Raw genomic sequence first — 45,671 nt, 5'->3', positions numbered from 1 at the left:
GGAGAGATGACATAACTACCCTATCAAGCACTTAACTAGAATGAAATAGCCCTGGCTTTCCAACGATATCTCCATCAAATGCAGTGAGGGCTGGTAGAGATAGAGAGCTTTTACTTATCTTGCATAAGGTTCTGTCCGAGGTGGAAACGTCTACACAGGCTTTTAATGGTCTCTGTGCTGCTGTGCGGTATGCTATTAAAAGACAAATTGCTCGAAGTGGGGTTATTCCTCAACTTTCAGAATCAGCAGGCTCACACTTAAAAGCCATTGAATTTATTGATGCATTTGTCATTAGATCGATTGAGGGGCAGGTTGCTGCAATTGTAGCAGGGGCTGTCCTATCTATGTATTTTGATCAGTTTGAAGGTTTTGAGGTTATTGTTCATCCGGTCAATCAGAGTGGTGCTTCTTCCAATGAAGTAGCAGATATAGACATCAAGAAGAACGGTAAGATTTTTGTGGTATTCGAGGTTAAAGATAAGCAGTTCAATGAGCAGGATGTTGACCATGCTGCTTTCAAAGCCAGTCAGTACGGCTTGAATTCAATCACATTTGTTATTGGAGTCAATGGAATATGCATCGGCTCATCTCTTGAGCAGGTTGCGAAAACTGTTTTGCTTGCGAGAAGCGTCAATGTTATTTTTGTTGATCTTGTCTCCTTCATGAGATCAGTAATTGCATTATGTCCAGAGCTTTCTTTTGCCACTTTTTTTGCAAAGCTTCGGTACTATGCGATCGGTGCTCGGGTCAGGGATGAAGTTTTTGAGCATATTGAGTATGTTTCTCAATTCATGCAAGTCTTGTCGAACCTGCCATCTAATCCATTGGAGAAGACGGAATAATGATGGTTGACGGGGTACGGAGATTTCTTGCTATGGCTCCACGTTGACGATACACATTTAAACCTGCCAGACGCGCGGCACACAGCCCGATCGCCCTGCATAAACCGGACGCAGCAGGTGCCAGACTTGCGTGAACCAGTGGCGGACTTCGGTGGTGGAATTGCCTCGGTAGCGGCAGAGCAAGCCCGACATGAGGCGCGTGGCTCCGGCTTGGCTGTTAGAGGACGGAGAGGACGGGAAGAGCGATCGCGCTTTTGTCACCAGTTCTGGATCAACGATTTGTCCGATAAAAGCAAAACTGCCGATGACCGGGTAGCCCGCCAAACCGTGGGAGCTGTCTAGCATTTCGCCCCCGCCTGTCAAATATTGTGGGTCAATCCACAGCAGTCGCCCCTGCTGCCAGACTTCTGTGCGCGATCGCCATTCGCCTGTCGAGAATTTCTCGCCCCGTGCCGTGCGCCCCAATCGCGTGATCTCCCATCCTGTCCAGATGGCGTTTGCCTCTAGCTCAACGCGTAAATCCTGACGGTAGATTGCGCCATCAAAGACAATTGTCTCCTGCGGAAACCATTCCAGGCTCGATCCGGCGGCTAAGTGAATCTGGGTCGTTTGCTGAGCTGTTGCACCGCTGCTGCGATACACTTTGGCGGCTGAGGCGGTTGTCACCAAGGCAAGGGCTTGAGGATGGAGGCGAATGTTGAGAGAGAGGCGATCGCCCCCCACCATTCCCCCTGCGGTGTGCAGCATCACGGTATGGCAGACTTCGCGCCCTTCTGGGTAAAACGGTCGCTGCACCTTCAGGGGAGCCTGCATGTGGCTGTGGCTGAGTAGGGTTTCACCTGAACCTGTTTCACCGCCTGTTTTACCTAAGTGGCTAAACTCTAGCTGGAGCTGTCCCTGCCAGTGTTCAGGAGTGGAAGCGAGAGTATCGGATTGCGGCTTACTGAGACTCAAGGGGCGATCGATCTGACTTCAAAACAGCACTTTAAAACAGCAGCTCTGCCGCACCTTCAACTAGCGTCAGGGATTTCTCTCCTCTGGGCATCTGCGGCAAACGAACGATCGTCTGTGCCGGAAATGCTGGCAGCGTCTGGTGCGGCTCAAATCGATTATGCACGATATAACGCTGACTTACGCCTAAATCGGCAAGGGATTGCGTCAGGCGCTCAGCTTCGGCAACGATCGCCGTCTGTGCTTGCAGCACGCCAATAAACTCAGTATGGTTAGCATCTTTCAGTTTTTTCTGGGTCTGCATGACGCGCTGACGCAGGGTGCGGAGCCGCCCCATGAGTTCGGTGCGCCCGACTGAATCTTGATATTTAATCCAGAGCTTGAAGATCCAGGAAAGCCAGTCAGCCAGAGCGGTGGGCATTTCCAGAAACCGTAGCAAATGTCCGGTGGGTGCGGTGTCTAAAACAATTAAATCTTGTTTTCCTTGCTCTAGCAGCTCCATGACCTTAATGAGTGACAGCATCTCGTCAATGCCGGGAAGCGCCTGAGCCACGATTTGCCGCCATGCCTGGGGCGTGTAGGCAATTTGCAGCGACTCATCGCCCGTATCGCCGCTCATCATCGCCGCCAACTCCCAGAGGTAGTCTTCTCGAAACTGCTCTAAAACCTGCTTTGCGTCTATCTCTTGGGCGCTGAGATTGGTCGAAATCTGTGTCGGCTGATGGGTAAGCGACATTCCCAAGGCATCCCCCAGAGAGTGCGCTGGATCGATGGAAATGACGCGAATGTTTTTGTCGGGATGGGCTGCCGCCAAATGCCACGCGATCGCCCCGGCCACGGTAGTTTTGCCCACGCCCCCTTTGCCGCCTACGAGAATCAGCCGTCGTCCTTCGGTCAGGAAATTGGGCAAGCTGGGTAGCAGCTTTGTGGGTAGGGCAAATGGGGCAGCGATCGCAGGAGTCAGCCGGAACGCAGAGGCAGGCTGAATCTGGGACATCAGAGAATCGATCGCCGCGAATCCTACAGGCTCTTGCGGCTGCTGGGGCACGCCGAGGACGGGCTGAAGGTCGTCCTGAATCCCCTCAAACTGAATCGCCTCAAACTTAGCCAATAGCTCCTGCTGTTCTGGAGTAGCGCGATCGAGGTGAATATGATTCACAAACAGTCCACCCACCGGAATCTGAAGCGTATGAAGGGCATCAATAAATCGCCGAGTTTCCAAATAGCTCATCGGCTCTGGAATTGCCACGACGCAACAGGCGGTTCGCACGGGGTCTTGCAGGAGCTGCCGTCCAGAGGCGAGATCTGCCTTCATCTCCGTAAGGAAGCGATCGCTTTCATCGGCAACATAAGATCCGGCAAAGCGCTGCGTCATGACTCGATGCTTTTCTTGGAATAAATCTAGCGCTCCCAGAAAGCCGTCCAGAAAGTCCATCAAGCCAAATAGGTTGAGCGTATGTCCGCTAGGAGCCATGTCCACCACGACGCGATCGGCAACCTGCTCCCGCAACAGCCGCTGAATTTCTAGAATCCCCATTAGCTCATCCAGACCCGGCCAGCTCAGATCCCAAATAGGGCTGAGGTCTTCACCCTCCACAAAGCTGCCTCGCTCTACCAAAATCTCTAATACCTTGCCGTAGTCGGCTTTGAAGGCTTGTAGTAGCGCCTGGGCATCAAGCGATCGCACCTGGAGGTTAGGCAGATCCGACATTGCCTGGGGCACATCTCCTACAGCTATCTGCAAGACATCGCCTAGCGAATGCGCCGGGTCGGTGGACAGCAGCAAAACTTGCTCTGTGGGAAAGCGTTGCGCCCATCTACGCGCAAATCCACAGGACAGGGTGGTTTTGCCTACGCCTCCTTTGCCGCTAAACAGAGCTAAACGCAGAGGATCAAAGTGATTCATAAAATTGGCTCACTAAATGGGCTTACTGAAGGGGCTTGCTGAAGGAGCAGATGGAAGGGACAAAAGGCTAGGTTGGGCGATCGCTCCGGAAATTTACGGAGCTGGAATCCGCTACACAGCTTAGGTTTATCGGTAAATCAACAGTTAAGAACCTCAACAGAGTCAGCCATATTGATCTATAAGGTACGCTGTTGATTCTTTAAGAGCTGCCGTTTTAGCCCTTATTGCTATAGTTCCCGCGCTGATGCCCACTATCGCGCCACAAAATGATCCCGTGAATATTTCCTATGAACATCTCCCCACTGAACGGCAGACCTGGACGCAACAACAGCGGTCGAGAGATTGAGTGTCTTCAGGCAAAGGTTGCTCTTCTAGAGCAGCTTTTAGCAACCCATGAACAGGAAACGATCGAAAAATCAAATCGCCTGGAAAAGGCAATTGCAGATCTACAGGTTCATGCTCAAAAGCTAGCTGAATCTGAGCAGGCATTGCGACGCTCTGAAGCTGCTTCTACAAGACAATCCCAGCAGCTCCAAAAAACGCTGCGCGAGCTTCAGCATGCTCAAGCCCATCTGGTTCAAACTGAGAAGATGTCTAGCTTGGGGCAGATGGTGGCGGGAATTGCCCATGAGATTAACAACCCCGTGAACTTTATTCATGGCAATATCCCTCCCGCAGAGCGATACATTGAGGATCTGCTCCTGCTGCTAAACCTATATCAGCGTCATTATCCGTTGCCTAGCTCAGAGATCGAAAATATGATTGCGGCGATCGATCTAGAGTTTCTTAGGCAAGACTTACCCTGTCTGCTGCAATCTTTGCAGTTAGGAGCCGATCGCATTCGACAAATTGTTTTATCTCTCCGCAATTTTTCACGCCTTGATGAGGCCGAAAAGAAACCTGTTAATCTGCATGATGGCATCGACAGTACGCTTTTGATTTTACAGTCTCGCCTCAAGGGCAAGTCTCACGGCAAGTCTCAGGGTTCAGCCATTCAAGTTATTAAGGAATATGGCATACTGCCCCCTGTCGAATGCTATGCAGGTCAGCTCAATCAGGTATTTATGAATATTCTCAGCAATGCCATTGAGGCGCTAGAAGATGCGACGGCTACCTCTGTCTGCGATTCTCCCACAATCACTATTACAACTTCTCTAGAGCAGGCTACAGATAATATTAATAAAGGCAATATTAATAGCCCTACCGCAGTTCTGATTCGTATCTGTGATAATGGCGCTGGCATTAGAGAGTCTGTTCTAGAACACTTGTTTGAGCCGTTTTTTACAACTAAGCCTATTGGCAAAGGCACAGGGTTAGGGCTATATATCAGCTATCAGATTGTGGTGGACAAGCATCATGGTTCCTTGAAATGTATCTCAGCACTCACTCAAGGCACCGAATTTCAGATTAGAATTCCACTCCATTAAACGTGTGAACTTACCTGTCTGCAACTCCACTGCATGGGACGCAACTTTTATGTATGACCTGACTAAGTTTACGCTCAAAAATATGACCGAGTGTGGAGCCGATCTGCGGAAGCTCGGTTCTGGAGCAGACAGCATGGAAGAAGTGAGCGATCGCATAGTTCGCTATCTCTATGAGCAGTTTGTTGATGAGCAGACCGATCGCCCTGCCTTTGCACTGGTTCGCTTCTTCAAGACCCATCTCTATGGGGAGCTAGAGGCGAGTTTGCAACAGCATCTGACTGCCGCATCGCCAGATCAGCCCAGCGATGTTCTTAAGTGTCTGACGCTCCTGGCAACGGTGGGAGATCAGCCAGCGTGGAATTCTCGTTACGCATCAGAAGGGCATCAGGTGATTCCCTTGGCCAGCGAGCAGATTGTGGCACAGTCGCCGATGATTTCTCAGCTCATCAAACAGTTTGGCTTAGAAACAAGCAGCGTTCTGTCGCCCGACCCTGAGCTGCTAGTAGATTTGGAACAAAAAACCTTTAATGTGTTCCATGTGCCAGCGGCGATCGCCAGTCCTTATGTGCCCGCTCAACAAGAGTTTGTGATTCCTTGCGGCATTCAGTCGGTGCTAGGGTTTGGCGGTATGCTGCCGTCGGGTAATATCATTGCCGTCATTCTGTTTTCAAAAGTGCCTATCTCCAGAAATACGGCTGATATGTTTAAAACTTTGGCTCTCAATACCAAAATGGCGGTATTGCCGTTCGATCGGGGCACTATTTTTAGGAAGTGACTCGATGAGCTGGGTCGAAAACAGAGCAAACTTGGGTTATGTTTGTTTTGAATCTTGACCTTGCCCATTCAGAGTTATGCGAAATAGACAAACCCAGGAAAGATCCAGGTGAATCAGAGAGGGCTAAGCATCAAAGTTGAGCAGCTCAAAGCGCAGGTCGCCGCTTTGGAACAGCTCTTGGAGGTTTATGAGCGGGAAACGATTGAACAGTCTGACAGGCTTGAAAAAGCGATGGAAACTGTTCAACAACACGCCCAACAGCTCGCCCACTCTGAGGCTGCCCTACAGGTCTTGAAGTCTATTTTAGACAGTATGGGAGAAGGGGTAATCGTGGCTGATCAGCAGAGCAAACTGCTGTTTGTCAATCCGGCGGCAGAGCAAATTTTGGGCGATCGCCATGTCTTGCTCCAAAGTGAGGGGCGAGAAGAGCCTCTAGAATCGTTACTCCAGCCTGATCGGATCACGCCCTATGCGATTGCAGATTTGCCGCTCATTCGAGCCATTCGCGGAGAGTCTGTCGATGCCACTGAAATGTATGTTTGCCCTATCCTAGAAGCACAGGGCACAGAAGGCATCTGGCTGCGGGTAACAGCACGCCCCATTCGTGGAGAAAACGGCAGCTTGCGGGGAGGCGTGGCTGTTTTTCACAACATTACAGCCATCAAGACTACGGAAGATGCCCTACGCCAATCGGAAGCGCGATCGCGGCAGCAAACCCAAACCCTAGAGCAAACCTTACGAGAGCTACAGCAAACCCAGGCTCAGCTCGTGCAAACCGAGAAAATGTCGAGTTTGGGTCAGCTCGTCGCGGGAGTTGCCCACGAGATCAATAACCCTGTCAATTTCATCCACGGCAATATCTTTCCCGCAGAGCAATACATCCAAGATTTGCTGGCGCTCATTGACCTCTATCAGCAGCATTATCCCGATCCAGTTGCCGAAATTCAAGCCGAGACTGAGCGAATCGATCTGCCCTTTGTCGCAGAAGATCTGCCCAAATTACTGCAATCGCTGAAGATGGGTGCCGATCGCATTCGGCAGATTGTCCGATCGCTGCGCAACTTTTCCCGTCATGATGAGTCCGATATGAAGCCTGTTGATATTCATGAGGGCATCGACAGTACGCTGATGATATTGCGCGATCGCCTGAAGTCTAAGTCAGAGCTTCCGAGCATTGTGGTGTGCAAAAGCTATGGGGCGCTGCCCTCAGTGGAATGCTATGCAGGGCAGCTTAACCAGGTGTTCATGAATATCTTGTCGAATGCGATCGATGCTCTGGAGATGGGCGTTGGTCGTCGATCGCTGGCTGCGACATCGGCAGATAAGACATCGGCGGATGTGACACGCTATCCCCATTCTGCAACTCCGACCATCCAGATTCAAACGGAAAAAAGGGATTCTCGCGTGATCATCCGCATTGCAGACAATGCAGGCGGTATGCCCGAAGACGTTCGGACAAGATTATTTGATCCGTTCTTCACCACAAAGCCGATCGGTAAAGGCACAGGATTAGGGCTTTATATCAGCTATCAAATTGTGGTAGACAGGCATGGTGGAACCTTGACCTGCCGATCGGAACCAGAGCAGGGAACAGAATTTTGCATTGAAATTCCTATTTTGCCTGCTTCTAGCGATCGCAAATCTCATCTCTCTGAGCCAGACATTAGCGCTCCCTTCACATTCAGCCACAATGGTTAGAGCTTAAGGTGTTGAAGCTCTGAATGTTGTGGTTGTGATTTAGATTAAGACAGGACTTACGCATTTTTGTTATGTGTGGTGGGCGCAGCCCACCACACATAACAAAAATGCACTACAGCTAGAGGGCTTGCGTAAGTCCTATAAGATCCTTGACCTGCGTTGAGTGTCAATTTTAGGCGGTCTATTTTATGAAAGTTGCCTGAACCGATCCTTCGTGCGCTTCATTTCAACTCGGCGCTCCAGCCTGGAATTAAATTCCATCAGGAGAATCAAAACTGTATCTTGTTGTGATAACTCAGTCATCCCTTTTCAGTACGCTGGGTGTAATGAAGTCAGGTCAGCTGCCAATTTAATGCTAATCAATATTATGGTAACCGCCAAGGCGGTTAGGACGGGGACATTTAGGGTGGGGCGCGAAGCGCCCCACCCTAAATGTCCTAAGCAAACTGGCGACAGCTATAGTCAATAGCCTGATCACTGCCTCAATTTTGACATTTGCAGTCATGCTGCTAATGTCTGGAGCGTCTGTTCTAGCTCAGCATAAACTTCCTATTGGGAACTGCTTAAATTTTTCATGATTAGATCTTCCCAAGTAAGGGGCCTTAGCTGACCTAGCTATAATGCTTGGAAAGCGCGTTTAATATAGATTATTTCTGTATTTTTTGATACTGATTAGAGCTTAGATGTCAAATCTACGTCACAATTCCCTGACAAATCTACAATTTACCCCTGATCGACTCATCTGTTGGCATACACTCGCCTTCCCCAACCTAGAGTTCTAGCGTCTAGACTGGATGGACTACCACGCGATCGAACGAGATCGGAATAGTATGCCAGATTATATGAGTGATTTATTTAAGGGATTTGAAGAATTTGTGGAGTTTCTTTCCACCATAGACGAGAAGGTCGAGCGGGGAGAGTTTTGGTCAGATTTTCAAGTCAACGCTCGGACAAGCAATATTCCCCGACAGGGCAATATCCCCCGCAGCACTATCAGCCGCCCTCCTGGCGCTCATCCCAACATCAGCCGCCCTCCTGGTGCTCCTGTTGATGATAGTATTATCGTCTCGCCACCCTCCTCTGAGGATATGGATGACAGCGTGGGGTCATTTTCTAGGGAAGTAGGTGGCTTATCAGGGGTGCTAAACGAGCTGCGAGAGCTGGTTGAAATTCCTCTCAAGCACCCCCAACTGCTTACCAAGCTCGGTCTAGAACCACCGCGAGGCGTGTTGATGGTGGGTGCGCCTGGAACAGGCAAGACTCTGACCGCCCGGACGCTGGCTGAAGAGCTGGGTGTAAACTACATTGCGATCGTCGGCCCAGAAATCATGGGCAAATACTACGGCGAGGCAGAATCGCGTTTGCGGAGCGTATTTGAGAAAGCTACAAAAGCCGCTCCTTGCATTGTCTTCATTGATGAAATTGATAGCCTTGCCCCCGATCGCGCCAAGGTAGAAGGCGAAGTTGAGAAGCGGGTTGTGGCCCAGTTGCTGAGCCTGATGGATGGTTTCGCCAAAACCAAGGGCGTAATTGTTTTGGCGGCTACGAATCGTCCTGATCACCTCGATCCTGCTTTGCGTCGTCCTGGTCGGTTCGATCGCGAGGTGCAGTTTCGCGTGCCCGATCGCAACGGTAGGCTAGAAATTCTCAACATTCAGACTCGCCAGATGCCGACCGATAGCACGGTGGATTTGGGGGCAATCGCCGATCTGGCGGTGGGCATGGTGGGCGCTGATCTCAAAGCCGTCTGTCAAAAAGCTGCCTACACAGCGTTGCGTCGCCAGGTGCCCGACCTGCAAGCCGCCCATCCAGAAACGATGACCGTCACCCAGGCAGATTTTCTTCAGGCGATTCGGGAAGTCAAGCCTTCGGTACTGCGATCGCTTGAGATTGAGTCTCCCAACATTGCCTGGAGCGACATTGGCGGACTGGATGCGATCAAGCAAATCCTGCAAGAATCTGTGGAAGGGGCTTTGCTCTATCCTGAGCTATATCGCCAGACGGGAGCCAAAGCGCCGCGTGGTATCTTGCTCTGGGGCGCGCCTGGAACAGGCAAAACGCTGCTGGCAAAGGCGATCGCCTCTCAGGCACATGCCAATTTCATTGCCGTCAACGGCCCAGAGCTGCTCAGCAAATGGGTGGGAGCAGCAGAACAGGCGGTACGTGAACTTTTTGCCAAAGCTAGACAGTCTGCTCCCTGCGTCGTATTTATGGATGAGATTGATAGCCTTGCACCTGTACGGGGCAGCTTCCAGGGCGATTCTGGAGTGAGCGATCGCGTTGTCGGGCAGCTCTTGACCGAGCTGGACGGGCTGCACGGCTGTGCTAACGTCTTGCTAGTTGCGGCAACCAACCGCCCCGATGCTCTTGATCCGGCGCTGCTGCGATCGGGGCGGCTCGATTTGCAGCTCAAGGTAGACTTACCCGACGAAGCTAGTCGTCTGGCAATTTTGCAGGTGCACAATGGCGATCGTCCTCTAACTGAGGTCGATCTGCTCTATTGGGCGGCTCAGACAGAAGGCTGGAACGGCGCTGACTTGGCACTGCTCAGTAATCAGGCTGCTCTACAAGCGGTGCGTCGTTACCGCGCTCAGGGCATGACTGACCCTAGCGCTATCCGTATCACTGCCGATGATTTTGTGGCGGCTCATCAAGCGTTGCTCGATCAAAGGGGTTAACGGTAACGATAATTTAAATTGAAGTTACAGCAATTTTCAATTGCATAAATTACATTTAACCAATCGCAAAGCGCTGTGGGTAGTCCTTACCTAAATACCGCTACCAGCGCTGTAAAACCTTTAGTGCCGATCGCCCGATTGCACTAAGGGTTTTTTATTGGCGATTGAATTGAGATTCACTCACATCTCATATAGCTGTCGCCACTTTGTTTGGGACATATTTGGTGGGGCGCTCAACGCCCCACCAAATATGTCCCAGTCCTAACCGCCTTGGCGGTTGCTATACCAATTTAAATTGGTTATTAATAACTCTTTGTATTGCCAGCGTTAGCAATTGAACAGGGCTGGGAAAGATGGGTTTATCTACAGAATAAGTGAAGTTAGATAGCTCCAAAGGGCAATTTAACGATCGCTTCTGTAGAGGGTTCTGCTGATCGGAATGTGGCTTAGACTCAGTAAAAATTCGGACTTTCGCACAGGTGCTTTATCCCAAATTGATAAATGTTCAGCGTTTACGTCAGCACCTTTTGCTTTTGAAAGTTCTTATTCTGATCATGTAGCTCGCATCTTCTGAATCTTTTCCTCATTAGGAAAGCAGAACATTTAGCGTTTTTTATCCATTACAAACTAAACTCCCAGGAATTTATCATGGCTGTTGAAAAAGTTAACTCCTCTTCTAGTCTGGCTGAAGTTGTCGATCGCATCCTCGATAAGGGTATCGTGGTTGATGCTTGGGTTCGTGTGTCTTTGGTCGGTATTGAACTACTGTCGATCGAAGCTCGGGTAGTCATTGCCTCTGTTGAAACCTACTTGAAGTATGCCGAAGCAGTGGGTTTGACCACTCAAGCCGCCGTACCCGCTGCGTAGGTCACGTCATCAAGTCTGGTCAAGTCCCGGATTTAGAGTTGTTGTTTATTTTTTGAAAGGTGTTTGCACCTTTCAAAAAATAAACAGCAGATTTGCAACACGACTCACCTATCCTCTCTGCCATGTCTCCCGTAACTTCTCTTCAAGTCTCCTGGCAACAGCAGCGCCAGCAGCGCCAACAGACTTTAGCCCAACGGCAACAGCAGGTTCGCACTCAGCTCGATCGCTTTCAGCAAGCGCGACAAGAGAGGGCGATCGCCTTGCGACAAACCCTACAGCAATTTCAGGTGCAGCTTCAGCAAGAGACCCAAGACTTTCTTTCGCAAGCCAGCACCCAGCGTCAGGAGCAAGCCATGCAGCTTACCCAACAGCTCTGCCGCTCTACCCAGCTTCTCCGGCAGCAGACGGCAGAATTGCTGTCTATGCAGACGGCCGATCGCACCTTGATGGCTCAGCAGATCTTTCAGGAATTGGGCGAGTTCCATGCCAGTCTGATTAATTCCACAGCGCTGCTCCGAAAAAGTCTACAGCAGCAAATTCAGCTTTTGCGCACCGAAACTCAGGACAAGCTGCAATCCCACCGGCAGGTTCGAATTCAGAACCAGATGGAGATGATGCAGGAACTCAGCAACTATGTGGAAGTGCTGCATTTTGAAGTTCAGGTTTATCTAACTGATCTGGCACAAACCCGTCAGGTTCGATCGCAGCAAATCCGTCAAGAGCTGCAGGAATGCCGCGATCGCCGTCTTGCCGAAACTGAGGCGATGTTTCAGCAGCTAGGAGAGTTTCGGGCAGAACTACGTGCTGTTTATGCTGAGGTGCGTCAATCAGTTTGGGGCGAAATCAGTGATACCCGCAGTGATATCCATAGTGATAGCCGCAGTGATGTGAGCACGAAGAAATCCTCTGAGCCGATCGCCCTGCCTAAAAGTTCTCCAAAAATAACTAACCTAGTGACCAGTCCAGTGGTTAGTCCAGTGGTTAGTCCAGCGACCAGCTCAGCGACTCGTCTAGCGACTAAGCCAGGGACTAATTCAGCAGCCGTGATGTTTAAGCCAGTTGCTCCGGTCAAGCCAGCTGTGGCATCCGCAATTTCCCTTAAGTCTGTTAGTCACGAAGCACCTGCAATATCTTTGCTAATCGCTCCCGTTCCAGCAGGTCTATCGCCATTGGAACAGCAGATTTATTGTCACATTGAGCAAACTCAGGGCGCACGTCTAACTGACATTGAAACTGCGCTGGGCATCAGTCGCTTTCAGGCAGTTGACACCCTGCGATCGCTGATCAAACAAGGCTTAGTCATTCAGCGCAATCGGCTCTATTTGTTGCAGAGCGATCGTCTTCAAAGCAGTGGATTTTAGATAGTTTCGCTTTTCACCCCTATCCTCTTCGTCCATAAGGAAGTCTGTTTGTGACTACCGTTCTCAAAACCAGCCCCCGCCAATTTGTATCCACTCCAGCCGTTGAGCGCGTTGCTCTGCGCGCCTTTCGCTATTTGCAGTCAGGCTATTCCGTGCATCTGCGGGGCGCAGCCGGAACTGGAAAAACGACGCTTGCGCTGCACCTTGCCGATCTGATGGCTCGTCCGATCATGCTGATTTTTGGTGATGACGAGTTCAAAACCTCTGACTTGATTGGCAATCAGACGGGCTATACGCGCAAAAAGGTTGTGGATAACTACATTCACAGCGTCGTCAAAGTGGAAGATGAAATGCGCCAGCATTGGGTAGATTCTCGGCTGACGCTTGCCTGTCGAGAAGGCTTTACGCTGGTCTACGACGAGTTCAACCGCTCTCGTCCAGAGGTAAACAACGTTCTGCTGTCAGCTTTAGAAGAAAAGCTCTTGGCGCTGCCGCCCAACAATAACCGCAGTGAATATGTTCGCGTCAGTCCTCACTTCAGGGCAGTTTTCACGTCGAATCCTGAAGAATACTGCGGCGTTCATGCTACTCAAGATGCGCTGCTCGATCGCCTCGTCACGATCAATATGCCGGAACCCGACGAGCTGACGCAACAGGAAATTGCGGTTCACAAAACCCAAATCGATCGCGAAAGTGCGTTAATGATCATCCGTCTGGTCAAAGCTTTTCGGACAGGCACAGGCAACGAAAAAGCCTCTGGACTGCGATCGGCTCTGATGCTGTCGAAGATTTGTGTGGAGCATGAGATTCTGGTCATGCCAGAAAACACTGAATTCCGGGAAGTCTGTCAGGATATTTTGCTATCGAGATCTGGATTGTCGATCGAAGAATCCACCCGCATTTTGTGGCATATCTTCAATGAAATGATTCAGGCAGACGCGATGCAGTCTCATAGCTCTCAAAGTTTGGGTCATCAAAGTTTGGGTCATTCTGTCCCTGATGCGATCGCTTCTGCTCATCTATCCAACCGTGAAATCGCTTATCCCGAATCGTTCGTCCCGGCAGCTTCGATTGATTACGCTCCTCAGTCACGCGTGATCTCTAGAGGTGCTGATGAAGCTGCCGAATTTGGGCTGACTGCGATCGCAGATTCTCCCGATTCAGAAGATTTTGAGCTGCCTACCGAAGGTCTGGAATTAGGCAGCGTTGCCAATATCTCAGTCGAAAACTTTCCTCAGCAAAGCTCTGGCTCAGCGTTCTCAATCTCCCACAAATCCCTGAAAAAGTAGCGTATCTGCTGCGCGTTACCCCATCGTTTAGAAGCAAGCAACCCCCGCACTTTATCATTGCCCCCACCATGCTCTCCTCTGCAACGCAATCTAATCGAACGATCGCCACTTCCACGCAAGGCTCGACTCTGGCAGACGTGCTAGAGCGGGTGCTAGACAAAGGTATTGTGATTGCGGGCGATATTTCTGTCTCGGTTGGCTCTACTGAGCTGCTGAGCATTCGGATTCGGCTCCTAATTTCCTCTGTCGATAAAGCCAAGGAGATGGGCATCAACTGGTGGGAAAGCGATCCGTTTCTCAGCACTCAGTCTCGCCAGCTTACAGAATCCAATCAGAAGTTGCTGGAGCGTGTGGAGAGCCTGGAAACCGAACTGCGATCGCTCCGTGCCGCCCCTGAACTTCACTTAGAAACGTAAATACTCGGCAGAAGCGGATATCGTATGACATATGAATGCTTCTGACTCGCCTCTTGATATCACCCCCAGTTTAGTCTCGCCCCCTCTCAAAGATCAGGCAAAACAGGGATTAGCTCCGCTCTTGCTAACCGTGGTGGAGCTTGTGCGCCAGCTTATGGAAGCCCAAGTGATCCGCCGCATGGAGGCGGGTGAACTGGAGGACAATGACCTCGATCGCGCCGCCGAAAGCCTGCGCAAGCTGGAGGAGCAGGTCGTCAACCTCTGCGATATCTTTGAAATTGACCCCGCTGAGTTAAACATTGATCTGGGCGAAATTGGCACTCTGCTACCCAAAGCAGGCGGCTACTACCCCGGTACAAATTCCCCCAACCCTACGATCTTGGAACTGCTCGATCGCCTCCTCAACACGGGAGTCGTCGTAGAAGGTGAAGTAGATTTGGGACTAGCACAGCTCAATCTCATTCACGCCAAGCTACGGCTGGTGCTGACCTCAAAACCGATCGGCTAACCCCATCCACTCATCCACTCATCCACAATTAAATATCCCTTTCCCCAAAGGTTAAGGTAAACTCACCCCTCTCATCAACTGCAAGTCGCCGTGATGTAGTTCCGCCCATGCCCACCTTTGACTTTGAAGTCGTCACTCTCAACAAACAAGGCAAAGAGATTCAGCGACAGCGCCAATGCGCAGAATACTTTACCGAAAACTTGGATAGCGACCTTACGTTGGATATGGTGGCGATTCCTGACGGCAGCTTCATGATGGGATCGCCAGAGAGTGAAGAAGGACGGACAGATAGGGAAAGTCCTCAGCATCAAGTAACGATCGCCCCCTTCCACATGGGCAAATATCCTGTCACTCAAGCCCAATGGCAAGCCGTAGCTGCTTTGCCGCAGATCGATCGCCCTCTAGAACCTGATCCTTCACACTTCAAGGGCAAAGATCGCCCGGTTGAAAAGATTTCCTGGTGGGAGGCGATCGAGTTTTGTAACCGTCTGTCTCGTAAAACGGGCAAAGAATACCGCTTGCCTAGCGAAGCTGAATGGGAATATGCTTGCCGCGCTGGAACGACTACGCCGTTTCATTTTGGGGAGACGATCGCCACAGATTTGGCAAACTATCGTGGCACAGACTGGGAATATAATGGCACGACTTATCCCGGTAATTATGGTTTGGGCATCAAGGGAGTTTTCCGTGAAGAAACCACTCCGGTAGGCAGTTTTAAGGTTGCTAACGCCTTTGGATTACTTGATATGCATGACAATGTGTGTGAATGGTGCGCCGATCATTGGCATGAAAATTATCAAGGTGCGCCCAGTGACGGCAGTGCATGGCTGAGTGAGAATGATAATCAAATGCGGATGCTTCGCGGGGGTTCTTGGTACTTCATTCCTAGTGTCTGCCGCTCGGCTCCTCGTCACTGGTACGATCCGGACAACCGCTACGGCAACCTCGGTCTCCGTGTTGTCTGTGCTGCTGCGAGGACTCTGTAGCACCTTCTCCTATAGTCGCTGAAGCAACTCGTTATACTCTGCATGTGTGCCAATCCAAAACCAGTAAATGTGTTCATTTTCCAATAAACCAAGCACTCGGTAGTCCAAACTCACACGAGCCGAATAGATGGGTTGGCGCTGGCTAACCCGTTTGAACTGGAGACTGTTGTGGTAAGGGTCTGAGCGCCAGAGCGCATAAGCTTTGGCAGCTTGCTCTTGAACTGATGCCGGGAGACCATCAAGTTTCTTGCGAAACGCTTTCGTAACACTTGATTCCATAGCTCAGAATTTCATAGCTCAGGCTGGGCAGAGAAAACTTCAGACAGAGGGCTGATCTCCCCCACAGCAATTTCCTGCCGCACCCTATCCGCGATTCGATCCCACTGCTCATCGGTCGTAGACTTAAACTGAGCTTTCCAGACCTGCTCATCTTCTAACTCAGCCAGAAAACGAGCGGCGATCGCATCCTGCTCATCAGCAGGTAGAGATTTCAATTGAGCAATCACTCTCTCTAGTAATTCAGTCATCGTTACATTTTTCCTATTGGGGGCAAAGTCAACAGACAATGGAAAGCGATTACTCATCATCAAACACGGGCGACCACAGCTCAGACACGGCAACCGACCACCCTGGAAGCAAATCGGGGATTGTCAGCATATCGCCATTCCGCAAGGTGACAGCCGCCGCTTCCGCTCGGAAAATCTTCACGGTGCAATCTTCAGGATTCACGAGAATGCCAACTTGTGTGCCCTGCTGCAAGAAATTAGCAATCTTTTTTTCCAGGTCATCTACTGAGTCGCTAGGAGATTTGACTTCAACCATCAGATCGGGTGCTAGTTGAGCAAAGCTGCGAGGCGCACGACGCAAGCGATCGGCACGCACGAAGGAAACATCTGGCGCACGGGTATTGGAGTCCGGCAACGTGAATCCGGCGCTAGAACCCGTCACCCGCCCGATGCGATTGGGTTCCACCCAGTCTGCCAAACGACGACCGAACCGAAAGGCAACTTCGTCCGATTCATATCCAGATGGACTCATGACGGTGATCCTGCCATCCACTAATTCGACTCGGTAGTCATTTCCGAGCTTGGTTTGTATGCTCTCTAAATCTTTGACAGTGAGGGGCATCGCAACCTCCACAGAAAAGCAAGCCTTTCTTGATTTTGACATTGCTGGCTGCCAACCGCAGGATGAAAGTCAAAGATTCCTCTTTAACTAAAACAAATTGCGGGTCATCAGCGTCACCTACCTAGATAATTGAAACTGGTCAAAGTCAAAGCCAAGGTATCAGCAGTATGGTCGGACAAGTTACCAGTGAAGGCGATCGCGCCATGCGATCGAATCTGGCGCGTGAGCTGTTTAATTTGGACGGCACAGGCATCAAAATTGGCGTGATTTCGGATAGCTACAATGCTCAAGGCGGCGCGGCAACCGATGTGACAACGGGCGATTTGCCAGGGCGCAGAAACCCAAATGGCTACAATACGCCCGTGCGAGTGCTGCAAGATACCCTAGGCATACAAACCGACGAAGGTCGCGCCATGCTGCAAATCATTCATGACGTAGCTCCTGGCGCAGAGCTGCTGTTTCATACAGTGGGCAGAAGTGAGGAAGGTCTTGCCAACGCTATTCAGGCTTTGACCCAAGCTGGAGCCGATATTATTGTTGACGACTTCGGGTTTGCCAGCGCGCCGTTTTTTCAAGATGGCGTTGCGGCTCAGGCAGTCACCAAAGCGGCTCAGCAGGGCGTAATTTATTTTTCGGCGGCAGGAAACGATGGCGATCGCGCCTACCAAAGTCAATTTCGTTCAGGTTCTACTTTTACCTATCGGGGCAATACCTACGAAGCCCATGATTTCGATTCGGGTACCGAGATTGATTTGTTTCAGGATATTCAGCTCCCCCAGGCAACCTCAGGTGAGATTCTCTACGGCGACCTGCCGGGTATTAATTTGATTCTGGGTTGGGATCAGCCGACAGGAAATGTGGCAAATGACCTAGAAATGTTTTTGGTCAGCAGTCCGCAACTGCCCAATGCTGGAGGGGTAATCAGCGATTCTTCGGTTTCCTCTCCCCGACCTGATGCGCCCCTCCAGACCCTTAGCCATGCCACTGCTACGGCAAAAACAGTCTATTTGGTCATTGCCCGTCGGGTAAACGCCACTAGCCCCACGCCCGGTTTAATGAAGTGGTCGAGCTTTTCTAGCAACGATGGGGTTACGTACCAGTATGTGAACGATGCCGACGATGCGATCGGCAGTTCTACTCTCTTCGGGCATCCCAACGCTAGAGAGGCGATCGCCGTTGGGGCTGCGTCCTACACCACTACGCCTGCCTTTGGGGGCACAACTCCCGTTCTAGAATCTTTTTCTAGCATTGGCGGCACTCCCATTTTGTTCAATGCTCAAGGCGATCGCTTCACCACTCCAGAGGTACGCCAGAAGCCTGAACTTGTTGGCCCAGATCGCGTTTCGACAACAATAGAAAACGATAATCCTTTCTTGGACTTTAGCTCTTTTGCAGGCACCTCAGCGGCGGCGCCGCATCTGGCAGCAGTTGCGGCGCTGATACTGCAACGAGCGGGCGGTCGCCGTAGCCTCACTTCAGCTCAGGTTTTGGCAGCGCTCCAGACAACTGCTCTGCCTCTAGACCTGCCAGGAAACTTTAGGAGCGGCGCTGGATTTGTCCGGGCAGATGCTGCCGTTCTACAATCTTTCGTCGCTGAAATTAGAGGTGATGCCTTCAATAATCGGCTTCAGGGCACACAAGTTTCAGAAAATTTGGCTGGGCTGGCGGGGAACGATACGCTGCTCGGTGGCGGCGGCTTAGACGCTCTGTTGGGTGGCACCGGGCGCGATCGCCTCGACGGGCAAGACGGCAATGATTACTTAGTAGGCGACTTGGGCAGCGACACTCTGCTAGGAGGAAAAGGACGCGATCGCTTGGAGGGAAGCCAGAATAACGACTCTCTCAGTGGACAAGACGGCAACGACGAACTGCGGGGGGGGGATGGCAACGATCGCCTCATGGGCGGCAAGGGCAAGAATCGGCTGATTGGGGGACAGGGCAATGATTGGTTTGCACTCGATCGGCAAGGGATTGCAATTGTTCAAGATTTCCGCAAAGGGCGCGATCGGCTGGGTTTACCTCGCTCTGTTCAGTTCAGGAGTCTAGAGCTAGTACAGCAGGGACGAAACACTCTGATTCAGCTAGGCAGCCAGGAGTTGGCCACATTGCAGCAGACTAGAGCCAGTCAGTTGAGCGCTTCTGACTTTAGGACGAATTGATTTTTTAGAAAATACTAGACAGTACCCCTGTTTTTGTGGTACAAACGTTCTGAGGCGATCTGTTGTCTATTTTTAGCCTTCCCTAACCTCTCGCTCTCCCTACTTAAGTTGACACATGCTCCTATGGAACTCCTCACAGAAGTCCAGCAAAATTTATACGACTGGCTAATTGAATACATCCGAGAAAATCAGCATTCGCCCTCCATCCGGCAGATGATGAGAGCTATGAATTTGCGTTCGCCCGCTCCCATTCAGAGCCGTCTTGAGCATCTTCGTACAAAGGGCTATATCGACTGGACGGAGGGTAGGGCGCGCACCATCCGAATTCTCAAGCCTCAAGGCATTCCTATTTTGGGAGCGATCGCAGCCGGTTCGTTTGTAGAACCCTTCCCGGATGTTGAAGAGCAGCTAGATTTCTCCAGTTCATCTATTCGGTTGGGAGATTATGCGCTGCGGGTGCGGGGCGACAGCATGATTGGCGCCCTAATTGACAGTGGCGATATTGTGCTGATGCGTCCAGTTCAAGACCAGCAGGCTTTGAAGAATGGGACGATCGTTGCGGCAAGGGTGCATAGCGAAGGGACGACCCTCAAGTATTATCACCGCAAGGGAAATCAGGTGACGTTGAAACCTGCAAACCCCAGCTATCCGTTGATAGAAGCGGCTGCAACGGATGTGGTGGTTCAGGGTGTTTTAGTTGCCGTTTGGCGAGGATATCAACAATAGACTGATTAGCCTTTAATCTGGGAGACAGAGGAGTTCCAAAAACTGCACAAGTCTTTAAAAGCAGAGCCTCAAAAGTGCAGCTTTAGAAGGTAATCAGCTTACAGAAACAACGTCAAACGGCATGGGTCGCTCGACGTTGTTTTTATGGGATTTTGACTGCAACTTGGGTTTGGATTGAGGATGATCACCTGAAATCAATAAAAAATTTATTTTTTGTAAAAAATTCAAAACGCTACTTATAGGGTAATCGATCGCTAAAACCGGGGATATCTGCCTCTACATTTAGTTGAAGCGCTCTATTGCCTGAAGTCTCAGCGCTACTCCACATCTAGCGTCTTGACAGGTTACAGGTAAGAATAAAGATTAAATAAAGATAGAGCGTTCAGGATTCAGACTTGTGGTGAATCATAAGACTGGTCTAGAGATTGTTCTATCCATTTAGCTCGGCTGCAAACCCAAAGGGTAAGGCTCGATGTGACAGCATCAAGCCTTACCTAGGGAAGCACCTGAACTTAAATCAACACCAACAAAGTGAGCGAGGAAACTATGAAATCCCTGCTGTTTAAACACCCCGCCGTTGCTGAGCCGCTCTCATCGGCACCGTCCAAGCTGAAGCTATTTAAGTTGCAGACTCGCAAAATGTCAAGCTTTGCTTGGCGGGGTTTGCTGTCTGTAGTAGCGATCGCTTCTATCCTCAGCATCGCGCCCAAGGCCATGGCGCTGCGATTTGGTGACACGGGTACAGAGGTATCGCGGTTACAGTCAGCTTTAGGCATTCGGGCAGACGGCATTTTCGGTTCGCAAACCCGATCGGCAGTCATTAGCTATCAAGAGCGTTGTGGTCTGCTCGTGGACGGCATCGCAGGCACCCAAACCCTCAGTACGTTAGCGTCAGGCTCCTGTTTAGCCCTTCGTCCGGGTGAGGGTGGTTCAGGCGGCGGCGATATTGGCTATGGGCCTTATGTCGTCGTTGTTCCAGGGAGCAGCAGCGATCGATTGGCTGCCGTGAATCGAGTTGCGCCCGGTGCTGCCTACGATGAGGCGGGTCGCGGTTCCTTCATCAATGCGGGGAGGTTTAGCAGCCGCTCTAATGCAGAGAGTTTATCCGATCGCCTCAAGGATGTGGGTTTACCGGCTCGTGTCGATTTTCGCCCCTAGAGGTTGAGTGAACTCTGGGGTACTGATATTTATGTAGTGATTTTTTATGTAGTGATTTTTTATGGGGTGGGCGAAGCCCACCCCATAAAAAATCACTACATTTTGTGGGCTACTAACACCAGATATTCTGGTGAGAACCTGGTGCGGAGTTTTCACAGGGATTCGTAGCAGGGATTAGTCGCGCAAGACATACCCCACGCCGCGTACGGTCTGGATCAGCCGCTTTTCACCCTGCTCTTCTAGCTTCAGGCGCAGATAGCGTACATAGACTTCAATGATGTTGGAGTCGCCCATAAAATCGTAACCCCAGACTTTCTCCAAGATTTGGTCGCGGGTAATCACCTGGCGCGGGTGAAGCAAGAGGTAATCCAGCAGATCAAACTCTTTGGCAGTCAGATCGATCGCTCTGTCGCCATAAAACACCTGTCGCGTACTGCGATTGAGACTAAGATCGCCAAACTGCGACAAATCGGGGTTGTCATCGTGGGTGCGGCGCAGGTGTGCCCTCACTCTTGCCAGCAGCTCTTCAATGCTGAAGGGTTTGATTACATAGTCATCAGCCCCTGCATCTAATCCGGTGACGCGATCGCTCACCTCATCTTTTGCCGTCAGCAAAATAATCGGCACCTTGATGCCCGTTGCCCTGAGTCGCCGACAGACCTCAATGCCCGTCATTCCCGGCATCATCCAGTCTAGAATCACCAGATCGGGGGGTGTTTCACGGGCGATCGTCAGTCCTGTTAGTCCATCATGTGCCACCTGAATGGTGTAGCCCTCGCTGTCTAGCTCTAGCTGGATAAATCGCGCTAGTTTAACTTCATCTTCAACCAAGAGAATGTTGGCAGTCATAGGTTTTGCGAGCGTCTACAGGCTGTTGGGTAATGGCTATTGCGATCCAGGCTGTTCTGATATCCCAGGGGCAGCATGACGGTAAAGATACTGCCCTGACCGGGTTGGGAGGTGACGGCAACTTTTCCTTTCATGCCTTCAACGAGAGATTTGACGATCGCCAGACCCAGACCCACTCCTCCAGTAGCGCGGCAGCGGGAGTTTTCGACGCGGTAGAAGGGTTCAAAGATGTGCGCCTGATCTCTCAGGGGAATGCCGCAGCCGCGATCGCAAACTTGAATCACAGCTTGGCTGGGCGTTTCGCTGAGCTTGATGATGACGGGCTGGTCTTTGGCATAGCGCATAGCATTGTCTAGCAGGTGCTTAATCACCCGAATAATCTGCTCTGGATCGGTGTGAGCAATGACGAATTCCAAATCTGTCGGCTTCTCAATCGTAACGTTGGGTAAATCTACCCGATCTATAGCCATTGCTATCACATCGTTAAGAATCACCGACTCTAAGGAAAACTTCATAGCATCGCTGCTGATCCGGGACAGATCCACCAGATCTTTCAAAAGCTGGATAGTGCGTTCGGTTTCATCGACCGCAACTTCCAGTGCTTCTTTTTGAGAGTCGGTCAGGTTGTTGCAGCGCCGCAGCGTGCTTTGCAAATAGCCATAGACTAAGCTGAGCGAGGTGCGAATCTCATGGGAGATGCTGTTAGTAAATTGGTTGGTGAACTGCCGCTGATGATCGTCAGCCTCCGAAAGCCGCGTAGATAAGGTACCAAATGCCTGCACTAACTCTTTCATTTCGCTGGGAATCTGATCGATAGACTCTCCTAACTCCAGGTTATAAACAGAAAACTGGTCTTGAGCGATCGCCAGCCGATTAATTTGCCGAAGGGGATAGAGCGATCGCTGAACAAAGTAGGCAATCAAGACTCCAATCAGAGCAATAGCCAGAACCGTAGCAACAATTAGGCTGTTCACCAGCGTATTTTGCACTTCGTAGTCGTGGGTAATGTCTTGCGCTAAGTAGACGTGACCGATCGCCTTCCCCTCAATTTGTAAAGGCTGACTGCACAGCACCAAAAAGCGTCCATTCACCTGCGATACTTCAGGCTGGGGGGGCATCATTGCTGTAGGCATCAATGTCGCTTCTGCCGGAAAGCTGGATAGATTGGTTGAGGCCGCTAATATTGTGCCATCGTTTGCCTTTACCCATAGCCATAGATGAGGCGACGACCACTGATTAATCAGCGCCTGAAGCTGAGAGTCGATCGCCTCTGTGGCGGGATAAGCTTTTAGCTCCGCAGGAATGCGATCGCTGAGAGACTTCAAATAATTTTGATGGTTAACGACTAGCATCTGCCGCATCTGCCAAGTTGTCCAGGTGCCAATGCCGCCCAGCCCCAGTAGCGAAAGCGTGGTTAGCCCTAGGGTCAATCGAAACTGCAATGAAGTTAAATCAATGCCCTTTCGCTTGAGGTTTTGGTTCAATTTTTGAGTGGCACGATTGAGGAGTTTCATTGCGGCGTTGACCCAAAGTATCCAAACCTCTAAATTGGGGTCTACGTTTGGCCCATTGAATGTAGTGTAGCGAAGCCAGCCTGACACAAGATGATATTTCGCTGAGGGGATGTTCAACGTTTGATGAGAAAAGTCAAGCGTTTTCCCGATTTTTCCAACTTAATCCAATAGGAGCGACTCCAATAGAACCGATCGGAAAATCCGTGCTTATCGTAAAAAGCTCGGCAATACAGACAAAGCCTGCAATACAGACAAAGCCTGCGAAAGCAGGCTTTGTTTAACTCAATCCTACGCGGCTGGAGCCAAAAAAATCAGTTAACGCAGGTCGTCCATCGCGTCTTCGGCTTTCTGTGCGCCCTCTCGATCGTTTTGCTGCTGATACAGATCGTAGGCTGTTTGGTAAGCTGCGATCGCTTCAGGCTTGCGGTCTCGCCCTGCCAATGCTCTGCCCAGGCTGTAGAAAGCGTTTGCGTCTTGAGGAGATAACTTGGTGACTTCTCGATATTCCACGATCGCCCGGAGATAGTCCTCCCGCTCTAGTGAAATTTCGCCAATCATCGCGTGAGCTTCTTTTAAGTCAGACTGCACGGAATTGGCTTTCTCATAATGAGCAATTGCCCGGTCTGCGTCGCCTTGAGCGCGGAAAATATCGCCAATTTGCAAATGCACTAGCCCGTTGCGAGGCTCAAGCTGAGCAGCTTTTTCAAAAGCCGTCATGCTGCCCGCTGTGTCTCCTAAATTGAGCATCGCCACGCCCAAATTGAGCTGAACTGTCCCCCGCCTCGGCTCAAGCTGTGCTGCTCTTTGCAGAGCCTCTAGCGCCCTTTGATACTCTTTTTCCTGAAGATACGCAGACCCAATGAACTCATAAACCCGTGCGTCGTTGGGTCGGGTGGCTAGCACCTGACGGTATGCCTCGATCGCCCCCAGGTAGTCTTCTTGTCGCGCCAATACGACCCCTAGACCCACGTAGGCTTCTACATTGCCTCGGTTGAGCTGGGTGGCGCGACGGTAGGCGATCGCTGCACCAGAATTGTCACCTAGGCTAGCTTTGCTAAAGCCCAAAGCATAGTAGAAATCGCCGTTATCTGATTCTAAAGATACTGCCCTTTCATAGGCATCGACGGCAGCCTGAAAGTTGTTTTGTTTAGCTTCTAAAAAGCCAAGCGCGGAGAAAATCCTGGCATTGTCGGGCTTTAGCTGAGCTGCTTCTTGGTAAATGGCGATCGCGTCAGCAATGTTTCCTGCTTCTACCTGTTCACGACCTTTGTCGAGCAGATCGTTGAGGCGCTGCTCATCCTTTTGCGTCTGGGATGCAGGTCGGTTTTGTGCCCAGGCAGTCGGTGGCAGGATCAATGGCACAGTCATTAATCCTGCCGCCAAAAGAAAACTAGCCGTCCACAACTTTTTTTTATTTGTTGTCAACTGTATGAATGGTAGTGTCATTGAGGAGATTTACGAACATGTGTGGGAACAGTACATGATTCTATCAACAACGGATGTTGTTAGAACAAGCACATGATGTACTACAGCTTATGGAGGATGTGTATGTTATTGTCAACAACGGATGTCATTCAAGGGGCGATCGTCGAGTCTTACTTGGGTGTTGTAACGGCAGAAGTGGTGTACGGAACCAATGCCCTAAGAGATTTCTTTGCGGGTATTCGTGACATTGTAGGCGGACGGACTGCTAGCTACGAGCGAGTGTTTGAGCGTGGTCAACAGGAGGCTCTGGCAGAACTTGAACAACGGGCGGAGCGTTTAGGAGCAAATGCTGTCATTGGTATCAATGTAGATACGGGGACAATTACGCTGGATCAGGCTGGGAGCCTGCTGCTGGTGACGGCAACGGGAACGGCTGTGGTTTTACAAGATCTCCAGTAATTTTTGTAGGTTACGGTTTAGACCTGCCGTTTGTTACGAGGGTGCCGTTGATTTCTGGGAAGGTGCGTATCTTTCAAAAAATCAACGGCACCTTTTTAACTATCAATCTAACTATCAATTTTTTGACTTCAGGCTGAATCTGATCGTGTTGCAGCCAGAATATTCTGGCGATCGCATTATTGCACTACCTAAAAAAATATTATCTACGCGTGCAAAATTTTGTGTAAAAAGCTACACTGTAATCTCAGTAATTACTATACCTTTGGATGAATTTCTCAAAAAAACGCATAAACTGTGCTATCAAATGTACGTAGGGTTACGTGTATGTCCGCATGGGCAGTAATTTCTGAATACCTCCGTTCTGAACACCCTTGTCTCGGTTTTCATCAGAGCGTTCATCTACAGACTTCTAGACTTGAAAGTTTTAAACCAGGGAGATCTGATTCTCAGCCACTGAATTCAGGAGTTGATCCAAGCCTTTAACTCAATCTAAAGAATTGGCTAAGCCAGAGTTTCAGCCAACATTATTTGAATCAGGTGTACTGTCAGAGCTGCCATCTACATGAGTTGAACATTTCTGTCCTTTCTTTTTGTGGCTTATGAGCTTTGCAAACAATCTGGTATCTTCTGCTTTACTGGTAGGTGCTCTGTTTTCGATTACAACCTTTCCGCTTGCGGCTCTTAGCTCCAAGCCTGTCACCGTAGAACTGGAGCAAGATACAGTCTTCGCGGGTTCTCTCAAAGATATTGCCGTTCCCTATCTGCTCACCACGGCTGCCATTAGCATTGGAGCGGGCGTAGCCAACTTTGCGGTGATGAACTGGCAGCAGTCTTCTCGAAAGCTTGCCTCTTTAGAGGGGCAGATGTCTAAGCTAACGCATCAGCTTTCTGAAAAAGAGGCTCAGGTCGAGTACCTTAAATTTTCGCAGCCTAAGCTAGAGGCTCTGGGGCTGGCAGGATTTTTGCAGGCTGCTAATGAGCCAACTGCTCAGATAGGTGCTGCCCACCCAACTCGGCTACTGCCTGAGACTTCAACGGTTCAAGTGGCTGAAAGCCCTGTGATTGCCCAGGTTGCCATTAGTCAACCGTTTGATCCCATCCCTGATCAAGCTTTGTCCAACTACTCTGCTAACGTGCGGGCAGTGGCTTCTTTCCCTGCGGCTCAGGCTTTCATGGGGTTTGCCAGACCTAAGCCTGAGTCTCAACTTCCTGTGGATAGCAGTGCCGATAGTAGTGAAGTCGAAGCAAGCTTAAATCTTAGTAACCCTGCTCAGGTCAGCGAACTGCTGGCGAATCTGAAGCAGGTGATGACTCAGCTAGAAAGGCTGCACACTGAACAAACGCAAAATGTATCGTCTTACCCTAAGCTAGCTTCTTAACTTTTGCGGCAGTTTTGACGCAGAGCAGATTTATGTCGAGCTAGCTCAGGGAAGGCTTGTCTATCGCAAAAACTCATCAGGTGAGAGAGGCAGAGGGAGTTGCTTCCACTCGTCAACTGAGGATGAATTAGTTTGCAAGACAGGAACAACTTGGGGTGTGCGATCGGTAGTCACAGCAGGAACAGTCCCATTTGGCGGAGAAATCTCTAGAGCTTGACTGACCTGCAAGTACTGCTCTCCGTCAGATGTGAATCGAACTAAATCTAGCTGCCGTGAATCATCTAGCCGATCTAACTGGTTTTGCAGGTTGGTAGATTGCTGGAGCGGGTCAACCGTTGCTAAGAAGACAACTTCGGGATTGGATTGAACGCCGAAGCCCTGCAAAGATGACTGCCAAACTTCCCGTTTGCCGTTAGCCGTCTGCCAAAGATCAAGATCAGTCTTCCAAGCCCCCTGGCTGACCTGAGCAAATTGGCGATCGAGCAGAGTGTAGCTTGGCGACTGGTCGGTAGCGACCTTTGGGAGGTATCGAACTGCGGAAACCGTAACCTGAGTCTTGTTGGGCAAAGTAGTTTGCCCAGAGACGGTGTAAAGACCAGGGCGATCGCCAGATTGCACTGGATTCATGCGAAATTCTAGCGCTGGAGTCAAACTTTGGCTCAAACTTCCGGATAGAGAGGCGCAGCCGCTGCATCCAAGCAATAGCAGTGTGCTAATGAGCAGCCAGCGCCGAATGCTGGGCTGCTGAAAGCTTAATGCCTGGAAGCCTAATTCTTCAGAGCTAAGCCATTTCCAATTTTTCAAAGATTGCCGCAAAGAATTGATTTGAGTGTGAAGCATGAGTGAAAGCCGCTATATGTCTGTGGACTTAACCTATGAACTTGATCTACGAACTCATGTATAAAAAATTTATGAGAAAAGTGAATTTACTGACTCATGAAAGGTGTTGACCTCCGTAATTCCATGTAGAATTTTTGAATATTGAGCTAAAAATTACAAAGCTCTCAAAGCTAATTTCCAAGGCTTTAGACCAAAAATAGGACAAAACCGCACAATTTTTTTGCTTCTTCACATTCTAGGCAAATCCTGCGGCATCAGTCTATACTGAGCGCAATATCTGGGTATGAATCGGCTAGGGTTTCAGTTCTATGTTCCTGCTAATCCGTTCACCTCGTATTTTTACTGATGTTGTTTTGTCCCTCTTTTTTCACCGTTCCAGCCAAAGGGCTGATGAAAGCCTCACGTGCCACCTCACTTTCGGTCTGCATAGGATTGAGTTTGGCATTGCTCAACGTGATGGCTCAACAAGTTTCGGCTGACTCTCTGAAGGCCTTTAGCCCTGACCTTCAAGCTGACAGGCGATCGCAGCCCGTTGCTGACTCAGACGCAGTTGACTCGGACGCAGTTGACTCAGACGTGATTGACTCAGACGTGATTGACTCAGACGTGATTGACTCAGACGCAGTGCCAGCAGATATTTCCGTCTCAACGGCTCCTGATGCGATAGAGGTTGCTCAGGTTCAATCGCCTCTCGCGACAGCAGACTGCGTAGCGGGGTGCAATCCTAACGCTCCCTTTGTTTTTCACCCTCCCTCTGAGGCGATCGCTCCCCTACCTGCGACTGCTATCTCGCCGCCCAGTACAGCCTCTGAGGCTGCTGTGCCGATCGCCGTCAAAAAGCCAGGTCGAGCGTTTGGGCTGGTGCAAATTTCCAATCCACCGCTGCCTATTTCAGCTCCGTTGCCCGATTCTGACTATCAGGTGCTGCCGTCGGATCGTTCTGCTCCTCCAGAAGTTCCTGCTTCCTCGTCTCGCGTCGCTCTGACCCCGCCCGTCCTAAGAATTCAGGGCGTTTACATCTACGAGGGCGGCGAATCTTCGGCAAGAGCTAGATTCTCTGGCGTGTATCCCCTGACGCGCGATGTGCAGGTGGGTGGCACGGTGGATTTGGCGACGGGCAGCTTTAGTGAAGTAAATGAAGATGGGGTCAGCATCAACGAGCTGTACGTGGCGGCTTCTCTGCGCGATTTGCCTAATCTGCGCCTTGTGGTCGGACAGCTTGATTTGACCTCCTATTTCGATCGCAATAGCTTTGCCAAAGATCGAGCCTCGCAGTTCTTCAATCCAGTCTTTCAGACGAATCCGGCGCTGGCGGCTGCCGGGATTGGCTCTCGTCCGGGAGCGCTGCTCAACTGGAGCGTGACGGACAACCTAGAGGCTAGAGCGGCAGTATTTTCGTCCGATCGCAGCATTAGCGACTTCTCGTTAGATGGCTTTGCGGGTGAGGTAGGTCTGCGGCTGGGCAACAATTTTATTGTCCGGGGTACCTATGCAACGGGACGGGATGGCGGTGCGGGCACCAGCTTCCGAGAGGTGGGGCGGGTCAGACGCGCTGACGGGTTTGGTTTGAGGGAGGGCGATCGCGAAGAATCCTACGGAGTGAATGCCGAGCTGTTCATTCCTAGCCTCAACCTAGGCTTGTTTGGGCGCTACGGGCGCTATGAAAACCAGGAGATTGACTTGGGTGGCGATACCTTTGTGTTCGGGCTGACCTTCCTGGATTTGTTTTTGCAGAACGATCGCCTGGGAATTGGCTATGGACGGGAGCTGTCGAACGATCGGCTGCGACGGGATGCAGACAACGGCATTTCGGATGCTGCCGAGATCTTTTACGATTTCCAGGTCTTGCCTCGCCTACGGCTAGGGCTTACCTTCCAGGCACTCGATAATTTCTCAGAGACGATCGCCGGAGTGCGGGTGCGCACAGAATTTGATCTGCTACCCAGGAGAACGCCATGAGTCAGATTGTGCATCGAACTGTGCATCGAGTGCATCAGCCCAACAGGTCACGCCTATGGGCTTACCCCTCCAGCGTTCTGCTCATCGGACTGCTAAGCCTGTCGCCCTTACCCGCCTTCTCTCAGGCAGTGCCGACCTCAGTGCGATCGGGCTATACGCTTCTGGGTGAGGGGCTAGTCAACCAGGCGATCGATCAGTTTACGACGGCAGTTCGGCAGTATCCCAGCTCCGTGGAGGCGCGGTTGGGGCTGGCGATTGCCTACCGTCGGGCTGGACTCAATGCTGAGGCGCTGCAAGCCTACGAGTCTGTCCTGGCGATCGACTCCAGCAATCGACTGGCGCTGCTGAGTGTGGGCACACTGGGCGGCTACCGTCCGCAGTGGCAGGATCGGGGCATTGCTGCCCTGAGTCAACTCTTGAGCCTCAACCCCAATGATAAAGAGGCGCTGGCACAGCGGGCGCTACTGTATGGCTATCAGGGCAAATTTGCAGCCGCGATCGCCGATTATGAGATCGTTCTAAAAAACAATCCCTCCTCAGACTCGGTGCTGGGCGCGGCACAGGTCTACGCCTACAGTGGCGACTACGACACCAGCCTGGATTTATTCAACCAGTATCGGCAGGGTGGACGCATTACGGGCGATGCCGCCACCGCCTATGCCCGATCGCTCCGGGAAACGGGCAGTTCGGCTGAAGCTGTTCGGGTGCTAGAGCCACAGCTCAGGCAAATTCCAGCACTGAATGGTGTGGCAATCCGGATGCGGGCAGAATTGGCGATTGACTATGCCGCAACAGGACGACTCGATCTTGCCGAGCAAACCCTGGAACCCTTGAGTGGACGCACTGATTCGCGAATGATTTTGGCGCGATCGCTGATGGCTATCAGCCAATATGACCCCCAAAACAGCGATGGTTATACTAGCGCGGCGATCGCCCTCTATCAGGACATCCTCACCCGCACGCCACAATATCTGACAGTCGGCATTGGGCAGGAGATTGCGGACTCCCTCAGTGCCTATCCGCAAACCCAGACCTATGCTCTAGAAATTTATCGACAGTTGGCGCAGCAGCAGCCTGACGATCGCAGCCTACAAATTCAGCAGGCGGTTTTAGAGCGAAACCTGGGGCAGATTTCTAGGGCGACCTTGCAGCAGCGAATCGCGGCAGCTCTTCAGCCGTTACCCAGCGATGTTTATCAACAGAAGGTCATTGCTCAAGCCCTAACCCGATTAGATTCTCCTGATGCAGGGCTGCTGCCCTACTATCAGAGTCTATTAACCGCAGATGTGCCGCTGCTCTATTTCCGCATTGCCCAGATTCAGATCCGGCGCAATGATCTAGCGGCGGCTCGTGCAGCACTGACCTCCTATGATGCCACTTCAGAAGGGCGGCGGAGCCAGGACTCTACTCTGCTATTGCTGGCAGAAATCGATCGCCGAGAAGGCAACCTAGAGGCTAGTGCCCAGCGCTATGAAACGATTATCTCTCGCGTACCTCAAGACAGGGGCATCTTGAGTGGCGCGCTCCAAGGGCTGGCGGGTATCCGTCAAAGTCAAGGCCGCTTGCCCGAAGCGGTGGCGGTTTACGATCGCCTCCTACAAATTAATCCCCAAGACGATCGCCTGTCTCTAGGACGGGCAAGCCTTGCCTACCAAGCAAAGCTGATTTCGCAGGCTGAGGCTGAGGCAGTGCTCGATCGCTGGCTGGCGACCCATGCGCCCGATACCTCGCCAGAGTTGGTGAGTCTCGCAGCCGCCCTACCCGCCGATCCGCGCCGGGAATCGCTCTACACGGCGCTTTTACAGGAAAACCCTGAGAGTGCCGCCCTTCAGTTGCGCTACGTGCAGGTGTTGGCGACCCGCAATCCTGCTCAGGCTCAGGCTTATGTCAATCGCCTGATTGCCAATGACCCGGCTAACGTCAGCGCCTATTTTGTCCAGGGGCAGGTTGCTCAAACCCAGGGCAATTTGAGTCTGGCAACGCAGGCATACCAGGCGATTCTGCAGCAAGATCCCCAAAATGCTGATGCTCTCTCTGCACTGGGCGGAGTCCGGTTTCAGCAGCGTCGCTATGACTCGGCGAGCCAGCTCTACAGCGAGGTGCTGGCGCTAGAGCCAGAAAATGCGATCGCTCAAACGGCGCTAATTAGCCTGACTGCCGCTCAGGGCAATCGCCTGACCGCCATCGAGCAGTTGGAGGCATTGCAGTCAGCCGGAGCCAATCCCGATCTGGCGAGTCAGCAGCAGCTTTTGGAAGAAGGTTTTCTCCAGCAGCGAGGATTTCAGCCGCCTTGGGAGCGGTATTAGGTGCCGCGCTCTCTCATTACTGTCGGCTTCATTACTGTCGGCATTCTGTACGTTTCTCTGTAAGTTTTCATCTAGATAGAGCCTGAAAATCAAGCAAGCTGTCATCATTCGCCCTATGTTGCATTTCCTCAGTCAGTGGCTTTCTGCCCTTTTCATTCGCCCGACCGATCGCCCCGCCGAGCGGAGTGCTTCACGTTCCGCCTCATCTCGTCTGATTTCGAGACGATCGCCCTTTTGGAACCGACCGCTCTATCTCCTGATTGGGCTGGTCAGCGTTTTGAGCATGAGCCTAGGGTTTGTTCCCCGGCTAAGCGCCCAGTCTACCGACCTGCAAAGACAGGAAAATCAGGTGATTCGGGAGTTTGCCCTACCGCCTACCCCTGCCGCCCCTCCTGTGTATCAGCCGGAGCCGTTTGCTGAGCCAGCTTATTCAGAACCTGCCGATTCAGAGCCATCTGGGGAATTCTCTGCTGGGGAATCCACTGCTGGAGCATCTCCAACCGGAGAATCCTCTAACAGTGCGGCTACGGCTCGACCGACCGATCGCCCCACCGGAGCGCGATCGTCTCGCGCCCGACAGCCGATTTTGCCCTATGTGCTGGAGTTTACTCGTAGCCCTGTCGTGGGCAATCGCCTGCGGCTGCAAGGGGTTTATGCTGAGAGTCGTTTGGGGTTCACCCGTCCGCAAAACTGGCAAATCAATTCTGCCAAGCTAGTGGTGCGGTTCCAGCATTCGCCCTCGCTGTTGCCGGATCAATCAAACCTAACTTTGCGGGTCAACGATACCAGCATTGGCAGCGTCAAGCTCGATCGCCCTAACTCGCAGGTCGCTCAAGCCACCTTTGAAATCCCCAAAGACCTGATTCAGGATTACAACGAAATTTCTATGCTGGCAGAGCAGCAAACCTCTGAAACCTGTACAAATCCTGCCGATCCGACCCTGTGGACAGAAATTTTGCCCGACTCCAAAATTCTGTTTGAGTATCGTCCGCAGCCTGTGCAGCTCAACTTTAGCCGCTATCCCTTTCCCTTTTTAGACAACCTCAGTCTTGATACCAACCAGTTGACCTATCTGCAACCCCAGACGGTGAGCAGCAATTGGCTGACGGCGATCGCCCGATTCCAGGCTTCGGCAGCACGAATTGTAGACTTTCGACCCCTCGACACGCGGCTGGTGAACAGTTTGACGGAGGTGAAGTCTAACGAAAAGCTGGTCATTGTTGGCACTCCGGCAGAGCAGCCGATCCTCAGTCAGCTGACTCTGCCCTATACCGTGAGAAACGGTCAGATCCTGGATGGCAAGAAATCGCCCCTGCCCGCAGATGTTGGCGTTCTGATGCTGACCACGGTCAAGAACAGCGGTGTGCCTGTCTTGGTCGCAACCGGGAATTCGGCTGAAGCGGTCTTGAAGGCAGTACAGTTTTTGGTGCAGACCAAAGACCGCGAAATTGGTGCGGGTCAGGCGTTGACGGTGGCGACTCTGGCTGATGTGCCCTCCCCGGCTCCCCGTGAGTGGTCGGGCTATTTGCCTACTGCCAACAAATTCCAGCTCAGCGATCTGATGATGCGCAACCGCCAGCCCTTTGAGGATGTGACGGTGCATGGTAGTAAAACCCTACCGATCGTGGCAGACTTCCGGGCATTACCCGACGATCGATTCCTGCGGGGCAGCACAGCCACGCTCAACTATAGCTACAGCCCGCAGTTAAATCCGCGTGTTTCGGCAATCGAGGTGACGTTAGATAACGTGACGATCGGCGCGAAGCGGCTAACTTCTACCAACGGCGGTCGTGAATCTTATAATGTGGAGCTGCCCGAAAAGCTGATTAAGCCCGACTCTAAGCTGGGCGTACATTTTGTCCTGCAACCCCAAAATCCCGGAGCTTGCGGCTTGGTTGCCGAACAACAGCTCTGGGGCACGTTGCACAGCGACAGCAGCTTTGACATAGTACGCGATAACGTGGTGAAGCTGCCGGATCTGAAGCTGCTGAAGACGGGCTTTCCCGTGACCGCGCCGCAAGATCTGTCCAACACGATCGTCGTCTTGCCGAATGAACCCAAACCTGCTGATTTGCAGACTCTGATTGCCTTCAGCGATCGCATGGGTCGGCTTAGCCACTCAGACGCGATTCAGCTTCAGGTGTATGCGGCGAAAGATTTGCCCGCTGCCGCCAAGAGCCAGAGCCATTTAGTGGGAATTGGCACCCGCGATCGCTTCCCCTTCCCGGAGGCGTTTGAAACTGCTGGGCTTAATTTGGGCGAAAGCTTTGCGCGGATGCTGGGTGACAGCCAAGTCCAGGCTTTGCCCGATCCAGAGGGGATGGTGAAGGAAATTGTGTCGCCCTGGAATAGCGATCGCTTGCTGCTGGCGCTCACAGGACAGACTGAGCAGGGCTTGCAGGATCTTCAGGATTTCTTCCGTCAAGATCCGCTGTTTTCTCGATTGCAGGGAGACACGGCGCTGATTAGCCGCAACCGGGCAAACCCTGTGGCATACGACTCCAGCGCCTACAACCTCCAGTTTCTTCAAGACGCGCCCAAACGCCGTATCGAAAACACAGACTGGATGACTCGCCTCCAGCTTTTCCTGCAAGACAACTGGTACCTGGTTCCGCTAGGAATTGTGGTGCTGGCGCTGTTGCTCTACAGCATGTCGCAGCTCTTTATCAACCGCGTCGTCAGTTCGGGAGATTCCTAAATGACCAGCATTCCCCCTGTTCACTCCAGCCGATCGCCTTGGTGGCTACGGCGAGTCATCCGCTTGCCTAGTAGCTTCGAGCATTTAATGCCCTGGATTGGCAAATGGCAGCTTTTCTGGATCGTTATTCTATTGGTAACGCTATCGATTCCGCTGATCACTACGCCGCTGACACTGTGGCAACAGGCGATCGTTGGATTTATCCTGGTTTTGCTGAGCTGGCTGGTCATTCGTCAGGAGCAGCGACAAACCCATCAGGGCACCAGCGAATATCTGCATCTGCTGCTGGCATGGCTGAGCATTGTCACGACCCTGCGCTACTTGTTCTATCGGGTTAGCTACACGCTGAATCTGGATAGCTGGATTAGCGGCTTTTTTAGCTTGCTGCTGCTGGCTGCCGAGCTATACGCGATCGCCACTCTAATGCTCTCCTATTTCCAAACTCTGAAGCTGAGGGATCGCTACCCCGTGAGTTTGGTTAACATTCCCCTAGGGCAGTGGCCTGCGGTCGATGTCTACATTCCCACCTACAACGAGGATGTGGCGATCGTCCGTAAAACGGCGCTGGCGGCAATGGCGATCGACTATCCGGAGGCAAAAAAGCGGGTCTATGTGTTGGATGACGGACGCAAGTTTCCTGAACGCCGCGAACTGTTACGCCAAATGTGCGACGAGCTGGGCTGCACGCTGCTGATTCGCGACAATAACGATCATGCCAAAGCAGGCAACATCAACACTGCCCTTCGGCAAACGCAGGGCGATCTGATCTTGATGCTGGACTGCGATCATATTCCAACGCGCCAGTTTCTACAGCACACGGTTGGTTTTTTCCTCGATCCTAAAGTTGCCCTCGTTCAGACTCCCCACTGGTTTTATAATCCCGATCCTTTCGAGCGTAATCTGCTGACTCAAGGACGCGTCCCGGTTCACAATGAGCTTTTCTACAAAGTGATTCAAAAAGGGAACGACTTCTGGAATGCCACGTTCTTCTGCGGATCGGCTGCCGTGGTGCGCAAGGCGGCGCTAGAGGAGGTGGGCGGCATTGCGGTTGAAACCGTCACCGAAGACTGCCACACCTCTCTGCGGCTGCATTCTCGCCGCTATCAGTCGGTATACTACGACAAAATTATGGTGGCTGGGCTGGCGCCCGAAGAGTTCTCTTCCTACATCGGACAGCAGGTACGCTGGGCGCGAGGCATGGCGCAAATTCTGCGGCTGGAAAATCCGCTGTTTAATCCTCGGCTGCATCTCAGCTTTCCGCAGCGGCTCTGCTATTTTTCCGCCACGTTCCACTTTTTCTTTGGCTTCCCCCGCCTGATGTATGCCTTGGCTCCGGCGCTGTATCTGGTGTTTGGCATCAACCTGGTGCGCGGCTTGGGGATTGAAACCCTAGCGTATGCTCTGCCCCACATTTTTCTGGCGATGAATGCCAACTACATCACCAATAAAACCGTGCGGTTCTCGTTTTGGAACGAGGTGTTTGAATATGCGATCGCCTTTCAGGATGGCTTAGTCACGTTTCTAGCTCTGCTGAACCCCAAGCTAGGCAGCTTCAACGTTACGGCAAAAGGGGTGTCTGTCACCCAACGCCGCTTTGACTGGCGATCGTCTCGGCTTTCTCTGTTTATGGTGGCGCTGCTGATCGTCTCTCTGCTGGCAGTGCCCTTTTGGCTGGTGATGCGACCCGAAAACCAGGAGGCTGTGGTGATCAACGCTTTATGGGCGCTGTTCAACTTGGCGTTGCTGGCGACGGCATTGCTGGTGGCATTGGAGCAGCCCCAGATGCGCCGTACCCACCGACTGCATCGCCAGTTGCCCGTTTTTATTCACAGCGTTGATCCGGTCTGCCAGGGCACAACGTTGGATGTCAGCGAGAGCGGCGCGCGTGTTTTGCTAGAGAGCTGGGCAAATCTGCCGGATTGGGTCGAGCTAGAACTGGTTGGCGATTCGGGCACCCGCGTCAGGCTCAACGGCAAAATTACCCGCGTGCAGCCGACTCAAGAAAACCAGGTTTTACTGGCGATCGATTTTGTCGATCTTACGCCCGCCCAGTCGGATGCGCTGGTCTTGGTATTGTACTCAGATGTAGAAGAATGGTATGCCCAACGGCGGTCAGAAATTGATCGCCCTTTTTCCTCCCTGCGGTTTTTGCTGACCGGATTATCCCGCGTCTTTCAAAGCTTGGAGCCAGCCCCCACGCCTCCCGTACGCAAGCAAATTCAGGCGGCTGTTCAGGTGTACTCAGAAGGGCAATTTTATCCTGGCATCGCCACGGAGATTAGCTCGTCTGACCTGCAAGTGGAATTAGCACAATCGTTGCCCAATCTTGACCAACTGGTAAAAACCCAGTCTCCGATTGGTCTGTTGCTGGGTCAGAACTCTAACGATCCTGCCACTCGTCTGATTGCTCAAGTTGAGGCGATCGATTCTGGTGCCCTTAGCTCTGGTGCCCTTGGCTCTGGCGCTCTAAATCCTGGCGCTTTTAACGCTAAGACTGCTCAACGGGGTAATTTGGCGATCGCGCTGGTTTTTCCTAAGCATCTGGAAAGTCAGCAAGGCGACAAAATCAGGCATTTGCTGAGGGCGCTTAAGTAATCTATGGCAACCGCCAAGGCGGTTAGGACGGGGACATTTTTGGTGGGGTGCGCCCCACCAAAAATGTCTTAAGACTGGCGACAGCTATATTTTTTGAGAGCCACGCGGAGCGTTATATGAGGTGCAAGGCTTGTATTAGCCAAAATGCTGGAAGCCGCGATCGAGGGAAAGCTGCTGCTCGACGGACTGCCCTGTGCTGCCCCACAAAACCACGCCCGGTTCGGCGGTAATGGTACCGACGATCGCCGAGCCTTCTAGGACGTTCAGCAGCATTTGAGCGCTTGGGCTAGGCAAACACAACACTAGCTCAAAGTCTTCACCTCCATACAGCGCCCACTCCAGCGCTTTTTCGGGTAGCCAGTTTGCTAGACCCGCGGCGAGAGGAATCTGGTGGCGATCGATCTGCGCCCCCACTTTGCTGGCGCGGCAAATTTGCAAGACAGCATCCGCCAACCCGTCGCTGCTGTCCATACCTGTGAAGCGATCGGGCAGCGGATCGAGCAAGTGTAGCCGAGGAATCACATCTAGCCGAGGGCGAGGTCGCTGGTGGGCGCGAATCAGATGGGCGCGATCGCTTGACCGTAATTCCTGTCCCATCTCTGGATGCAGAAGCAGCTCCAGACCCGCCCTAGACGCACCGTGAACCCCCGTCACGAGAATCACATCGCCCGGTTGAGCCGTCGATCGGCGAATAGCTTGGTGGGGCAACACCTCACCCAATGCCGTAATGTTGAGGCTGGTTACAGGCGATCGGCAAATATCTCCTCCAACGATCGGCGTATTGAAGGGCTGCAAACAGTCCACCATGCCCTGATATAGCTCTTCTACAAGGGCGATCGGCACTTCTCCCGGCAGACCTAGCCCCACCGTAATCCCCAAGGGCGCTGCTCCCATTGCCGCTAGATCTGATAAATTTGCCGCAGCCGATCGCCATCCCGCATCATAGGCAGAAGTGGTGCGAACGCCCGGAGTGGCGAAGCCCACGCTGAAATGCACGCCATCCACCAGCGTATCGCTTGTGACCACTAGCAGATAGCCTTGGCGAACCGACAGCAGCGCTCCATCATCCCCAACCACATCCGCTGGGCAAAATTTTTGTAGGCGCTGCAAAAGACCCTGCTCTCCCAGATCGCGCACTTGCCTCACACCCGCGTCGCCCTCTTGCACCGGGCTACTGGCTCAAGGCCCTGAGAAACTGCTGAAGCGAAGAGAGCAGACCCCTGCGAGGCGGCTGCGCTTCTGTTGGGTTGCCAGCGCCCATGAGAATGCGATCGAGTGCTTCCCCCGCAGGTCGCTGGGTTTCCTCAGCAATCAGCTCGTAGGTGCCTTCTTTCTCCTGCCACACCTGCCACAGCCCCGGATAGGCACGAAACACGGCAGCTCCCTCAATTGGACGCAGGTAGTAACAAGACTCAAAAGTGCTGAGGAAGCGATCGCGGAGCTGCCGTCCGGCATAGCCAATGCCAATAATAGCCACGTCCTCTAAGTTAGGATTGAGCATCACCACCGGGCGATCCATTGCTTCTTGGCAGAGTTTCTCTACCTCTAGCACTTCCACTGAAGAAGGCTGCACAAACAGAAAAGCCTGCTCGTCGGGCTGCATCTCAGCTTTCATGTCATTAATGCCGCGAATCGCGTAGGGTTTTTCGCCCCAATCTCGCCGCGCCAAAGCCGCCGATCCCGCATCCGGAAAATAGACGCGAAACTGCGCTCCCAAATGTTCAAACGTTGGCAAAAACTGCTCGGCGACGGGCATTATCTTCAGTTCTGGAAACAGCAGATCGACCTGTATTCGCCTGTAGCCATCGGCAATGGCGGCAGTGGTGGCTTGCTGAGCTTGAGCAATTGCTTCTTCGAGCGTGTTAGGCAGAGCCATAAAATAAGGAAGAACTGGATGAATAGAGCTAGATAGATTAAATCTAAACTTGAGTCGGGTCTACATAGGCTTGCAGACTCTCAGGACTACATTGCCGCAGGATGCGACTCGCCTGATTGGTAATATTGGGCGCACCCTGTACCACGACTAGATATTTGCCTTCGCTCAGCCGATTGCGATAGGGCAGCGCATCGCCACTGCCAGATGTCAGCCCTACGCCACCGCCCACCACAAAGCTGCCCATTGCTCCTGCCAGCGCCCCAAATATGCCCCCCAGGATTCGATTGCCGATCGCCCCTACAGCCGGAACAAGCTGATAGTCGGTCGCCAAGTTAAACGCCAGCCCGCCAATGAACCCCAAGGGAATCACCCAGACTGCCATCTTTAGCGCCTGCTTACGGGCAGGTTTTTCAGGATCAATAAACCCAAACTCATCGGCACTCTTAAAGCCTCTACCCAAAATACTGACCTGCGCCAGCGGCAGACCTTCTTTCTCCAAAGCCGAATAGGCTTCTTCAGCCTGAATGCGATCGGCTAAAACGGCAATAACGTAGTTCATAAATGGCTTAGTAAAGCATTGAACCGAGTCTGAACTCGGTTATTCTGCAATGATTTTGCGGACTAGATGCAGTTCTACAATATCAGCTCCCGGTGTCCCCATCTCCCCATTCCTCCTAATCCTCAAACAGATCCTCCGGCAGATCTGAGGCAGAAAAAACGGTCGGTTGCCCTGGGTCTGTAATTTCCTCGCCCGTCACCAGCGGCGGCTCTTTGTACTTCTCATTCTTCCAATTGTCGAGAATGTCTTTAATCAAAACTTCCTGAATCAAAGTTTTTGCCACTACTGCCAAAGGCAGCGCCAGCAACAACCCCATGAAACCAAACAGGCTAGCAAACATCAACTGAGCCGCTAGCGTCATCGCAGGGAGTAAGGACACCTGATTGGCCATGACGGTAGGCGTTAACCAATAGGACTCTAAATTTTGAATAACAACATACAAAATAATCACAGCCACTACCTTCCAAGGCGCATCCAATGCTGCCACCGTCAGCGGAAAAACCATGCTGAGAGTCGGTCCCAAGTTGGGGATAAAGTTTAGCAGACCTGCCAGAAGCGCCTGTGCCAGAACAAACTGGATGTTTAGCGCCCAAAGCCCGATCGCACTCAAAACTGCCACCACCGTTGAGCTAATGAGCGCTCCCCCCATCCAGCTGACGAGCGCCGTTTCGCACTCTAGAAAAATCGCGTCAGCCCGGTGGCGATAAAACGAAGGGAAAAGCCGAATTACAGCATGGCGATAGGCTTCTGGGTTTGCCAACAGCATCAGCGTCAGGATGGCTAACAGCAAAATCTGCAACACAACGGAAAGAGAGCCTGAGAAGAAGCTAAAAAAGTTTGGCACTGCCGCTCGCAGAACAGGCTGAGCCTCCTCAATGAGACTGTCAGCGCTAGGAAGCTGAACATTTTCTAGCCATGCGGGACGGTTATTGAGCAGCTCTTCAAGCCAGGTGACGACCCGCGTAAAGCCTTGAGGCACCAAAGCGCCCAGCTTCAAGAGCTGATTGGCAAAGGGCGGCACAATCAAATAAGTGAATAAAATGATGAGCAAGAAACTGATGAGCAGCGTCAGCATCACGGCACGATCGCGCCGCATTCCCGACTTGCGGAAGCGCATAACCAGGCTGTTGAGAGCCGTTGCTAACACAACTGCCGTAAACACGAGCAGCAAAATATTGCGCGCCTGCCACAGCAATATCAGAGAAATAATGATGCAAAGAAAGCTAAGCCACTGCCCCAGTTTCACGATCGAACCTCCCGCCCTAGTCTCGAACAGGCTTTATTCTAAGCGGTTATGGGATTAGCGACTCAGCCAAGCAATTGCTTCCCGAATCCACTCTTCGGCGTTGGCATTTTTGGCAAGCGCCGTTTTTTGCCCGACGGCTTGTAGCGCTTGAATAATCTCGCTATTGGTGTAGCCCAGCGCCAGCAGCGTCATCTCCACATCTTCTTGAATGGAAGAAACGGGGGCGGCATCGGGAGTAAAGCCAGACTGCATCCGCCACTCGGATAGCTTGGACTTCAGCTCTAGGGCGATGCGCTCGGAGGTTTTTGCGCCTACGCCGGGAGTCCGAGATAGCAGCCGCGTGTTGCCTGAAACGATCGCTTGCACCAAATCCTGCAAGCCCAGCGTATCAATCAGCGCCATTGCCATCTGTGGCCCAATGCCGCTGACGCTAATCAGCTGCCGAAACAGATCGCGCTCTGCCATTGTCGTGAAGCCAAATAGCACGGTCTGGTCTTCTCGTGTCTGCATGTGGGTATAGACCTGCACCGATTCACCGATCGCCGGGAGCTGTTGCCAATGGCGCGGCGTAATTTGCAGGTCATAGCCCATCTGGTTGACCTCTAGCGTCAGGATGACTCGGCTACCGAGCTTCTGGAAAAAGGCGATCGTGCCTTTGAGGTAGCTAATCATGATTTAAGACTCAGTTAGCCCGATTTGCTCTTCAGGGACAGTCGGATTGACTTCTGTAGGAATCATGCTGGGCAGTTCCAGATCTAGATGGGCAACTTCTGGCTGCTCAGGGAGATCTCTAATCGCCACTTCGCCCATGCAGATCTGGATGTTAGGTCCCGATCGCGCCAGACGAATCACAGCTCCATCCCGAACTGCAGATTGCTGCACCAGCTTGCCATCTAGATAAGTGCCATTTGTTCCCAAGTTAATAATTTCCCAAACTGCTCCTGTACGCCGTAGCTCCACGTGATGGCGAGAGACTACGGCGCTGTATAAAATAACTTGATTATCAGTGGATCGACCAATACGAACGACAGATTCGTCTGAGAAAGTCCAGACTTGAACAGGAACCTGTCTAACCGGATGCAAAAGAGACAGAGTAATCACACGGATAATGCAGCATCAAGAATGGTGAGATTCAGCAGAGCAGCGTCAGATCCGCCAATTTTCTACTATATCTTATGTCATTTCGCTAACAACCCCAAAAACTGCCCCAAAAGAGGGCTGACAATTTGAAAAGCAGAGCAAAGTTGGAGCGCGTCCCCGTTCTGTTCTCTGCTATTTTCAGCCAATCCATTGCCGCAGGGGGTGATGATGTCCAGCAAAATCCTGTCTGGCAAGGATCTTCTGGGTAGCCATTGAGCTGTGCTGTTATGCCGCCTTAATTCAGTGGGAGCGTTGCTTGAAAGCGATCGGTGTATTGCAGTAGATATTGTGCTTCGAGTCAGCCAATCTGGGAACACTCTTTTATGAAAGATAATTGTCTAAATTCCAGCAATGTTGGAGTGGTGGCGGTATCCCTGAGATTTTGCAGTTCCTTTTAAGAACCTGGTGGAGAGTAGTGATCAGAAAAACGGAGCCAACGATTCGTGTAACCCCTCAGAAAGTCCCACGCAACTCATCTAGGGCATTATTGGGACGATCCGGGCTGATGTACAGGCTACCGCTACCGATCTCCAACCAACGCTATGGATTAGGAGCAGCCTTAATCGGGATAGCACTCATCCTTATTTCCGGCTGCACCCAGCCATCGAACCCACCCGCCCAATCTGCTACCCAGCAATCACAGCCTGTCCTCCGCATTAGTGTGCTGCCTACTCAAGACACAGCCCAGCAGGAGCGGATGATTGCGCCGCTAGATGCCCATTTGGAAAAAGTGTTAGGACAGCGGGTCGATTTCCTAATCGCCAAAGACTATAAAGATAACGTGGATATGCTGTTGGATGGGCGAGCAAATGCCGCTTATACCGGAGCCGTCTCGTATTTTGAAGCATTAGAGCGCGGCGCACAGGTAGACCCGCTGGTTGCGCCAATCGACAAATTTACCAACCGTCCCTGGTATCGTGCCTGCATGATTGTGGCAGCCAATAGCTCTATCCGCACCCTGGCAGATCTGAAAGGCAAACGCGTTGCTTTCGTCAGTCCTTCCTCTACATCGGGCTACCTGATGCCCTTGGCGGCGCTGAAGCAGCTGAGCATTGAGCCAGAGCGTGATTTTGCTCAGATAATCTTTGGCGGCACCCATGCCCAAACTGAAGCATTGTTAGAAGCGGGCAAAGTGGATGCCATTGCCACTAATATTCCGTCTTACAAACAACGGCAAACCCTCGGTAGGCTTACCCCTTGAAACTCCAGGGTGTTGTGGGAGTCTGCTCCCATACCCCATACCCCGTTTCTAGTCTCCCGCGATCTGCCTCCCGACCTGATTGAAAAAATGAAAGAAGCTTTTCTCACGGTACCGCCTGGGCTGCAAGATATTGTGGGCACCTATGCCTCTGGATACACCCTGGTAGAGGCTTCGGACTATGAGCCAATTCAACAATTGCGAATTCAACTGCACTTGGCGGCGGAGGGCACCTCGAAATGAAGATTTCAACCAAATTTATCGGCATTTCGGCGATGTTGGTAGGGGCGATCGCCCTCATCTCCGGTGGCAGCAACCTGTGGCGTAATCAAGCTGAGCAAGTCGCCTTGGAGCGATATACCCAGGCAAAGCAGCGGATTCAACTGGCAATCCAGGCAACAAAAGACATCCAAACTGACATCGATCTCGTGAAGGATGATATTTTGCTACACAATCAAGACGAAGAAGAAGAAGAAGAGCGCGATCAAGTATTTTTGCAGGTGTTCAACGAGTTGAAAGCGTTGCATCCCTCCCCAGAGATTGACTATATCTATCAGCGGTACGAGATTTTTGAAGCGATGGAAGAGTCGTTGCTAGAATCGGATGCTCAGGTATCGCCCACGGCAATTGCCGACAGTCAGCAAGACTTCCGCACCCTCAACGGCTTTGCGCGGGATGTGAACTTTTTCCTCGACAAGTTGGTGCGGCAGTCCCGCCAAGATGCCGAGCAAGCCGAGCAGGAGTTAAAGCAGGTGAGCGCGATCGCCAGCTATCTCTCCTTAAGCACCGTCATTTTCCTGATGCTCATGGTATTGGGCGAGTTCTGGCTGATTTTGCGTCCAGTGATCCAATCTCTCAAACAGCTTCAGGCGGGAGCTACAGCTATTGGGACAGGCAACCTCTCCTACCGACTGGATATCCGCACCCAAGACGAAATCGAGCAAGTGTCCCAGGCTTTTAATCAGATGGCAGAAAACCTGACCCGCTCCCAAACCCTCCTGGAGCAAAAACTGGCAGAACTGGAGGCGGCGCGGTCAGCAGCAGAAGTGGCGAACCGCATCAAGAGCGAATTTCTTGCCAACATGAACCACGAACTCCGTACTCCGCTCAACGGCATTTTGGGCTATGCCCAAATCCTCCAGCGCGACCCCGTCACTTCCCCCAAACAGCTTAAAGGACTGGGAGTGATTTACCAATGCGGCTCCCATTTGCTGACGCTGATCAACGACATTCTGGATTTATCGAAACTAGAAGTGCAAAAAATGGATCTCTATCCCCAGGATTTCCATTTGGCGAACTTCCTGGCTTCTACGGTAGATATTTGCCGCGTCAAGGCAGACCAAAAGAGCGTGGAGTTTCACTATCAGCCTGCAAGCAACCTACCTACTGCCGTCTATGCTGACGACAAACGGTTGCGGCAAGTATTGCTCAACCTGCTCAGCAATGCCGTCAAGTTTACCGACTTTGGCACCGTTACGTTTCGGGTGGAAGCGGTAGACGAGGGTGAGTCTGGAGATCAGGACTCCCTCCCGACTCGACGGATTCGCTTCCAGGTTAAAGACACAGGCATTGGCATTGCACCGGAAAAATTGGGTACTATTTTCCTGCCGTTTGAGCAAGCTGGCAAGCGCGATCGCAACAGCGAAGGAACTGGACTAGGACTGGCTATCAGTCAACAAATCATCCAGAAGATGGGCAGCGATATCCAGGTTCAGAGTGTACTCGGTCAGGGCAGCAGCTTTTGGTTTGAGATCGACCTGCTCCCAGCATCCGATTGGACGACACGGAGCGAGATCGCCAACCACAAAGTCATTGGTTATCAGGGTGAACGCCGCAAAATTCTCGTGATTGACGATCGCGAGGAAAATCGTTTGGTGACAATCAATATGCTGGAACCGCTGGGTTTTAAGCTGGCAGAAGCTGGGGACGGACAAACGGGTTTAGATATGGCGATTCAGATGCGACCCGACTTGATTATCACCGATGTGGCAATGGCGGTGATGGATGGTTTAGAGATGACCCGCCGCTTACGACGACTGCCAGACTTTGCCATAACCCCGATCATTGCTTCTCCTGCCACCCTGTCTCAAGTGGATATGCAGGCAAGTTTGGATGCAGGGTGCAACAGCTTTTTCCCAAAACCGATCGACTTTACGGGATTGCTCGCCGAATTGCAGCGCCATCTGGAATTGCAATGGATTTACGAAGCTGAGCCAGAGGCGACTCAACCCGCTGTCAGCAATGCCGATGAGGGCGCTCTGATCAGGGTGCCCCCTGCCGCAGAACTGGTAGCCCTCCATGCCGCTGCTCAGGGTGGTTTTATGACCGACATCCAACAGGAAGCCAACCGTCTGAAGAAATTAGCGCCTGAATATACAGCCTTTGCCAACCGAGTTCTAGAACTGAGTCAACAGTTTGATGATGAAGCAATTCTCCGTCTGATCGAGCCACAGACATCAACTGTTTAATGCTAGCCATTTGACTCATGTCTAATGCTAGCCATTTGACTCACAATTTACGATTCATCTTTTATAGTCCGTTTAGGAGTTTGCTGATGTCCGTCGCTGCCATTGCTCAAGAGAACACGATCTTAGTCGTAGATGATACTCCGACCAATCTGCAGGTCTTGTTCGATTTGTTGAGCGAACAGGGCTACCGAGTGGCGATCGCCAAAAATGGTGAAACTGCCTTGCAGCGTCAGGGTTATTTCATTCTAAATAAGTCTCTGAGCATGTTAAGACCAAAGCCTGCAA

The 45,671-nt window shown here is 51.9% G+C and carries 37 protein-coding genes and 1 pseudogene; 23 read left to right on the top strand and 15 right to left on the bottom strand.

The genetic code is table 11. From position 1 onward, the window contains the following. Positions 1-140: 140 nt before the first annotated feature. Positions 141-842, top strand: a complete 702-nt coding sequence (locus tag AC5JMP_RS14595) for a hypothetical protein (RefSeq protein ID WP_495852214.1) — start codon at positions 141-143, stop codon at positions 840-842. 57 nt (positions 843-899) lie between these two features. On the opposite strand, the gene AC5JMP_RS14590 is transcribed toward AC5JMP_RS14595, so the two are convergent. Both AC5JMP_RS14590 and AC5JMP_RS14585 read right to left on the bottom strand, forming a co-directional pair. Beyond that, the gene (locus AC5JMP_RS14590) at positions 900-1,796 is read right to left on the bottom strand and encodes an urease accessory protein UreD (protein ID WP_495852213.1); all 897 of its coding nucleotides are present in this window, start codon (positions 1,794-1,796) and stop codon (positions 900-902) included. Positions 1,797-1,827: 31 nt separating this feature from the next. Beyond that, positions 1,828-3,699, bottom strand: coding sequence for an ArsA family ATPase (locus tag AC5JMP_RS14585; RefSeq protein WP_495852212.1), 1,872 nt, complete (start codon positions 3,697-3,699; stop codon positions 1,828-1,830). A gap of 287 nt (positions 3,700-3,986) precedes the next feature. Here AC5JMP_RS14585 and AC5JMP_RS14580 point away from each other — a divergent pair, with 287 nt between their 5' ends. The 10 genes from AC5JMP_RS14580 (at position 3,987) to AC5JMP_RS14535 (ending at position 15,704) form a co-directional block, all read left to right on the top strand. Next, entirely contained in the window at positions 3,987-5,126 is a 1,140-nt protein-coding gene (locus AC5JMP_RS14580) for a sensor histidine kinase (RefSeq protein WP_495852211.1), read from the top strand. Positions 5,127-5,175: 49 nt separating this feature from the next. Beyond that, the gene (locus AC5JMP_RS14575; RefSeq protein ID WP_495852210.1) at positions 5,176-5,901 is read left to right on the top strand and encodes a hypothetical protein; all 726 of its coding nucleotides are present in this window, start codon (positions 5,176-5,178) and stop codon (positions 5,899-5,901) included. A gap of 108 nt (positions 5,902-6,009) precedes the next feature. Beyond that, complete coding sequence (locus AC5JMP_RS14570; RefSeq protein ID WP_495852209.1) at positions 6,010-7,599, top strand: ATP-binding protein; 1,590 nt, start codon at positions 6,010-6,012, stop codon at positions 7,597-7,599. A gap of 842 nt (positions 7,600-8,441) precedes the next feature. After that, positions 8,442-10,277: an AAA family ATPase gene (locus tag AC5JMP_RS14565; RefSeq protein ID WP_495852215.1), complete on the top strand. Its 1,836-nt coding sequence runs from the start codon at positions 8,442-8,444 to the stop codon at positions 10,275-10,277. Between the two features lie 648 nt (positions 10,278-10,925). Then, positions 10,926-11,144 carry a gas vesicle structural protein GvpA gene (gene gvpA / locus AC5JMP_RS14560; protein WP_495852208.1) on the top strand — a complete coding sequence of 73 codons (219 nt, stop codon included), beginning with the start codon at positions 10,926-10,928 and terminating at the stop codon, positions 11,142-11,144. 122 nt (positions 11,145-11,266) lie between these two features. Then, positions 11,267-12,505, top strand: a complete 1,239-nt coding sequence (locus AC5JMP_RS14555) for a hypothetical protein (RefSeq protein WP_495852207.1) — start codon at positions 11,267-11,269, stop codon at positions 12,503-12,505. 50 nt (positions 12,506-12,555) lie between these two features. After that, positions 12,556-13,794: a gas vesicle protein GvpN gene (gvpN, locus tag AC5JMP_RS14550; protein WP_495852206.1), complete on the top strand. Its 1,239-nt coding sequence runs from the start codon at positions 12,556-12,558 to the stop codon at positions 13,792-13,794. Between the two features lie 68 nt (positions 13,795-13,862). Beyond that, on the top strand, positions 13,863-14,210 hold the full coding sequence (locus AC5JMP_RS14545) for a gas vesicle protein (RefSeq protein WP_495852205.1): 348 nt from the start codon (positions 13,863-13,865) through the stop codon (positions 14,208-14,210). 31 nt (positions 14,211-14,241) lie between these two features. Then, positions 14,242-14,718 carry a gas vesicle protein K gene (locus AC5JMP_RS14540; protein ID WP_495852204.1) on the top strand — a complete coding sequence of 159 codons (477 nt, stop codon included), beginning with the start codon at positions 14,242-14,244 and terminating at the stop codon, positions 14,716-14,718. Between the two features lie 107 nt (positions 14,719-14,825). After that, the gene (locus AC5JMP_RS14535; RefSeq protein WP_495852203.1) at positions 14,826-15,704 is read left to right on the top strand and encodes a formylglycine-generating enzyme family protein; all 879 of its coding nucleotides are present in this window, start codon (positions 14,826-14,828) and stop codon (positions 15,702-15,704) included. A gap of 9 nt (positions 15,705-15,713) precedes the next feature. On the opposite strand, the gene AC5JMP_RS14530 is transcribed toward AC5JMP_RS14535, so the two are convergent. From AC5JMP_RS14530 to AC5JMP_RS14520, 3 genes are read right to left on the bottom strand one after another with little or no spacing between them, the layout of a single operon-like run. Then, a complete protein-coding gene (locus tag AC5JMP_RS14530; RefSeq protein WP_495852202.1) occupies positions 15,714-15,983 on the bottom strand; it encodes a type II toxin-antitoxin system RelE family toxin in 270 nt (89 codons plus the stop codon). 11 nt (positions 15,984-15,994) lie between these two features. Continuing rightward, a complete protein-coding gene (locus AC5JMP_RS14525) occupies positions 15,995-16,231 on the bottom strand; it encodes a hypothetical protein (RefSeq protein WP_495852201.1) in 237 nt (78 codons plus the stop codon). 49 nt (positions 16,232-16,280) lie between these two features. Then, entirely contained in the window at positions 16,281-16,832 is a 552-nt protein-coding gene (locus AC5JMP_RS14520; RefSeq protein ID WP_495852200.1) for a Uma2 family endonuclease, read from the bottom strand. Between the two features lie 167 nt (positions 16,833-16,999). Here AC5JMP_RS14520 and AC5JMP_RS14515 point away from each other — a divergent pair, with 167 nt between their 5' ends. The 3 genes from AC5JMP_RS14515 (at position 17,000) to AC5JMP_RS14505 (ending at position 20,875) form a co-directional block, all read left to right on the top strand. Next, positions 17,000-18,991, top strand: a complete 1,992-nt coding sequence (locus tag AC5JMP_RS14515) for a S8 family serine peptidase (RefSeq protein WP_495852199.1) — start codon at positions 17,000-17,002, stop codon at positions 18,989-18,991. Between the two features lie 123 nt (positions 18,992-19,114). Next, positions 19,115-19,717 (top strand): transcriptional repressor LexA, encoded by a 603-nt coding sequence (lexA, locus tag AC5JMP_RS14510; protein WP_495852198.1) that lies wholly within the window; start codon positions 19,115-19,117, stop codon positions 19,715-19,717. 546 nt (positions 19,718-20,263) lie between these two features. Next, positions 20,264-20,875, top strand: coding sequence for a peptidoglycan-binding protein (locus AC5JMP_RS14505; RefSeq protein WP_495852197.1), 612 nt, complete (start codon positions 20,264-20,266; stop codon positions 20,873-20,875). Positions 20,876-21,049: 174 nt separating this feature from the next. Here the strand turns inward: AC5JMP_RS14505 and AC5JMP_RS14500 are convergent, their stop codons facing one another. The 3 genes from AC5JMP_RS14500 to AC5JMP_RS14490 form a co-directional block, all read right to left on the bottom strand. Next, complete coding sequence (locus AC5JMP_RS14500; RefSeq protein ID WP_495852196.1) at positions 21,050-21,724, bottom strand: response regulator transcription factor; 675 nt, start codon at positions 21,722-21,724, stop codon at positions 21,050-21,052. Continuing rightward, positions 21,721-23,238 carry a sensor histidine kinase gene (locus AC5JMP_RS14495; RefSeq protein ID WP_495852195.1) on the bottom strand — a complete coding sequence of 506 codons (1,518 nt, stop codon included), beginning with the start codon at positions 23,236-23,238 and terminating at the stop codon, positions 21,721-21,723. Before AC5JMP_RS14495 ends, AC5JMP_RS14500 begins: the two co-directional genes overlap by 4 nt. A gap of 315 nt (positions 23,239-23,553) precedes the next feature. After that, positions 23,554-24,600 carry a tetratricopeptide repeat protein gene (locus AC5JMP_RS14490; protein WP_495852194.1) on the bottom strand — a complete coding sequence of 349 codons (1,047 nt, stop codon included), beginning with the start codon at positions 24,598-24,600 and terminating at the stop codon, positions 23,554-23,556. Positions 24,601-24,786: 186 nt separating this feature from the next. Between AC5JMP_RS14490 and AC5JMP_RS14485 the strand changes: the two genes are divergently transcribed. Beyond that, positions 24,787-25,122 carry a YbjQ family protein gene (locus AC5JMP_RS14485; protein WP_495852193.1) on the top strand — a complete coding sequence of 112 codons (336 nt, stop codon included), beginning with the start codon at positions 24,787-24,789 and terminating at the stop codon, positions 25,120-25,122. Between the two features lie 599 nt (positions 25,123-25,721). Beyond that, complete coding sequence (locus AC5JMP_RS14480) at positions 25,722-26,501, top strand: hypothetical protein (protein ID WP_495852192.1); 780 nt, start codon at positions 25,722-25,724, stop codon at positions 26,499-26,501. Between the two features lie 60 nt (positions 26,502-26,561). Here AC5JMP_RS14480 and AC5JMP_RS14475 read toward each other — a convergent pair whose 3' ends face one another. Then, positions 26,562-27,341, bottom strand: a complete 780-nt coding sequence (locus AC5JMP_RS14475; RefSeq protein ID WP_495852191.1) for a hypothetical protein — start codon at positions 27,339-27,341, stop codon at positions 26,562-26,564. Between the two features lie 390 nt (positions 27,342-27,731). Here AC5JMP_RS14475 and AC5JMP_RS14470 point away from each other — a divergent pair, with 390 nt between their 5' ends. The 4 genes from AC5JMP_RS14470 (at position 27,732) to bcsA (ending at position 36,899) form a co-directional block, all read left to right on the top strand. After that, a complete protein-coding gene (locus tag AC5JMP_RS14470) occupies positions 27,732-29,300 on the top strand; it encodes a carbohydrate porin (RefSeq protein WP_495852190.1) in 1,569 nt (522 codons plus the stop codon). Then, complete coding sequence (locus AC5JMP_RS14465) at positions 29,297-31,606, top strand: tetratricopeptide repeat protein (protein ID WP_495852189.1); 2,310 nt, start codon at positions 29,297-29,299, stop codon at positions 31,604-31,606. Before AC5JMP_RS14470 ends, AC5JMP_RS14465 begins: the two co-directional genes overlap by 4 nt. Positions 31,607-31,721: 115 nt before the next feature. Next, positions 31,722-34,304: a cellulose biosynthesis cyclic di-GMP-binding regulatory protein BcsB gene (locus tag AC5JMP_RS14460; protein ID WP_495852188.1), complete on the top strand. Its 2,583-nt coding sequence runs from the start codon at positions 31,722-31,724 to the stop codon at positions 34,302-34,304. Beyond that, entirely contained in the window at positions 34,305-36,899 is a 2,595-nt protein-coding gene (gene bcsA / locus AC5JMP_RS14455; RefSeq protein ID WP_495852187.1) for a UDP-forming cellulose synthase catalytic subunit, read from the top strand. A 135-nt stretch (positions 36,900-37,034) separates the two neighbouring features. Here bcsA and thiL read toward each other — a convergent pair whose 3' ends face one another. The 6 genes from thiL to AC5JMP_RS14425 form a co-directional block, all read right to left on the bottom strand. Then, positions 37,035-38,066 carry a thiamine-phosphate kinase gene (thiL, locus tag AC5JMP_RS14450; protein ID WP_495852186.1) on the bottom strand — a complete coding sequence of 344 codons (1,032 nt, stop codon included), beginning with the start codon at positions 38,064-38,066 and terminating at the stop codon, positions 37,035-37,037. A gap of 4 nt (positions 38,067-38,070) precedes the next feature. Next, positions 38,071-38,775 (bottom strand): DUF1995 family protein, encoded by a 705-nt coding sequence (locus tag AC5JMP_RS14445; protein ID WP_495852185.1) that lies wholly within the window; start codon positions 38,773-38,775, stop codon positions 38,071-38,073. A gap of 43 nt (positions 38,776-38,818) precedes the next feature. Continuing rightward, on the bottom strand, positions 38,819-39,334 hold the full coding sequence (locus tag AC5JMP_RS14440; RefSeq protein WP_495852184.1) for a hypothetical protein: 516 nt from the start codon (positions 39,332-39,334) through the stop codon (positions 38,819-38,821). A gap of 115 nt (positions 39,335-39,449) precedes the next feature. Next, the gene (locus AC5JMP_RS14435) at positions 39,450-40,580 is read right to left on the bottom strand and encodes an AI-2E family transporter (protein WP_495852183.1); all 1,131 of its coding nucleotides are present in this window, start codon (positions 40,578-40,580) and stop codon (positions 39,450-39,452) included. Between the two features lie 54 nt (positions 40,581-40,634). Then, the gene (gene ruvA, locus AC5JMP_RS14430) at positions 40,635-41,252 is read right to left on the bottom strand and encodes a Holliday junction branch migration protein RuvA (protein ID WP_495852182.1); all 618 of its coding nucleotides are present in this window, start codon (positions 41,250-41,252) and stop codon (positions 40,635-40,637) included. Between the two features lie 3 nt (positions 41,253-41,255). Then, positions 41,256-41,681 (bottom strand): FHA domain-containing protein, encoded by a 426-nt coding sequence (locus AC5JMP_RS14425; RefSeq protein ID WP_495852181.1) that lies wholly within the window; start codon positions 41,679-41,681, stop codon positions 41,256-41,258. 544 nt (positions 41,682-42,225) lie between these two features. Between AC5JMP_RS14425 and AC5JMP_RS14420 the strand changes: the two are divergent. The 3 genes and pseudogenes from AC5JMP_RS14420 to AC5JMP_RS14410 all read left to right on the top strand — a co-directional run. Continuing rightward, a pseudogene (locus AC5JMP_RS14420) lies at positions 42,226-43,161 on the top strand (phosphate/phosphite/phosphonate ABC transporter substrate-binding protein). Then, a complete protein-coding gene (locus AC5JMP_RS14415; protein ID WP_495852180.1) occupies positions 43,158-45,386 on the top strand; it encodes an ATP-binding protein in 2,229 nt (742 codons plus the stop codon). Before AC5JMP_RS14420 ends, AC5JMP_RS14415 begins: the two are co-directional and overlap by 4 nt. An 86-nt stretch (positions 45,387-45,472) precedes the next feature. Then, on the top strand, positions 45,473-45,671 hold a 199-nt coding region (locus tag AC5JMP_RS14410), incomplete at its 3' end, for a response regulator (protein ID WP_495852179.1).

This window comes from Drouetiella sp. (genome assembly GCF_059504425.1).
This window is presented reverse-complemented; position numbering and strand designations above follow the sequence as displayed.

Bases quoted from the DNA above. Each gene is read 5' to 3' on its own strand.
- bcsA (WP_495852187.1), top strand. From the start codon at position 34,305: ATGACCAGCATTCCCCCTGTTCACTCCAGCCGATCGCCTTGGTGGCTA.
- AC5JMP_RS14460 (WP_495852188.1), top strand. From the start codon at position 31,722: ATGTTGCATTTCCTCAGTCAGTGGCTTTCTGCCCTTTTCATTCGCCCG.
- AC5JMP_RS14485 (WP_495852193.1), top strand. From the start codon at position 24,787: ATGTTATTGTCAACAACGGATGTCATTCAAGGGGCGATCGTCGAGTCT.
- AC5JMP_RS14540 (WP_495852204.1), top strand. From the start codon at position 14,242: ATGAATGCTTCTGACTCGCCTCTTGATATCACCCCCAGTTTAGTCTCG.
- AC5JMP_RS14445 (WP_495852185.1), bottom strand. From the start codon at position 38,775: ATGGCTCTGCCTAACACGCTCGAAGAAGCAATTGCTCAAGCTCAGCAA.
- AC5JMP_RS14440 (WP_495852184.1), bottom strand. From the start codon at position 39,334: ATGAACTACGTTATTGCCGTTTTAGCCGATCGCATTCAGGCTGAAGAA.
- AC5JMP_RS14480 (WP_495852192.1), top strand. From the start codon at position 25,722: ATGAGCTTTGCAAACAATCTGGTATCTTCTGCTTTACTGGTAGGTGCT.
- AC5JMP_RS14585 (WP_495852212.1), bottom strand. From the start codon at position 3,699: ATGAATCACTTTGATCCTCTGCGTTTAGCTCTGTTTAGCGGCAAAGGA.
- AC5JMP_RS14565 (WP_495852215.1), top strand. From the start codon at position 8,442: ATGAGTGATTTATTTAAGGGATTTGAAGAATTTGTGGAGTTTCTTTCC.
- AC5JMP_RS14415 (WP_495852180.1), top strand. From the start codon at position 43,158: ATGAAGATTTCAACCAAATTTATCGGCATTTCGGCGATGTTGGTAGGG.
- AC5JMP_RS14580 (WP_495852211.1), top strand. From the start codon at position 3,987: ATGAACATCTCCCCACTGAACGGCAGACCTGGACGCAACAACAGCGGT.
- lexA (WP_495852198.1), top strand. From the start codon at position 19,115: ATGGAACTCCTCACAGAAGTCCAGCAAAATTTATACGACTGGCTAATT.
- AC5JMP_RS14555 (WP_495852207.1), top strand. From the start codon at position 11,267: ATGTCTCCCGTAACTTCTCTTCAAGTCTCCTGGCAACAGCAGCGCCAG.
- AC5JMP_RS14525 (WP_495852201.1), bottom strand. From the start codon at position 16,231: ATGACTGAATTACTAGAGAGAGTGATTGCTCAATTGAAATCTCTACCT.
- AC5JMP_RS14475 (WP_495852191.1), bottom strand. From the start codon at position 27,341: ATGCTTCACACTCAAATCAATTCTTTGCGGCAATCTTTGAAAAATTGG.
- AC5JMP_RS14530 (WP_495852202.1), bottom strand. From the start codon at position 15,983: ATGGAATCAAGTGTTACGAAAGCGTTTCGCAAGAAACTTGATGGTCTC.
- AC5JMP_RS14535 (WP_495852203.1), top strand. From the start codon at position 14,826: ATGCCCACCTTTGACTTTGAAGTCGTCACTCTCAACAAACAAGGCAAA.
- AC5JMP_RS14470 (WP_495852190.1), top strand. From the start codon at position 27,732: ATGAAAGCCTCACGTGCCACCTCACTTTCGGTCTGCATAGGATTGAGT.
- AC5JMP_RS14515 (WP_495852199.1), top strand. From the start codon at position 17,000: ATGGTCGGACAAGTTACCAGTGAAGGCGATCGCGCCATGCGATCGAAT.
- gvpA (WP_495852208.1), top strand. From the start codon at position 10,926: ATGGCTGTTGAAAAAGTTAACTCCTCTTCTAGTCTGGCTGAAGTTGTC.
- ruvA (WP_495852182.1), bottom strand. From the start codon at position 41,252: ATGATTAGCTACCTCAAAGGCACGATCGCCTTTTTCCAGAAGCTCGGT.
- AC5JMP_RS14500 (WP_495852196.1), bottom strand. From the start codon at position 21,724: ATGACTGCCAACATTCTCTTGGTTGAAGATGAAGTTAAACTAGCGCGA.
- AC5JMP_RS14495 (WP_495852195.1), bottom strand. From the start codon at position 23,238: ATGAAACTCCTCAATCGTGCCACTCAAAAATTGAACCAAAACCTCAAG.
- AC5JMP_RS14505 (WP_495852197.1), top strand. From the start codon at position 20,264: ATGAAATCCCTGCTGTTTAAACACCCCGCCGTTGCTGAGCCGCTCTCA.
- AC5JMP_RS14520 (WP_495852200.1), bottom strand. From the start codon at position 16,832: ATGCCCCTCACTGTCAAAGATTTAGAGAGCATACAAACCAAGCTCGGA.
- AC5JMP_RS14465 (WP_495852189.1), top strand. From the start codon at position 29,297: ATGAGTCAGATTGTGCATCGAACTGTGCATCGAGTGCATCAGCCCAAC.
- AC5JMP_RS14545 (WP_495852205.1), top strand. From the start codon at position 13,863: ATGCTCTCCTCTGCAACGCAATCTAATCGAACGATCGCCACTTCCACG.
- AC5JMP_RS14575 (WP_495852210.1), top strand. From the start codon at position 5,176: ATGTATGACCTGACTAAGTTTACGCTCAAAAATATGACCGAGTGTGGA.